Here is a 57,671-nt window from a genome sequence, read left to right as displayed (position 1 = left end):
GCGCTGTGCCGGTGCTCATGGTTGTACCACTCGGTAAATTGCTGAACCCAGTCCTGAGCCTCGGCCAGGGTGGCGAACCCGTCGACGGGGAAGCCCGGCCGGTACTTCAGCGTCTTGAAGGCCGACTCGGCGAAGGCATTGTCGTTGCTGACTCGCGGTCGGCTGTACGAGGGAGTGATGCCCAGGTCATAGAGCTTTTCCAGGAAGGTCGCTGCCTTCATCGGGCTGCCGTTATCTGAATGCAGAATCAAGGGTTTATGACGATCTGTCAGGCGCTCTCGCCAGCAGGTTTTCTGAATCAACTCAGCGGCCAGCTCGCCAGTCTCTGTTTCATAAATCTCGTGCCCGACGATCTTGCGGCTGAAGACGTCCATTATCAGGTACAGATACCACCAAGTGCCGCGCGCGGGACCGGGCAGCCACGAAATGTCCCAGCACCAAAGCTGGTTCGGCGCCGTCGCCTGGTGAGTGGTCGGTGGGCGCTTACGCTGAGGGGCCTGCTGTCGGCCCCGGTGATGTTGCTGATCATATTCATGAAGCACTCGGTATATCGTCGACTCAGAGGCCAGATAGCGGCCCTTGTCAGCCTGATCGGCCACGATGAAGGCCGGAGGGCGGCTTCGGTACTCTGGAGCGTTGCACAACGCCACGATCGCTTTTCGCTCCTCGGGAGATAGCTTGTTGGCCGGTTCCGGGCGATCGGCGTCGGGGCGGCGGTCCGCCGTCACTTCGCCTTCTGCGACCCAGCGGTAGTAGGTCCGCACGTTGATGCCCATCACCTGACAGGCCTTGGCCAGCCGAGCCCCGTCACGCTGGGCGTCTTGCACCAGGGTCACGATGCGCTGGCGATCCGGGAGGCTGGTCAGTCGTCCTCGTCGTGGGTCGTGCCCCAGATCGCCTCGGCTTTTTTTGACAGGGTCAACAGGGCCGCCGTCTCGGCGAGGGCCTTGTCCTTGCGGTGCAGCTCGCGCTCCAACTTACGGAGCCGCTTTTGCTCCGCCTTGCGAGCCTGGCGTTGTTGCTTGGCCTGCGCTGCCACGTCGTCGTTGGCGTTCATGCAGGCATCCCGCCAGGCTTCCACCTGCTCGGGGTAGAGCCCACGCTCGCGGCAATAGGCGCTGAGTTCGGCCTCGTTCATCGGGGCCGTCTCCAGGACGATCTGGAACTTCTCCTGGCTGGTCCACTGGTCGGGCTGGGTGGAACGTGATGGCAAAACTTGTCCTCGCTCTCTGGCCTGTTTCCGCCAATTGTAGAGGGTTGTTGCAGTGATGCCTTCCTGTTTGGCCAATTCCGGGATGGCCATGCTCATAGGCGGCGCCATCTTCTTGAGGATGGCTTCCTTACGCTCTGTGGAATAACGCACGTTGATCACCTCTCAATCCGTTTAGGTGACAACTACGCTGGCAGATAGGGGTACCGCCGCTGGGTCTCATCGGGCATCTGTGGCAGGTACTTGATGTCGATATGCAGGTAGCCTGGCTCGTAGTCCCGAAATGCCTTGGGAGCCTGCTTGTTGTCCTCTTGGTCCTGGCGTGCCAGCTCGGCAAGTGTCGGCACCTGCCGTCTTTTCAACATCCGGTGCAAGGCTGCGCGGGAAAGGGTCGGATGAAGAAACTCACGAGCCACCACGAGGAGATCATCCAGCCCCAGACGAAGGAACGTTTTGGCGGCGATGAGCACTTCTTCCTGCTCCCTATTGAGGGTGGCCAGGAGGTTATGACGCGTGTGAGGACGATCATAGACGTCGTCTCGATGCCGCCACCGGCGGATGGTCATATCACTCACGCCAAAGCGCTCCGCCAATACCGTGTCCGGGATGTGGGCAGGAGCGGCCTGTATCTCAGTACGGACCTTGGGTGTGGTAGTCGCTTGCTTATGAAGCTTGATGTCCACCTCGATGCTCCTGAACGAACTGACGAAGAAGCCCTCTGGCAGCAAGCAAAGGATAGCTTATTCCAGTCAATTGAACATCCGAGACCCTACATTTAAGCTTTAATTTCGATATTTAGGGATTTTGTAAAACCGCCCATTTAGTATCGTATAAAGAGCAATGTAAACTACAATAGTTGGTATTTTCAGAGTTAAGCTTGCCTAGATTTTTCCATTATAAAATTTCTCTGCTCTTACTTAAGATGATTTGAATGTGAAGGAGTTTTAGGTTGTCGTACAATTATTGTTAGTATGGGAGTAAACAAAACCTTTAATATTATCTTAGAGTCATGATTTAAATGCAATTTTTAGTATAAAGATTGAAGATTCGTATTTGAAAATGGTAACAAAAGAGTACAATTATTTATAGTTTCCTATATAAACCGAACAAGGGCAATAGAATGATGAGATATCGGTCGCTTGATGGATTTAGAGGTATTTGTGCGTTAATGGTCGTTATATACCACTTAAATGTGTCGGGTGTTGTTTCAAATTCTAATATAGTGAATAATTCCTATCTATTTGTTGAGTTTTTTTTTGTTCTCAGTGGCTTTGTGATAACTTCCAGCTATAATAATAAGGTGCATAATTATAAAGGGTTCATCTTATTTATTAAAAGAAGATTAGCAAGAATTTGGCCTTTGCATATCTTTATGACTCTTGCTTTTATACCTTTTGCGTTAGTAAATTTATTTTTAGGTATAGATTTAGGTGAAAGATTCTCTTTTTCAAGTTTTTTACAAAATTTAATTTTGATTCAGGCACTGGGAATTAATAATGAAACTACTTGGAATATCCCTTCATGGAGTATAAGTGTAGAGTTTTATACTTATGTCTTGTTTGCTCTAGTGTGCTGGCTAGTAACTATTAGAAAGATAGCTTGGATTTCTCTAGTTATATCCATAGCTTCTGTAACCATATTATATTCATATTCAACAATGGGTGATACGCATTCATTAGCAATTTTAAGATGTTTTTATTCGTTTTTTTTAGGTGTGGTTGCTTATCATATACATGATAGAATTAAAATAAAATCCTTTTTAGAGATTTTTATGCTGTTTTTAATACTTACCTTGTTCATCAGTTTCGACATACAATCTACGGATACGTTAGCATATCTTATGCCCGTTTTGTTTTTCGGTACAGTTATTATTTTTTCACGCGATTCTGGGATTATTTCAAGATTGTTAATGATGTCTGTATTTCGTAATTTAGGTATTCTATCGTTTTCGATATATTTGACACATGCATGGTTTGTTACTTTTATCAAGGCGATCTCGAAAGTTTCTGAGATTATTTTTGATTATTCATTTATGTATACTGTAGATGGGCAGCGTACTATAGATTTTGGGATTGGAATCTTTAACGATGCTATCTATATACCTTACATTATAGCGGTTGTTTTAATTTCAAGACTAACTTTTAAATACATCGAGAAGCCATGCCAGAATTGGATAAATAATTCCACGCCATATGTTTTTCGGTCTAAGGTAAATGTATAACTAATACTGATATACTTAGTTTTCCTTGTCGGCTCACATATACAACATATCAAGGACTGCTTTGCATAAGTTGGTTGTTGTACAGCTACTAGATTATTTGTATGAGTTCTTAGTTGTTCCATCTTAGATTAAGAGGGGTGTAAATAATATGAATACGATTTTGGCTATATAAAATTTGTTGTCGACATAGCACTTTTATAGTTAGAATAAATTAGTGACACATGTTTGGTTAGCCATTTTTCACAGTCGGAATCTGTCAACATAGTTGGCACATGAAGTGGTTCTGGCTTTTTAAAACCCTATTGCCTGCGGTATCGGATCCCGCTCCGGATTCAAATGCACTATCTCCGGCAGGTCGAGTTTTCGGATGTCACCTGACCATCGCTCCGGGTGACGCTGCTTCGCGGCCTCGAAGACCTCTCGGCGCTGCGTCAGAATGCCTTTGGCCTCGCCGTCATGACGCTGGCTCGGCGTGACGTAGCGAAGGGCGCTGTGCCGGTGCTCATGGTTGTACCACTCGGTAAATTGCTGAACCCAGTCCTGAGCCTCGGCCAGGGTGGCGAACCCGTCGACGGGGAAGCCCGGCCGGTACTTCAGCGTCTTGAAGGCCGACTCGGCGAAGGCATTGTCGTTGCTGACTCGCGGTCGGCTGTACGAGGGAGTGATGCCCAGGTCATAGAGCTTTTCCAGGAAGGTCGCTGCCTTCATCGGGCTGCCGTTATCTGAATGCAGAATCAAGGGTTTATGACGATCTGTCAGGCGCTCTCGCCAGCAGGTTTTCTGAATCAACTCAGCGGCCAGCTCGCCAGTCTCTGTTTCATAAATCTCGTGCCCGACGATCTTGCGGCTGAAGACGTCCATTATCAGGTACAGATACCACCAAGTGCCGCGCGCGGGACCGGGCAGCCACGAAATGTCCCAGCACCAAAGCTGGTTCGGCGCCGTCGCCTGGTGAGTGGTCGGTGGGCGCTTACGCTGAGGGGCCTGCTGTCGGCCCCGGTGATGTTGCTGATCATATTCATGAAGCACTCGGTATATCGTCGACTCAGAGGCCAGATAGCGGCCCTTGTCAGCCTGATCGGCCACGATGAAGGCCGGAGGGCGGCTTCGGTACTCTGGAGCGTTGCACAACGCCACGATCGCTTTTCGCTCCTCGGGAGATAGCTTGTTGGCCGGTTCCGGGCGATCGGCGTCGGGGCGGCGGTCCGCCGTCACTTCGCCTTCTGCGACCCAGCGGTAGTAGGTCCGCACGTTGATGCCCATCACCTGACAGGCCTTGGCCAGCCGAGCCCCGTCACGCTGGGCGTCTTGCACCAGGGTCACGATGCGCTGGCGATCCGGGAGGCTGGTCAGTCGTCCTCGTCGTGGGTCGTGCCCCAGATCGCCTCGGCTTTTTTTGACAGGGTCAACAGGGCCGCCGTCTCGGCGAGGGCCTTGTCCTTGCGGTGCAGCTCGCGCTCCAACTTACGGAGCCGCTTTTGCTCCGCCTTGCGAGCCTGGCGTTGTTGCTTGGCCTGCGCTGCCACGTCGTCGTTGGCGTTCATGCAGGCATCCCGCCAGGCTTCCACCTGCTCGGGGTAGAGCCCACGCTCGCGGCAATAGGCGCTGAGTTCGGCCTCGTTCATCGGGGCCGTCTCCAGGACGATCTGGAACTTCTCCTGGCTGGTCCACTGGTCGGGCTGGGTGGAACGTGATGGCAAAACTTGTCCTCGCTCTCTGGCCTGTTTCCGCCAATTGTAGAGGGTTGTTGCAGTGATGCCTTCCTGTTTGGCCAATTCCGGGATGGCCATGCTCATAGGCGGCGCCATCTTCTTGAGGATGGCTTCCTTACGCTCTGTGGAATAACGCACGTTGATCACCTCTCAATCCGTTTAGGTGACAACTACGCTGGCAGATAGGGCAGTACCTCTCTGTCACAGTCGTCTCCCGATGTGATCGAGAGCGACCTTGATCGAGAATTGACAGTTTCAAGCACCACCCCAAGCGCCGCATCCTCGTGATGCGGCGTTTTCATATGGGTTCACAGGGCACCGGGTAGAGAGGGCATAGGTGAAGACTTTCATGCTGCTTGCCTGATGCCAAGGAGGAGGGCAGTTGTGTCAGGCTATCCCTCCCATGGAGCCCTCAATAGCCCTCTGCAGCATGCGCCTGAGTGGCTCGTGCCATCCTTCATAGAGTCATCACTGGGTCAGGAAGGCCAGGTATGCCGTCATACGATTCCCTCGCTCGTTCAGCTTCATCCCCCGTTGACGCCGATGTTCCCTCGGTGACGTCGCGCCCCGTGTCCTGCGGCGTTTTCCTGTTCGGTCTGCTCAGTCTGGTCGTGCCCTCTGGCTATAGCATCGGGCCGGCACTGCTGGTGTTGCTCAGTGGCTATGGGTTGCTGCGCGAGCCGAGCACGCTGCTGCGCGAGCCGAGCACGCTGCTGCGCGCGCCTCGCAAGGAGGACGTGACCGTCATCGGCGTGATGGCGGGCCTCGCAGCCTTGTTGCTGGTGAGCATCCTGCTGCAGGGGGATGCGTGGCAGACGGCAGGCGTGCCTATCCGCCTGTTGCTGGCTGTGCCGGTGCTGTTGCTCGTATTGTCGTGTCCTCCGTCGCTGGGGGCGATGTGGGGTGGGTTGATCCTCGGCAGCGTGCTGACCGGCAGCTGGGCGATGTGGCAGAAGCTGGTGTGGGGCGTGCACCGCGCCGGTGGCTTTACCAACACCATCAATTTCGGCGATATCTGCATGTTGATGGGGCTGATGTGTCTCGCGGGACTTGGCTGGGCCATGAGTCAGGCAGGTGCCCGGCGGCGCTATTGGATACTGGCGCTGCTGGTTGGCGGGGCGTTCGGCATCATTGGCTCGTTAATGTCGGGGACACGCGGCGGTTGGATCGGCTTTCCCTTTGCGGCCTGGGTGCTGTATCGCAGTTATGGTGAGGTGATTTCACGCCGTGTGCTCAGGCTGGGCGTCTTCATGTGCGCCGGGGTGATCGCCTTGATGGTGATGATGCCGGCCACCGGTATCCAGCAACGTGTCGAAGCCGGCGTCTCGGATGTCACGAAGTACGTTGAGGACCGTAATGCCGGCACCTCTGCGGGGGCGCGTCTCGAGATGTGGCGGGGCGCCTTCATGATGATTGCCGAGCAGCCGTGGCTGGGCAGGGGCGAGACGGGATATGCCGAGGCGCGTGATACGATGATCGAGCGGGGAGAGCTGAGTCGCCACGTCCAACCTTATGAGCATCCCCACAACGAGTTTCTTGATGCCTGGGTCAAGCGCGGAGTACTGGGCTTGCTGGCGTTGCTGGCACTCTATCTGGTGCCGCTGCGACTCTTCTACCGTCGCCTGGACAGCGATGATCTGACATTGCGCTCACTGGCTGTCGCCGGCGTGCTACTGCCGCTGACCTTCCTCGACTTCGGGATGACCTGGGTGATGTTCTCCCAGGCCAGTGGCGTGATGGTCTACGCCTTCTGGTTGGCGATCGTGTGGGGCACGCTGCGCGCCCACGAGCGACGCCTCGAGACACTGCAGGCACCCTGAGAGTATTTTGACCTGCGAAGATGACGGGTCTACAGTACGCGCAAAATTTGAGCAATTGCTCACGACTATTCATGTGGGGTGAAGGAGGCTGCTTCACCGCTCAGGAGAACTGACATGCAAGACAAGCTCAAGATCGACATCGTCTCCGACGTGATGTGCCCGTGGTGCGTGATCGGCTACAAGCGCCTCGAGAGCGCCATTCAGTCACTCGGCCTGGAAGATAGCGTCGAGATCGAATGGCAGCCCTTCGAGCTGAATCCGGACATGCCGGCACATGGCGAGAATCTGCGCGCCCATATCGAGCGCAAGTACGACACCACGCCCAAGGCCAGTGCCGAGGTACGTCGCAATCTGACCGCTCTGGCAGCCGAGGAAGGCCTGGTCTTCAATTTCTTCGACGACATGCGCATGGTGAATACCCTCGAGCTCCACGTTCTGCTCGAGTACGCCGCCGAACAGGGCATGCAGCATGACCTGATGATGCAGTTCTACGCCGACTACTTCACCTTGCAGAAGGACATGTCGGACCGCGCCGTGATGGCGGACGCTCTGGCCGCGGTCGGGCTGGATGCCACTGAAGGGCTGGCAAAACTGGACGACCCGGGAGCCCTCCAGCAGGTAAGGGCGCACGAAGCCCAGTGGCAGAAGATGGGCATCTCCAGCGTGCCGACCTTCGTCTTCAATCGTCGCAGCGCTCTGAACGGGGCCCAGCCTAAAGAGGTGTTCGAGCAGGTGTTGAACGAGCTTTCGGGAGATCAGGCTTGAGGCTCACCGACTGAGGTGTCACTCAAGCACTGATTTTCGGGAATGACGATCTCGTGATAAAAACGCGGCCCCGCTTTTGAGCAGGGCCGCGTTTTTTCGTTCTGGGGGTGTGAAATGGCAGAACTGATCGATCCGTCATGTGTGGGCTGACAACCCTCAGAGCCCTGCCTTGATGTCGTTCAGCTGTTGGATGAGGGTCTCGAGGACGGCATCCACCTGGGCTTCGGTGTGCTCGCAGGAGAGGAAGAAGCGCAGACGGGCGCTCTTCTCCGGCACGGCGGGGTGCAGGATGGGCTGGACGTTGAAGCCGGCCTCGAACAGCTGGTTGGAGAGGCGTGCCGCCACCAGGGAGCTGCCGAGGATGACAGGCACCACCGCGACGCCCAGGCTGTCGCCGACATCCAGCCCCAGCGCACGGGCGCGTGTAAGGAAGTAGCCGGAGACAGCATGCAGGCGGGCGATGCGTTGTCTGGCATCGTCGCCCTGGAGCAGTTCGAGAATCTTCAGTGACGGGGCGGCGACCTGTGCCGGCATGCCCACCGAGTAGAGGAAGCCCGGCGCGAAGTAGCGCAACATGCTGACCAGTTCCTTGCAGCCGGCGATGTAGCCGCCGCAGCCGGATAGCGTCTTGCTCATCGTGCCCATCCAGATATCGACGTCACGCGCAGCGATGTCGAAGTGCTCCCTCAGGCCGAGCCCACGTTCCCCGAGCACGCCGAAGGAATGGGCCTCATCGACCATCAGCCAGCAGCGATACTGTTGCTTGAGGGCGATCAGGCGCGGCAGGTCCGGCACGTCGCCGTCCATGCTGTAGAGGCCTTCGGTGACGATCAGCACGCGCTCGAACTTGCCGCGCTGACTGCTGAGCAGAGCTTCCAGCGCATCCGGGTCGTTGTGCGCGAAGGGCATGCGACGAGCGCCGGAGAGCTGAGCGCCGACCAGCGAGCTGTTGTGGATCCACTCGTCATGCAGGATCAGGTCCTTCGGGCCGAGCAGATAGCCCAGCGTGGACACGTTGGTGGCATGACCGCTGACGAACACCACCGCATCCTCCACCTCGTAGGTGCGCGCCACCGCCGCTTCCAGCTGTCGATGGATCGGGCGCTCACCGGAGACGGCGCGTGAGGCCGACACCGAGGTGCCGTAATGGGCCGCCGCCTCGGCCGCGGCCTTGATCACCTCGGGATGACGGGAATAGTCGAGGTAGTTGTAGCTGGCGAAGTTGACCAGCTCACGCCCATCGATGCATGTGGTGGCGCCGGCGCAGCCTTCATGCACGCGGAAGAAGGGCTCCGGCACGCCGAAGGCGGCACCGGCCTGCTGCATCATGCTCAGCTGCTGATAACCGGGCTGGCGATCGAAACGTACGAAGTCATCGCTGATCACCAGCGGTGCTGGCTTGCTGGCAAACACATCGTCGCCTGTGTCGTCCGCCACGCGAGCGGTCGTCTGGGTACGACGGGCACGCGCCTTGTCCAGCAGTTGTTGTTTCATGTCGCGGGGAGAAAGGCCGGAGGAGTGACGTGTTGCCAAAGAGGAAGTCCTTGAAGTTGAAGCGGTCTTTCCCTTGATGATGATGGGGTGTCGGCAAGAGGGCAAGCCTTTGCGCGCGTGGGAACGAATCTCGATGGGACTTGCTGAGGACCCGCCACATGCGGTTGCGCGCGTGCGGTCGTCGAGTCACCCGTCAGGGCCGCTCAAGCGCCACCCACAATAATGCCGATTACCGATGATGCCATGTCAGATCAAGGGGTTACCACAATGTCGGCAGGGCGGCCACCCGAGGCTGAGCTGCGTCGGTGGCCGTCGAGGATCACGCAGCAGGGCCGAGGAAATCGCCGGGCATGGCAGTACGAGGTAAATGATCCTTGGCCTTGAGGACAATGTGCGTGTTGAGCTCTTCACTCTGTAGGCCGGGATGTTGTCGGATGTGCTCATCAATCAGCTGAATCACAAACTCGGCATAGCGAGCAGACGCGAGCTCTAGCGTTGAGACGGTTCGCCCCATATGTTGCGCGATCACAAGGTACGTGGCGTTTTGTGTTTTGGCGAGAAGTAAGGTGAAGCCTTCTTCGCTTGACAGGATCGCCAAGGGGGAGTGGGCGTTGAGGTCCTGATGCTCATTGATAGATAACACGATCATTTCGTCCATGAAACTCTCTCCTTGCGCTCCTTGCGGCTCCTGCCTGGCGGTCGTGGGGACAGGGACGCCATTGAATATGGAGCGAATACTGTCATTTAGCGCAGCCCATTCCGGGTGGATGGAATCGGGCCGCTTCCGACAGGGCAAAATATTCTGATAGTGAGTCAGACTCCTACAATAGCATGGCGGCTGATGAGACTGCATCAGTATGTCTCATCAGTGCTGAGGGATAGTGCGCGTCTGATCACGTCGTCCTCGAGCCCAAAGTTGTTCTAATACGATCAGTGCAGTTATTTAGTGTTTTAATTTATCGGGCCAGTGTTAACTATTAAGCGCGCGTAAAGCCAACCTATCAAATATTATGATTTTACTGTGCAAATAAGAAGGAGTTCTTTGCTATATATTTGCACACATCATAACTTATTAATATACGATACTAGAAACGTAGTATTAAGTTTGCTAGATAGTATCAACTTTAGTCTTAGTCTCATTGTTCATAGGGAGCATGTATTATGGCACTATTGGACGTAAGTGTTGGAGATAGTGACACCGATGATAGCAATGATGTCATCGATGTTGATGTATTGGATTCTGATGGCCTGTTATCTGTTGATATCAACTGTTTTGCCAAGGGCACGGACATCATGACACCTCAGGGTGCCAAGCGGGTGGAATCCCTCAAGGTGGGTGATGACATTACGACAGCGGATAACCGGACGATAAGTATTAAGTGGATAGGTCAGCAGACCACCAAGCCAAGAGATTTCAACGAAAATCTCCAAGCGATCAAGATCCGCAAGAACGCCATTGCGCATGAGGTCCCGTCCTCCGATCTGGTGCTCACGGCGGGTCACGGTATTGTCGTTGACGATCTGCTGATCAACGCGAGTGTGTTGGTGAATGGAGCTTCCATTGATTATGTCCCCTTGGAGGAACTGGATGACGAGGTGACCTATTATCATATCGAGTCCTGGGGGCATGAAGCTATTCTCGCCAATGGCGTACCGGCAGAGACGTATATCGATTATAAGGATAGAGCCTCCTTTGATAATTATGATGAATATTTGACGCTATATGGAGCAGACGTACAAGTTCAAGAAATGCCACGTCCGAGAATTTCAGCTCGCCGTCTTCTTCCACAGCATATATGCCAACGTCTAGGAATTGATCGTAACATGGAGCATTTGCTGACGGCATAATGATAGTTTTGCAATAAAAATAAGGCCAGCCGACAATCTGTTGGCTGGCCTTATTTGTATATTAAAATAGCGGAATCGCTACCTTAGATCCTGAAGCCGGTCACTACTTGACGGTGGATGCCTCGCTCATGGGAAGCGGGACATGCTCTTCGCCGTGCGCTTTGGCGAGTTGTGCCAAGGAGCTGGTCGGCTGCTGCTGTTCCTCCACTTCGTCTTTGCGTGTCATCTTTTGCGCGATCTTGTCAGCTAGGCGCCACAGGGTAGCGGCTTCACTGATCATCATCACCGGAATACTGATGCCCAGGCGCGCCTCGACCGCCGTCATCAGCTCGACCCCCATCAGCGAGTCGAAGCCCATGTCGTAGACGCTCTTGTTGACGTCGATGGCGCTGGCGTCGATCAACAGAATCTTGCTCAGCTCGCCCTTGAGAATCTCGACGATGGCGGTCTGCAACGCTTCACCACTCAAGCCCGCCAGTGCCGCGGCGATATCATCCTGCTGCGCCTGGCTGTTGTCATCCTCACCGGCGCGGCGGGCGATTTCATCAAAGCGTGGCGTGGCGGCGGTCGGCAGGAAGCGTGCAAGCGCGCCCCAGTCCAGTTCCAGCACGCCCAATGAGCGTCCCGGCAGGCCGAGTGCCTGGGCGTGCTGATCTGCACTGATCATCTCACCGAGACAGGCCAGCGCGTGGTCTGCCATCAGCGCGTCGCCACCGAGGCGATTCTTGAGTGCTTCGCGGGTCTTCTCGTTGCGTGCCAGGAAGCCGGCATCCTCGATCGCGCCCCAGCGTGCGCAGGTGGCGGGCAGGCCACGCGCACGACGGTTGGCGGCGAGCCCTTCCAGCCAGTGGTTGGCCGCCACGTAGACGCTCTGTCCCGGGTTGCCGAACAGGGTGGTGGCCGAGGAGTAGAGCACGAAGAAGTCCAGCGCATGCTCGGCACTCAGGCGATCCAGCAGGCGCGCACCTTCCAGTTTCGGCGTCATCACGCGCTGGATGCGCTCGGCATCGAGATGGCGAATCAGCGCATCATCGATCACCGCGGCGGCATGGATGATGCCCTTGAGCGGTGCGATGCCATCGGCGTCAGCGGACTTGCCGAAGCGTGCGAACACCTTTGATAACGCGGCGTCATCGGCGACATCACAGGCCAGCGCATGCACGTTCACCCCTTGGGCCTCAAGACGTGCGACGCCTTGTTGCGCTTCTTCACTGGCTGCACCGGAGCGCCCGAGCAGGACCAACTCACGCGCGCCCATCGCAGCCAGCCACTCGGCGCTGCGCAGGCCAAAGCCGCCCAGACCGCCGGTGACCAGATAGCTGCCCGCCGGGTCGATCGTCAGTGTGTTTTGATTGGCCGCTAATGCGTCGCGCTGAGGGGGCACTGCACTAGCTGTCTGCTCAGTGGTGTGTCCGGCTACGCGCTGAGTGACAACGACCTTGCCGATCTGGCGGGCCTGCTGCATGTAGCGGAAGGCCTCGACCACCTGACCAGCATCGAAGGTGGTGTAGGGCAGAGGCGCCAGGGTGCCGTCCTCGAACAGTGCCATCATCTCGCGGAACAGGCGCGTGGTCAGGCCAGGGCATTCCTTCATCAGCTGATCGGAATCGATGCCAAAGTAGCTGAGGTTATTGCGGAACGGGCGCAGCCCCATCGGGGTGTTCTCGTAGAAGTCGCGCTTACCTAGCTCACAGAAGCGCCCGAACGGCTTGAGCACGCGCAGATTCTGGGCGATGGCTTCACCGGCCAGCGAATTGAGCACCACATCGACACCGCGGGCATCGACGGATGGATCGCGCTGCTGGCGCGCGGCGAGATCGGCCAGGATATCCTCGGCGAAGCCATGGCTGCGCGAGTCATAGACGTTGTCGATGCCCATCAGGGCAAGGAAGTCGCGCTTGGCCGGCGAGCCGACGGTGGCGAACACCTCGGCGCCCAGCCACTCGGCGATCTGCAATGCCGCGATGCCCACGCCGCCGGCGGCGCCGTGAATCAGTACCTTCTCGCCTTCTTCCAACCGCGCCAGATGCTTGAGCGCGTAGTAGACGGTGAAGAAGGTGGTCGGGATGGTCGCCGCGGCTTCCAGGCTGACGCCGTGGGGCACATGGGCCAGCGCCGTGTCGGCAATCACCAGCCGGTCGGAGAAGCTGGCCGGGCCGAAGCCGACCACGCGATCGCCAACCTTGAATTCGGCATTGGTGCCGGCCTGAGTGACGATGCCGGAGAACTCGAGTCCCAGGCTCGGGCCGGAGAAGCCATGCTCGATGGCTTCATCCGACAGCAGGCCGAGGGTGTACATGACATCGCGGAAGTTGAGGCCGGTCGCCTCGACACGCACCTCGACTTCGCCGGCTGCCACGGCGGGCAGAATGCGTGGCTGCCATTCCAGATTGCGCAATTGGCCGGGCTGGCTGAAGCCGAGGCTGACGCCGTGTCGCTGAGCGCCTGAGGTCTGCGAGCCTGAGATCTGCGAGAGGGAGCTCTCGCCACCAGCGGCCTGCTGAGGCGCCGCCACCTGACGCAGGCGTGTCGCGAAGCGCGCGCCAGTGGCATCCAGCACCACTTCCTGCTCATGATCAGGCGCTTCGAGTTCCTGCACCAGCGCGCCCATCAAGGCCGGCGTGCAGGCGGCGTCGTGCTCAAGCGTCGGCGTATCCAGCAGGCGAATGGCCAGTGACTGGCTCTCGTTGGCTAGGCTGCGCGCAAAGCCCCAGCTGGCCGCATCCGCCGGTGGCGTCGCTGCGGGGGTGCCATCTGTCTGCCACAGCGTCGCCACGTCATGTGTCAGCACCCACAGGGTCGGGGCGAGGCGGCTATCGTCCTGCTCCTGGGCTCTGTCAAAGGCCTGGACGACCTGTGTCAGCAGCTGTTGGCGTGCGCACTGGAGGGCATTGGTTTGATCCGCTCCATTTTGCTCGTCTGTCGCCGCAGCGCTGGGTAGCGCGATCAGGTGATCAACGTCGCCAAGTTGCTTGATCAATGCGGACATGTCCGCGGGCAGGCTGGCTGACAGGCGCTGATGGCTAACCTGATGACCACGCGGGGTCAGTGAGTCGCTCAAGCGCGTCAGCAGTGCTTGTTCCGCCGGTGCCTGAGGGCAATCCAGCAGTGCGATGGAGAGCGTGGCGGCCTGGCTTGCTACTGATTCGCTCTCGACTGATCCACTTGCCGCCATCTGGCCTTCAGCGGTTTTCGCAAGAGCCGCAAGCGGTGCCTGAGCGGCCAGCGTCGCGGACAGCCACCAGGCGCCTGATGTTTCAGTACCCAGGTGATCGCTGGCCAGGCTATCGCTGGCAGGCGCTGGTGACTCGATGTCGAGGCCCAGCTGGGTCAAGAGACGCTGCCATTGCGCGATGCCCGGATGGCTGCGCAGCTGCTCACCATCATCGAGGGCCAGAATCGGCCCGGCCCAAGCCGCCGGTTCACAGCCACACAGCAGCAGCTGTGCGCGGGGGGCCAAGCGTGCGATCAGCGCTGTCAGCAGCTCGCGCGCCTGTGACGGTGCCTCGAAGTCCAGATGCACGATGGCGAGCTGCGTCTTGTGGGGCGTGGCGGTGTCCTGGAAGTCCTCGCCCGCGATCACGTCGATCAGCGGCAGGTCATCCTGCAGGCGATTGGCTTCACTGAGGGCGCCGTTACTTGCGGCCACGAAGCGGTAATCCAGCGCCGCGTAGCGACCGTTGCGTGCATCCGCCTCGCGCAGTGTCGCGAGACGCTGGCCCAGCCAGGGGCCGCCGGCACCCAGCTCCAGCACATCGAGGCGCTGGCCGGCAGGCAGGGCGGCAAGCGCGCTGCTGATGCGTTGATCGAGCTGTGCGCTCAACCACTGCCAGCCGGCATTGCCGATCGCCGTCTTGAGCAGCGTCGGGATCAGCGGCTGGCGCAGATGCTCCAGTGCGGCACTGGCGTCCGTCGAGAGCAGCGCCTCGCGATTTGCCACCACTTCATCAGCGGTGCCGTCCAGCTGAGTCCCTTCTGACTGAGCCCCTTCTGATTGAGCACCGCCCAACGAGCGATCTTCTGACTGAGTCCCGCCCAAGGGCATGCCGCGATTGAGCCATTCATCCAGGTGCAGGTGCAGGCGACCGGCGGCATGCGTCAGCGGGAACTGGCCCGGGTAGTCGCGTACCAGCAGCTGCCAGATATCATTGGCGGCGGGCAGATCCAGCGAATTGATCTGCCAGTCGCCGCTGTCGAGTGCTTCCGTCAGGCCTTGTGACTCGGCCCAGTCGAGCAAGGCACGGCTGAACAGCGGGCAACGGCGCTGCCAGCGCGACAGCGCCTCGTGATCGAGATGGGCCAGCTCCGGGTCGCCCGGCGCGGCGTGACGCAGCAGGGTCTCGTGGACGCTGGCGAGCATCAGGCTGTCGAGCAGCGGCTCCAGCTCATCGCGGAAGCATTGGCTGTCGGCCAGCAGAGTCTGTGCGCTGGCGGCCGCGTCGCTCTCACCAACATTCTTACCAGTACTCTCACCAACATTCGCCTCACCATCCTCACCGTCATCGGCAGCCTCTGTGGCCTGCATGGCGTCATTCACCAGGCCTGCGAGATCCAAGGCCGGCGTGGACGGCTGAGTGAGCGGGTGCTGTGCGGCAGTCAGTTCGATATCCAGGTAATCCAGATGCGCCGTGCCATCACGCCCCAGGCGTACGGCGCGGAAGCGGGCCTCTTCAGCAACCGCCACGGCGCGGCCTTCGGCATCGAACAGCTCGAAGTCGGCGCACAGGGAGTGCGGGCCACGCGAGCGCAGCACGACTCGTGCCGTGATGATTTGCGAGGCACGTACCTGCTCACGCACCTGCAGGCGTCCGACGCGCACCGGCACGAAGGCCATGCCATTGCTGGCCGCCGTCTGGCCCTTGAGCACGCCCAGCAGCGGAATGAACAGCTGGAAGGCGCTATCGAGCACGCCGGGGTGCAGGTGGAAGTCGGCGTCCTGGCTGGCCATTTCCTCGGTCAGCGAGAAACGGGCCAGCACCTGCGGACGCGCAGTGCCCGCTGCGTGGTGGTCGGTGCCCGCGTCGACCCAGATCTGCTCGGCGGCGCGGAAGTGCGGGCCGTAATGCAGGCCGAGTTGTGCGGCAGCCGCCACGTGCTCATCGCGGCCGAAATCGGCGGCGCGAGTCGGCATGATCGGGGCGGCTCGCTCCAGCAGGCGTCCACGCGTGGCGGTGAAGGCGCGCGCCACGGCGTGCAGGTTCCACTTGTCGGCATCTTCCGCGCGTGTTTCACGACTCTCCAGGCGCATGGCGCCATTGGCGCTGTCCAGCGACAGGCGGGTCAGGCGCAGCGTGCTGTCATCGAGCAGCAGCGGGGCGCGAATCTCGAAGTCTTCCAGGTCCAGCACGTCGGGCAGGCTGCCCGCATCGGCGCTGGCGGCCTGCCATTCGTGGGCGGCGGCCAGGCATTGCTCCAGATAGCCGGCCCCCGGGAAGACGGCGCTTTCGCCGACCTGGTGATCGGCCAGCCACGCGACCTTCTGGGTGTCGAGCTGAGCTTCCCAGGTCAGGCGTTGCTGGGCGAGACGATAGCCGAGCAGCGGATGTACGTAATGACGATCCAGTAGACGCTGGCTTTCGCTGGTGGTCTGGATCCAGCACGGGATGCGTTGCCACGGGTAGCTTGGCAGCTCGACGAACTGACCGGCGACCGGGAACAGGCCGGTGATGTCGACGGCGCCGGAAAGCAGCACGCGACCGCGCAGATGCTCCAGGGCATCTAGCCCGGCATGGCGACGGTCGAGACTGGCGAGCACTTGGCCGGCGGGCGCTTCTTCACTACGCGCCTTGAGGATGTCGTTCAGGTAGCTGCGCAGGATCGGGTGCGCGCCGATCTCGATCAGCAGGCGATGGCGGCCGAGGGCAGCGTTCTCTTCCGCGTCGGAGTGCCAGTTGACCAGTGAGGTGACGGCGGCCTCGAACATGACCGGCTGACGGATGTTCTCCCACCAGTAGCGTGCATCCAGCTGCTCGCCGGCAATGACACTGCCGGTGACGGTGGAGATGAACGGGGTATGGGTGGCGCGGGGCGTCAGGCCGTCGAGGGATTCGAGCAGGCCGGGCTTGATCGGGTCCATCGCCGGGCTGTGGAAGGCGTAATCCAGCCCCAGCACCCGCGCGAAGGTGCCCTGGGCGGAGAGCTCCTTGCTCAGCGCTTCCAGCAGCTCACGCTCGCCGGCCAGGGTGGTGCCGCGCGGGCCATTGATGCCAGCCAGTGATAGCGACGCCCATTGCGGCTGCTCCAGCCACTCGCGCATCTCGCATTCGCCGAGACCGACGGCCATCATCGCGCCGGTGCCCCGGGTGCGCCCCTGGTGGTAGCTGCGCTGGAAGATGACGCGGGTGGCCTGTTCGAGCGTCAGCGCGCCACTGGCCCAGGCGGCAGCGACTTCGCCGACACTGTGACCGGTGACGGCAGCGGGGCGGATACCGCGCTCGATCAGCCATTCGGTGACCGCGACCTGCAGTGCGAAAAGCGTCGGCTGGGCGATCTCGGTGGCGTCCAGGCGGTTCTCGCCTTTCTCGCTCAGGCTGCCGTCCAGTTCCTTGAGCAGCTCGAAGCCATTGAAGTCGCGGAAGGCGGCGTCGAGGCGCTCCAGGCAGGCGCGCACGCTGGCGGATTCTTCCAGCAGGGCACGGCCCATGCCGGCCCACTGGCAGCCATTGCCGGAGTACACGAACACCGGGCCGCGCTCCTGCGCGCTGCTGAGGGCGTTTGCGCCATGGCGCGGCGATGCACCATTGTCGCTGGCGCTCGGCAATGCCGGCAGACGGTCTGCCAGGGTGATGCGCGGATGGTCACCGAGATCCCCCTCGCTGCCGAGGGTATCGAGGTCCTCGAGCAGGGTGGTGAAGGTTTCTGCGCTCAGCAGGGCGCCATGCACATGGTGCTCGCGGCGGGCGGCCAGCTGCCAGGCGAGATCGTAGAGGCTGGGCGCCATGTCGTGGGCGGCGAGCTCACGCAGGTGCTCTGCCAGCTCCAGCGCGGATTGCTTGAGCGCTTGCGGGGAACGGGCGCTCAGGCGCAGCGGCGGCGTCTGTTCACCTTCACTGCTCGGTTGCGCTACCGACTGTTCGGGAGCACTTTCCAGCAGCACATGGGCATTGGCGCCACCAAAGCCGAAGGAGTTGACGCCGACGACCAGACGCCCGTCCGCCTTGAGCTTGCGCGGCTGGGTGACGATATCCAGATTCCACTCGTCGGTGCGAATCTTCGGGTTCAGACGCTGGATCTTGATCGTCGCGGGCACTTCACGGTGCGCGATCACGCCGAGTGCCTTGGCCAGGCCGGCCACGCCTGAGGCGGTTTCCAGGTGGCCCATGTTGCTCTTGATCGAGCCGATCGGCAGTGGGCTGGAGCGCTTCTGGCCGATGGCCGCGCCGATGGCGCGGGTTTCCAGCGGATCACCGACCGCGGTGCCGGTGCCGTGGGCCTCGAGATAGTCGATCTCGTCCGGCCTGATGCCGGCCTGCTCGCAGGCCTGTTCCATCAACTGGATCTGCGCCGACGGGTTGGGCACGGTCAGCCCGGACTTGTAGCCGTCGGTATTGACCACGGAAGAGGCCACCACGGCGAGGATACGATCGCCATCGGCGATGGCCTGGTCGAGATCCTTGAGCAGGAATACGCCGCCGCCCTCGGAGCGCGCATAGCCGTCGCCGGCTTCATCGAATACCTGACAGCGGCCGGTCTTCGACAGCATCGTGGCCTTGGAGAAGATCAGGAAGCCGTAGGGATGCAGGTGGAGACTGATGCCGCCGGTCAGCGCCATGTCGGTCTCGCCGCTTCTGATCGACTGGCAGGCCTGATGGAAGGCGACCATTGAAGAAGAGCAGGCGGTATCCAGTGACAGGCTCGGGCCATGCAGGTCGAAGGCATACGACAGGCGGTTGGAGGCCACGCTGGAGGTATTGCCGGTCGCGGTATTCGGGCCGATGGCGCTCAGGTCATCCGCCATGCGATAGGAATAATCCAGGCTTGCGATACCCATGAAGACGCCACAGCGTGAGCCGCGCATCTTCTCGGCCGGGATACCGGCGTGCTCGATGGCTTCCCAGCTCATCTCCAGCAGCATGCGTTGCTGAGGGTCCATGCTGGCGGCTTCGCGCGGGCTGATGCCGAAGAAGGCGGGGTCAAAGCCCGTGATGTCGCCCAGTGAACCTGCGGCGAAGCTGTAGCTCATGCCCGGGGCTTTCTTGTCCGGGTGCGAGAGAGACTCCTTGCTCCAGCGGTCGTCGGCGACTTCGGTCACCATGTCCTTGCCGGCCAGGAGGTCGTCCCACAGGGTGGCCTGAGTGGTGCCGGGGAAACGGCTGGCTGCGCCGATGATGGCAACGCGTCGGGTCATGACAAGCTCCTGAACTTCTGAGTCACGGCACTGTGGCGAGCATGTTTCGCGGTCGCCTTCAGCAGCGCACTTCCTAATGTATCGATATTGATGACGCGCGGGTCGCCCTTGCGGCATTGCTCGTCAGTCTTGAAAGGCCCTTCGCAGTCGAGGGCCCACTCCATCAGCTCCGGGTCCTTGTCGCGCACGGCCGCCATGGTCTGGCGGGCGGTGTCGTCGGACTCCGGCAGGGCGCTGGACCAGATGAAACTATCGGTCACGCCATTGGGCTCGCCCAGGATCGCATAGACCTCGGGCATGATCGGCACATGGTCTCCATAGAAACACAGCAGCCCGCCGCGCGGCAGTCGCGCCAGCGCGGTGGTGAGCTGATCGATCATCGCGTCGGCATTCACCAGGTGACGCAGATAGATGCCCAGTTCCTGACAATTCTCCGGCAGGTCTCCGTCATACCACTCCGGCAGACGTGCGCTGTCGAAGGTTTCCAGGTGCAGCGGGCCGTGATTCTCCATGGTGATCACCTGGATGAACAACGGCGTGTCGCCGGCTTCCAGCAGACAGTCTTCGACCTTGGCGGCCACGGCGGCATCGCTGATGTACTGGCCGCTCCTGTCGGCATCGCTGAAGTGGGCGATGTCGAGGAATTCATCGAAACCGAGCTGTTTCAGCACCTGATTGCGCAGATAGAAGGTGCCCGGGTAAGGGTGGATGCACAGCGTGCGATAGCCCATTGCCTTGTAGCTGGCGGCCAGATTGGGCACGGCGCGACGCGCCAGCTGATGGTAGGGGTTGAACTGGTGCACGCCGAGCTCTTCGGCGGTGAGGCCCGTCAGGAAGGCGGTTTCGGTGCGCACGGTATTGGCGCCCCAGGCCGGCACGGCCAGACGACCACACGGCAGCCCCTGGGCCAGGGCGGTGAAGTGGCAGCGGTCCAGGTTCGGCAGCAGGTCGTCACGTACCCGAGGGTAGACGCGGCGGGCATCGAAGAAGGATTCGCTCTGCACGCTGACGACATGGGGCAGTGTCTTGGTGGCGTCCTTGTCATCGAGTTCGCGCAAGGTGGCCTCGAGTTCGCGCTGTGCCTCCTCCAACGGATTGCGCAGTGGCGTCAGCGGGCGACGCGCCAGTCGCGCATAGGCCAGCAGGTAGGCCACCATGCCCAGCTCGCTGAGGTCGAACTCGGGCACCAGCATCACCTTGCTGGCCAGACGGTTGCCCAGGGCGTAGACCAGGACGCTCGCGCCGATCAGTACGCTGATCAACGGTACCAGCCACACAGCGGCGTTGCCTGAGTAGGCGGCGGAGAAGCCCAGCGCGGGCTCGAGCCAGAGTCCCAGACCGATCGCCAGCGCCCCGGCCGAGGTCGCGGCGATGGTCAGCCCGATGCCGAAGAAGGGGATGTACAGGCGCGGGTGCTTGATGGCGTCGGTGAAGTACTCGAAGTCCTGGCTGAGGAATGGTTCGCGCAGCGACACGTATTTGGTGTGGCTGACCTGCAGTACCACCAGCCACAACGCATTGACGACGATCAGCGAGAACCAGGGGCGCTGGGTGATCAAGGTGCACAGTGACCAGCTGGCGCACCAATATGCTCCATGCGCTAGTTGGGCGCTTTTGGGGCGATGCCAGAAACTCACCGGAGCCGAGTTCATCTGACGCAGGATAAGGTGCTCCAGCACCTGCGTGACTAGAAGACCTACAAGCAGTGGCCAGACCATGAAAGACACCAGCGCAATGACAAACTCCATGTAATTCCAACCTCGTCAGCTGCGCCAGGGCAACAGCTATCTAGTGTTGTAGCGCAAATCGCCACCATCTCAGGCCCAGGCGGGGCCTGAATTCCTTCATCTAACTTCATGCTCTCGGGGAAAGCGCATCACTCAAGTGGTCAGAGCGACGGTGAGGCAGCCATTCAATGAGTATAATTGAAGAGGCTCAACAGGCGCTGTGAGATGCTGGCGGGTAATACACCTAGCCACCAGCAGCCGAAATTGAGCGGGAAGGGGAAACTGACGCGGGCCCGATTGCGGGCAGCACCTTTGAGGATGCGGCATGCGGCCTTCTCGGGGGGCATCTCGAAGGGTTTGGGGCCAGGCATTGCCTCACACATCGGTGAGGTGACATAGCCGGGCATTACCACTGTTACCCCGACGTTGTAGGGCTTTAGCCAGCTTCTCAGTCCTTCGCCATAGGCCTTCACTGCTGCCTTGCTACCGCTGTAGCTTGGAGTGAGAGCTAAACCGTGCCAAGCGGCAAGCGAGCTAAGTAGCACCAGTTGACCACTGCCACGTTGCTTCATCGCCATGGCGAGGTGGTGGGCCATACCGAGTGTGCCCACTACGTTGGTCTGCAGCAGGCGACGAGAATCCTCCCAGCGCTCTCCATTTCCTTGGGGGCCGATACCGGTATTCATACCGGCATTGGCGATAGCGATATCTGGCACACCACGTGCGCACACTTCATCCAGCCAAGTGAATAATGTCTCTTCATCGCAAAGGTTGAGTACCGTGCACTCCACCTCGGCGCCCAGAGCGCGACATTCGCCGGCAATCGCATCGAGCTTGCGCTTTTTGCGGCCGGTGAGGATCAGCGTGGTGCCGGTTGCGGCGTAAGCGCGCGCCAGAGCACCACCGATCTCACCCGTTGCGCCGGTTATCAGGACGCGCCGCAGGCGGCTGGCATCCTTCGTCGTTGTCGCCCGGGTATTACTTTCTGCTGGTCGGTGAGTGCCATCGTCGCACTCTGCGTCGGTGGGTTCTGGCTGCTGGGGGGGCATGGCCGTCATTTTTGCTCTCCTTGAATCCCGACACCGAAGGTCGGCAGTTCCCTTGCGTTTCTCGTTCTAGGTCGGGTGAGAGATATTGCCATCATTGGCGTGTCTCACCTCAATGCTTGGTCCATCAGTCTTAAGGCATGTTCAGCAACGGCTCATCATCTGCTCCAAGGGAGAGCGCTCGGCACACAGTATCTTCGTGGCTCCTATTACAGCGAGTTGCATGCCAGGCTTGCTGTAAAACCCCCCATTGAGTTGCACGGTATGGATGACCGTATTGCGGAAGCTTCGGAACAGGGTCGTATTCGGTCTCGTGCCGTCGATCCAGAAGTCATGCAAGGATCCTTGGAAGGTCAAGCCAGGCAAGTTGAATATTGGATCTCCCATGCAATACGTCGGACAACGATACTGAAGTGCGACATTGCCGGTGGTGCTGTTGACGGTGATCATCCCCCTGGCATGCTGAAGGAGGTTTTCCAGATTGCCACTTTCCAGGTAGACGACGCGACCGATCACATCATAGCGGCGCTCAAGCTTTCGAATCAGCTTCGCGTAATCCACCAACCCCATGTCCAGCGGGTGGTTCTTGATAACGAGCCGTGCTCCGCTGGGAGCATTCAGGGCAAAGCTCTTCATCACTCGCTGGATCACTTCCTGCATGTTAGAGAAGCGCGAGTGGTGACGAATTTGGGCGTCGGTATTGAGCTGTAGGGGCAGCAGATAGAAGGGGGCCCCACTGCGCATTAGCTGTTCGATGCGTCCGGCATCTCGACGCTTGTACCAGCGCATCAGGGGAAGGCGCGTGGCATAACCACAGTACTCTTCCACCGCGTTAATGCTGTGGGGTCGATAGCGTGGGAACAGCAGTGGATTGGCAGCCCCAGCCAGATGGTAAGTCATGTCGTGACGTGCACGCTCCCAGAATGGCGCCTTGAAGCGCTGTGGCGTTGGGGCATCTTCAAGATGCCTCCCTGCCTCGAGGAACCAGTCTGGATCGCGAGGCAAAAGGGAATGCCCATTGACGCCTTCGCGCTCCAGTGTCACCCAGTAGGGACGAAAGTAGCCCTCTTCGAATACGTGGGTGCGAATACCGAGATACTCTGCCTTGAGTACAGCATCACGATGCACTGGGCGTCGGTCGCCGAATAAAACCTGATCCGTGACGTGGTGCTTGCGCCAGAGTTCGGTGATCCAGTCGCCGAGGTCTTCGAGCTTGCCGCGATACGCGTAAGCCTTGTCATGGCGCCAGTAGTAGCTGTCACCGCTATTGAAGTTGACCTTGATGACTTCATGGCCATCTTGCTTGAGCTTTTTCGCCAGATGTAGAAAGAAGGGCGAGCAGACGCCTTGGAGTAACAGGAAGACTCGACGACGATCGTGCATCGGGTAGTGGCTCCCACCCTTCGAAGCTGTTGAAGAAGCTTGATCAGAACGTGGTGTGTTGTTGGACGGCTGGCGTGGCAAGTGACTCTCTTCAGAGAGCTTGAAGCGTAAGGGGGACACTGACGCCTCACCTGAGGGCGCGCCCAGCTCATCAGCAGTCGGTAGGCTTGAGTATGGCGAACTATTGATCGGTAACGCTAGACATCCTTGTCGCATAGGTCAGTGTTTTCCGATGAAGAGTGCGCGATAGCCTCGGTATAACCGTGTTTTCCAAGGCAAGGAATGTTTGTTGCTACCATCTCTCAGCATGGCGCGCTGTTGTTCCAGAATCGTGACAATTGTCTCGGCGTTACAGTGATGCCCGTACTTCATGTCTACATACAGCGGGTATTCAATCAGGGCGCCTGCCACTAGGGCGTCCAAGCTCACATGTCGCGTGCGACGTTCGCAACTGATGCGGTCATTTGTCAGTCCCCAGCCTGCATAGAATGGCAGGCCGTGTGTCGTGACCTCCACGCCGCGCAATAGCGCCTCGAAGCCCGCCAAGGAGCATAGTGTGTGGACATGGTCGACCTGCTCGAAGAGCTGGCTGATATCACCGGAAGTCAGCACCAGATCCTCCGGCGTACCCTGGGCTGCAATCTCGCCCCGGCGCCCCCCTGCCACAACGTCAGGATGCGGCCGATAGATTATGTAGGCATCAGGCTGCAATTCCCGTGCCGCTTCCAGCAGCTGACGGTTTGTCTTGATTCCCGGGCAGGCATGCCGGATCGAGGCGTCTGATTCTACTTGGCCGACTACCAGCACAATTTCGCGCTCGCCTGCCAAGGCTCTAAGATCCGGGAGACTGTCGGTGTCAGAGTTGTACTTGCTTAACCCCAGCGCAATGATGCGCTCTCGCAACTCGCGAGCGCGTTTAAGTTCACCATCATCCAACTCGTGATGCTCTAGCCATTCTTCCAGTGTGCTTGCATGCTCGGCATCGAAATGCATCGCCTTGTCATCGACTACCAGGGATAGTGGGCGTGTCAGGTCGACTCCTAGGCCTACTGAGCGTAGAAAACCGTCCTCGATATACCAGAGCTTCCCTCCCTTGTTCTTGACCGACCGGGTAACCGCTGGGGTGATCTTACTGGCCCAGCAAAGGACTCGGTAAGGTAGTGCCTCCTCAGGAGGCTCTCCTGAGAGTACCTCGCATGCTTGACGTTCATTTTTTACGAAGTCATATCTTGCCGAAGGGCCCAAGAACGATGGCAGGAAACCACGCTTCCAGCGTGAGTAACCGGGTGCGATCCAGTGAGCTGCCATCCTTGCCGCCAGTCGTTTCTGGTCTGCCAGCAGCTGGAGGATATTCTCTAGTGAGACGCGCATTCCCGTGTAGGGATTGGCATAGCGGGTGTATTCAAGATAAGCCGCTGCAAACACCTGCTCAAGACTACGCGGCTGCTGACGACGTTGGCTGGATTTACGGTCCTCCGTTAGCCCCCAGCCGGCATAGAATGGAAGGCCGTGACAGGTTACTGGCAGGCCGGCAAGCAAAGCTTCGAACCCCAGCTGGCTGGTGACTACATGCACCGCGTCTACCTGCTCGAATAGTGACCAGGGATTGATGTCTTCGCTCAGTAAGGTGCACTCATGCCGTCGCGCCTCTTCTAGCAGGTAGCCTTGTTTCTTGCCTGAAATCACGTCTGGGTGTGTCTTAACCCACACCTCGCTATCAGGCTCGGCGCAGGCTTCGCTCAACATTTTGAGAAAGGTTTCCGCTGTAGCAAGGCCACCTGTGACTGAGGCATCACCGTAAGTCTGATCCACGACCAGCACCCGCCGTGTCCGTCGTCTAACAGGCAGGTTTCGTTCTGGAGCATGGTTATACTTGCTCAAGCGGTGATGACGTATAGCTTCAATGGCGCTCTTGGCGCGTGCCAGCAATGCATCACTCTGTCGTTCTGGAGCCTCACGAATGAGTTGTTCCAAGTCACTGGGCTGTCGGGCGTCGTAATAGATGCCCTGATGATCCACGACCATTGACATGGCGGGGTAGCCGGCACTTGCCAATGAAAGAGAGCGCAAGAAGCCGTCTTCGAGTGCGATATAGGGCAGAGAATGCCGGCAAGCGTAATCACGTGCACGGTCTGCCGTCGCCTTGTGTCCCCACCCGACAACTGCCCGGTAATTTTGTGAGCAGTTGCTAGCTGAATTAGGGTTTTCTTTTCTACTAAGGTCGAATGTGCGTGAGATGGAAGCCCTTCGGGTATTAGTGACATTAGAATGAGATAAAAAAACGAAAAGTCGTGATTTTCTTACATTTTCTCTAGCAGCCGGAGTGAGCCTTTCGAAAAATTTCGAGGCATAAGACAGACCATTCTCTGAAAGGAGCCAGGAGGGTGTGCCCACGGACAATCGTAAGCTTGCTTTCTCCATCGGCAGGAGTTCTGGAATGAATGCCGCAATCTGTGGCTGACTGAGGATACCATGTGAAAAACAGAGCACTTGGCCGGAGCCCCCATGGGACGGGAGGTTCCAACGATTTGAGAAGCAAGGGAGAAAGGGGTATCGAGACAGCATGAAAAACCACCTTCCTTGTTTTTTGATTGCGCTAAGCATGCAAAAGGTCCGTTGCACTGAAAAAGTGGCTGCTCACTAGCGGCGTCTGCGCCTCCTTTGTAACTCTCACGGCTTTACCGTTGACGCAGGGTCCTCAAATAGGGAAAGTACGCAAAGTAACGTATGAATTCAATCAAAGTCTTTGCTGGTCAAAACGGTAGCAGGCAAATTGTTAGTCTGAGTATTTTGCTTTGAGTTAGACTGAATTTTTGCATGCTTTAGTCGCATGAGGTTTGTTGCTAATGTGTTCCGCTTCGATGATGATACTTTCTCGTTAGGTTCGGTGGGGTATGCGTTCCGCAGTCGAGTGAATGCGTTGAGAGATAAGAAGCGGCAGGATGCCAAGGGAACCTCTGTAGATGGATATCACGCAGCACATGGACGCTGCCATTACACTCATCGTCACGATAGGTGTACTGACAGGACTGATCTGGAATCGATGGCCCCCTGAGTGGCTGATGATGGCAGCTGCCGTGCTGCTGATCCTGCTCGGCGTCATTTCGCCGGCGACCTTCCTGTCCGGCTTTGCCAATCCGGGCATCATGACCATTGGCGCGCTTTTTGTGGTCGCCGCCGGTGTGCAGGAAACCGGTGCGCTCCGCTGGATGCTTGAGCGCCTGCTCGGACGCCCCAGTTCTCCCTCTTCTGCACTGGCACGCCTGATGCCTATCACTTCGCTGCTCAGCGCCTTTCTGAACAACACCCCTGTCGTCGCGCTCTTTATTGGCCTGGTTCAGGGCTGGTGCGCGCGCATGAAAATCTCGCCCTCACGTCTGCTGATGCCCATGAGCTATGCCGCCATCCTCGGCGGTACCTGCACCCTGATCGGCACCAGTACCAACCTGGTCGTCGACGGCCTGCTGCAGTCCCAGGCCAATCTGCCCGGGCTCGGCATCTTTGATATTTCTGCACTGGGCGTGCCTGTGCTGATCATCGGCACCCTATGGATGGTATTGATCGGGTGGCGTTTCTTGCCTCAGCGCAAGGGGTTGGTCGAGCAGCTCGGCAATGGTCGCGAGTATTCCGTAGCCATGCGGGTGGCCGACAAGGGGCCCTTGCACGACAAGAGCATCGAAGAGGCAGGCTTGCGCAGTCTTCAATTCGGTTATCTGGCCGAGATAGAACGTTCCGGCAAGCTGCTGTCCATGGTCGGCCCTGACACCATGCTCCAGTCCGGTGATCGCCTCATCTTCGTCGGCGTGGCAGATACGGCGCATGAAGTGCGTGTTTTCCGAGGCCTGGAGAGCGATGCCGCAGGGCTGGACCTAGACCATCACCAGCGCCGCATGGTCGAGGCCGTCATCGCCCCAAGCTCCCCCGTCGTCGGCATGAACGTGCGCGAAGCGCGCTTTCGTACACGCTATCAATCCGTGATTCTCGCCGTGTCACGCGATGGTGAGCGCATCAACAGCAAGGTCGGTGACATCGTACTGCGCCCCGGTGACACCCTGTTGCTGGAAGCCGCTGCCGATTTCACGCGCCTGCATCGCTATAACCGCGAATTCCTGCTGGTCAGTACGCTGGATGGCAATGGCATGCCCAACCTCACCAAGGCGCCCATCGCACTCGCCATCATGAGTCTGATGATCATCACGCACCTAGCGGGCATGGCCGAGCTGGTCGAGGCGGCGGTGGCGGCCGCCATTCTGATGGTCTTCACCGGTTGCCTCCCTGCCTCTCAGGCGCGTGCCAGCATCGATGGTAGCGTGCTGGTCGTCATTGCCGCTGCCCTGGGGCTGGGTCAGGCGATGACCGACAGCGGTGCAGCCCAGATGGTGGCGGATCAACTCATGCAGCTAGGCGGGGGGTCGCCGCTGCTAATGTTGGCCCTCGTCTATCTCACCACGACGCTATTCACCGAGATCATCACCAACAACGCCGCCGCCGTATTGATGTTTCCGATCGCCATGGCGGTCAGCGAGCAGCTTGGGGTATCACTGATGCCTTATGCGATTGCCATCATGTTCGCGGCCTCGGCTAGTTTCCTCACACCGCTAGGCTATCAGACCAACCTTATGGTGATGGGCCCGGGGGGCTACAAGGTGTCCGATTACATGAAGGTTGGCCTACCAATGAGCATCATCGTCGGGGTGACGTCGGTTACCCTGATTCCGATGATCTGGCCGTTTACTGGATGAATTAAGTGTGGATTGGTAGAGGCAATGGCAAGCTTATTGCTTCCCCATGATGGATGGTCAAGAGAGTCAGCTATTGGGCCTCAGATGAGTACAGACACCTGCCAAAAATGCCGTCGTTTACAGCAGTGGCAAGTCAGCAGACCTCAATGGGTCTCGCTGGCGACAGTAGAGTACGGTTCAAAGAAAGACATTACATGGGGACAAGAAGGCACATGACAGACGCGACAAGCATAGGTAACACACGCCCGATGTTGACCTCTCTCGAGTCGATTGCTCGTAGTGCGGGTGCTGCCATCATGGAGATCTATAAGAGCGGTGACTTCACTGTCGATATGAAGTCGGATGACTCACCGCTGACCACGGCAGATCGAGCAGCACATGCTGTCATCGTCGACGGGTTGAAGGCTATGGATGCCGAGTTCGGCGCCACACCGATCCTGTCCGAAGAAGACGCGGACATCAGCTGGGACGAGCGCAGTAACTGGACGCGTTACTGGCTGGTCGATCCGCTGGATGGCACCAAGGAATTCATCAAGCGCAATGGTGAATTCACCGTCAACATCGCGCTGATCGAGCAGGGCGTGCCGACCATGGGTGTCGTCTATGCGCCGGCCATCGAGACGCTCTACGTCGGTGCTCAGCAGGGGGAAGGTCAGGCTTCCATCGCTGAGAAGCAGGTTGGCGACGGTGAGCGTCAGGCCATCGCCGTCAGTGACGTGCCGAGCACCACCGACAGCTGGCGCATCGTCGGTAGCCGCTCTCACCAGACCGAAGAATTCAAGGCATTCGTCGCTGACTTTGCTGCTTGCGATATCGTCGCCATGGGCAGCTCACTGAAGCTGTGCCTGGTCGCGGAAGGGGCGGCAGATCTCTACCCACGCCTCGGCCCGACCTGTGAATGGGATACCGGTGCCGCGCATGCGGTGGTCGAAGCCGCAGGTGGTCAGGTACTGCATGCTGAAACGCGTCAGGCGCTGCGTTACAACCAGCATGACAGCGTGCTTAACCCCTATTTCATCGTCTGTGTCAAGCCAGCCGCGCCTTGGGCGTGATGTTAGAAACTTTGTACTTGCACAGTTCAATACTGGCGTCACATGACTGACCTTTAAAGATGTCAGTCTCATGTCAAGGATACATGGGCCTCTTCAAGGCATGCAGCAGCGCCTGCAAGTGGAGAGGGCAGGAACAACTAGCAGAGTGATCTCAAGGAACTTGTAATGACAGCATCATCTACGGCCGAAAAACTCGGTATTACACCGGAACGCCAGACCCACCTCAAGCAGCTTGAGGCCGAATCCATTCACATCATCCGTGAAGTGGCAGCGGAATTTGCCAATCCGGTCATGCTGTACTCCATCGGCAAGGATTCCGCCGTCATGCTGCACCTGGCGCGCAAGGCCTTTGCGCCGGGCGTGCCGCCGTTCCCGCTGATGCACGTCAACACCACCTGGAAATTCCAGGAAATGATCAAGTTCCGCGACGAGATGGCTGCGGAAGTCGGCATGGAGTTGATCGAGCACATCAACCAGGAAGGCGTCGCGGCGGGCATCAACCCGTTCGATCACGGCAGTGCCAAGTATACCGACATCATGAAGACCGCCGGTCTCAAGCAGGCACTCGACAAGCACGGCTTCGATGCTGCCTTCGGTGGCGCACGTCGTGACGAGGAAGCCTCGCGGGCCAAGGAGCGCGTCTACTCCTTCCGTGACCAGTACCACCGCTGGGACCCCAAGAACCAGCGTCCGGAGCTGTGGAATATCTACAACTCCAAGATCAACAAGGGCGAGTCCATCCGTGTCTTCCCGCTCTCCAACTGGACCGAGCTGGACATCTGGCAGTACATCTACCTCGAGTCCATCAAGATCGTGCCGCTGTACTACTCCGCCGTGCGTCCGGTGGTGAAGCGTGATGGCCTCGACATCATGGTCGACGACGAGCGTCTGCCGCTCAAGGAAGGCGAAGTGCCGGAAATGAAGTCCGTGCGCTTCCGTACCCTGGGGTGCTACCCGCTGACCGGCGCCGTGGAATCCACCGCCGCAACCCTGCCGGAAATCATCCAGGAAATGCTGCTGACGCGTACCAGCGAGCGCTCCGGGCGTGCCATCGATCACGACCAGGCAGGCTCGATGGAGAAGAAGAAGCGCGAAGGTTATTTCTAGGCCACGCGCCAGGTATCCGGCTCCGTCGCCAGCAACGGCGATGGCATCCTTCAAGGCAAGCAAGACTCAACGAAATTGACAGGACGAGGGATGTCCCTAGCGCTGGAAGCGTCGCACGTCGCGCCTCGCACGCCACAAGACGCTCGCGCCGGACAGGCCTCGTTCAGGGAGAATGACAGTGTCACACCAGTCGACGATGATCGCGGAAAATATCGAAGCCTATCTCAAGGAACACGAGCAGAAAGACCTGCTGCGTTTCATCACCTGCGGCAGCGTGGATGACGGCAAGTCGACCCTGATCGGTCGCCTGCTTCACGACTCCAAGATGATCTATGAAGATCAGCTGGCCGCCATCACCCGCGATTCCAAGAAGAGCGGCACCACCGGCAAGGTCGATCTGGCGCTGCTGGTCGATGGCCTGCAGTCCGAGCGTGAGCAGGGCATCACCATCGATGTCGCCTACCGCTACTTCTCGACCGACAAGCGCAAGTTCATCATCGCCGATACCCCGGGGCACGAGCAGTACACCCGCAACATGGCGACCGGGGCGTCCACCGCGAGCCTGGCGATCATCCTGATCGATGCGCGCTATGGCGTGCAGACCCAGACCCGTCGTCACAGCTACATCTGCTCGCTGCTGGGTATCCAGCACCTGGTGGTCGCGGTCAACAAGATGGATATCGTCGACTACTCCCAGGAACGCTTCGACGAGATCGTCGAGGACTACAAGGAGTTCGCCAAGGACCTCGAGGTTCCGGATATCCGCTTCGTGCCGCTGTCCGCGTTGGAAGGCGACAATGTCGTCTCCATCAGCGAGCACACTCCGTGGTACGACGATGCCGCCTACGAGGCGCGTCCGCTGATGGACATCCTCGAGACCGTCGATGTCACCGAGGACAGCAACCTGACCGACCTGCGCTTCCCGGTGCAGTACGTCAACCGCCCGAACCTCAACTTCCGTGGCTACTGCGGCACCCTGGCCGCCGGTACCGTCTCGCCGGGCCAGCAGATCAAGGTTCTGCCCTCCGGCAGCACCTCCACCGTTGAGCGTATCGTCACCTTCGACGGTGATCTCGACATCGCTTGGCCGGGTCAGGCCGTCACGCTGACGCTGACCGACGAGATCGATATCTCGCGTGGCGACATGATCGTTGCTGAAGATTCCGATCTGGAGCCGTGCACCGCCTTCACCGCAGATGTGGTGTGGATGCATGAGGACCCGCTGATCGTCGGCAAGGAATACGAGCTCAAGCTCGGCACTTCCAGTGTCATCGGTCGCGTCGGTCGCATCATCCACCAGACCGACGTCAACACCATGGCGCGCAACGAAGCGGAGAACATCCCGCTCAACGGCATCGCCCGAGTGCAGGTCGAACTGACCCAGCCGCTGGCCATGGACAGCTACCAGCGCTCGCCGCATACCGGCAGCTTCGTGTTCATTGACCGTCTGTCCAACATCACTATCGGTGCGGGCATGGTCAAGGAGACCCTGAGTGCCAGCAACATCGTGTGGCACGACATGGCGGTCACCAAGCAGCGCCGCGCCGATCGCAACAAGCAGAAGCCGTGCATCATCTGGTTCACCGGCCTGTCCGGTGCCGGCAAGTCCACGGCCGCCAATGCGTTGGAACGTCAGCTGTTCGCCATGGGCTACAACACCTACCTGCTGGACGGCGACAACGTGCGTCACGGCCTGTGTGGCGATCTGGGCTTCAGCGAAGATGACCGCGCCGAGAACATCCGTCGTGTCGGCGAAGTCGCCAAGCTGATGGTCGATGCCGGCATGATCACCCTGGTCAGCTTCATCTCGCCGTTCCAGGCCGATCGTCAGACCGTGCGTGACATGGTCGGCACTGACGAGTTCATCGAAGTCTTCGTCAACACGCCGATCAGCGTCTGCGAAGAGCGCGACCCCAAGGGCCTGTACCGCAAGGCGCGTGCCGGCGAGATCAGCGACTTCACCGGCATCAGCTCGCCGTATGAAGCGCCGGAGAACCCGGAAATTGAGATCAACACGGGTGAACTGAGCCTCGAGCAGACCGCACTCAAGCTGGTCAATCAGCTCAAGCACTACAACGTTATCGGCTGATACATTCATGCCGATCAGCCCTCGCCGCAAGGCGGGGGCGCTTGCCGTTTCAGGACTCTCACATGACTTTATCCCGATTCAAACAGCGCTTGCCGCATGTCGTGCGCCTCGCGGCAGTAGCAGGCCTAGCATTGGCCATCACCGGTTGCGCCACCTCTTATCCGGAATCCACCGGTGCCGGCAGCACTAACCTGGCCAATCTGACCGGCGCTGCGTCGCTGCCGGCGGATGTCTCGTCATTTCTCGACAGCGCGGCCCCCGGCAGCGTGATTGCCATGCCGACTAGCCCCTGGGGCAGCAATGTCGAAGTGGTCGCCCATGAGCGCTACTTCGCGGCCAGCGGGCGTATCTGTCGCAAGCTGACGGTCTCCAATCAGCGTGATCTGCCCAGCAAGGAGCTGGCGTGCCGTATCAGCAATGACGGTAAGGCCGGTGAGGGCACCTGGGTGACCCAGCGGTTGGTGACAGGCCTGCTTGAAGAAGCCCGCTGAGGAACTTCTAAACAACTTTTCAATCTCGCTGAAAGGCCCGCACCGGGCTTGGCGTGACACGACGATTACAGGGGGCAGGCTGGTATGGCCGGCACTGTAATTCCTGACCGACACTGCACTATTTTTTGCACTACGAGGGGCCTAGCCCGATGACGATTTCCAGATTCTTGCTCCGGGCCGGGTGCCTGGTGGCGGTAGCGTGCCTGAACGCTACCCCTGTACTGGCTGTTGGCCTAGATAGTGGATCGATCCTATCTAGCGAAGAACAGGCTGATAAAATTCCGGAGAAAACAGACAGTGTGAAGGACACCGCACGTGCTGATTGGCGTAGTGGTACTTATGGTTCGCTTATTTCTAAAGAAATGACGGATCCGGATTATCTACCGCCCTTTGGAGAGAATCTGTTCACCGGCGGTTTTCGTGGCATGATGGCTGATGGTCTGAATAGTAGTTATACCATAAAGCCGGGTGATCAGATCACTCTTCGCGTGTGGGGCGGGGTCGAGATCGAGTCCGTACTACCCGTCGATGCACAGGGTAATATTTTCCTTCCCGGTATCGGACCGGTGAAGGTGCAGGGCACCACTAACGCTGAGTTGGACGCCAAAGTGCGTGCAGCAATTCAAGAAGTGTATCCTGAGAATGTCAGTGTCTACACTAATCTTCAGGGAGTTCAGCCAGTAGGAGTGTTCGTTACTGGTTATGTCAAGAACCCGGGTAGATATGCCGGGACTCCGAATGATTCCATGCTCTATTTTCTCGATCAGGCCGGTGGCATCGACCAGGCTCTGGGCAGCTACCGCAAGATCAAGATCAAGCGTAATGGCCGCGTCATCAATACGGTCGATCTCTATGACTTCCTGATCAACGGTGAGATCGCTCGTCCGCAGTTTCGCGATGGGGATACTGTCGTTGTCGAGGAGCGTGGCCCGGCGATCAGCGTAGTCGGGGATGTCGAACGTGATTATCGCTATGAGCTCACCGACTCGCGCCTGAGTGGTGAAGATGTACTGAATCTAGCGCGACTGAAGTCGGGTGTGTCTCACGTGCTGCTGCGGGGCTCACGTCCGGACGGCCCCATCTCGCGCTATCTACCGGTGACGGAATTCCGCGGTGCTGATGTGCGCTCAGGGGATGAAGTGCTTTTCAGTGCCGACCAGCGTGATGAGACCATCGTCGTGCAGCTAGAAGGCAGTTTCTATGGCCCGTCGCGTTATGCACTGCCGCGCGATGCCCATCTGGGGGAACTGCTCAATGCCGTCGGGGTGCCGAAAGGGCTGACAGACTATCGGAGTGTTTCCATCCGGCGTGAGAGTGTCAAGGAACAGCAGGCTGAAGCTTTAGAAGCAAGTCTGGAAAGACTGGAAACAACTTACCTTGGTGCCGAGTCTTCTTCCACAGATGAATTGCAAGCTCGTGTGACTCAAGCACAGCTAATCAAAGAGTTTGTAAAAAAAGCAAAGGAAGTAGAGCCATCAGGAACATTGGTACTATCTCGTGGAGATGGGAACATCGCTGATGTGCGCTTACAGAATGGCGATATTGTGACTTTACCTGAAGTCAGTGATGCAGTCTTAGTGAGTGGCGAAGTTCTGGTGCCTCAAGCAGTGGTATATAGTCAAGGCTATTCAGTTACAGACTATATTGAGAATGCTGGTGGATTTACAAGTAGAGCTAATGAAGATCAGGTGCTTGTGGTAAGACGCAACGGAGCAGTTAGAAACGCAGAAGAAGTTGATTTGAGAGCTGGCGATGAAGTGTTAGTACTTCCTAGTGTACCTACTATGAATTTACAGCTTGCAACGAGTATTACCCAGATACTTTATCAAGTGGCTGTTGCTACCAAAGTTGCACTGGATCTCTAATATGCCTAGAGACTTAGATAATTCAATTGGTAGAGCTGAAGGTGATCTGAATAACAAAGCCAAAGCCCGCTCCGCTTGGGCCGTGACGCGAAGTGTCTGGTTTGCCATGTTTATGCGCGAAGCCATCGGCCGTACCATGACTGATCGTATGGGATGGTTCTGGATGGTCGCTGAGCCGGCGGCATTTGTATTGGTAATGGTCACGATGCGTAGTTTCATCGGTGGTGATCGTCTCATTATAAATGCTCCCTTCATTCCCTGGTTGATTATTGGAATGCTTGGGTTCTTCTTGGTGCGGGAAGGACTTACACAAGGGGTGGGAGCTATACATTCGAATCGCGCTTTGTTTGCCTATCGGCAAGTACAGCCAGTGGATAGTGTTCTGGTCAGGAATTTCCTCGATGGATTGCTCCGAACGTTGATCTTCCTGTTGTTCATGTTGGGGGCTTTACTGTTGGGAACTGACTTTCTCCCTGACAATGGCTTCCAAGCAATCAGCGGCTGGTTATCACTGTGGGCGCTGGGATTTGGGTTCAGTCTCGTGGTATCGGTCGCGGGGACATTGATCCCTGAAATCGCAAAGATTGTCAGAATGCTCAGTATGCCGCTATTGATTTTATCGGGCGTCATCATGCCGCTTAATCACTTACCACATTATCTGCTTGAGTACTTGATGCTGAATCCGATCGTGCATGGGCTTGAATATACAAGGCATGGCTTCTTTGAAGGCTACAAGGTCGTTCATGGCACCAGCATGCTGTATTTCTGGTGGTGGACCTTGGGGATGCTGGCCCTGGGGCTGCTGATGCATCTTCGATTCAAGGAGCGCTTGAAAGCCCAATGATCGAAATCAAACATGTCTACAAGCGATATCATACGCATCGCGCTACTGAGTGGGTGTTGCACGATGTCAATCTCACAATTCCCAACGGTGTCAGCGTCGGGCTGGTTGGAGGCAATGGCGCTGGCAAGTCCACGTTGCTGCGCTTGATTGCGGGTATGGACAGCCCCACACGGGGTGAGATAAATCGACACAGTAGTGTTTCTTGGCCAATCGGTCTGGCTGGCGGCTTTCAGGGAAGCATGACGGGACGACAGAATGTGAAATTTGTCGCTCGTGTACATGGCGGCTATGGAAATGAGGTCGAGATTATTCGCCGGGTAGAGGCCTTTGCGGAGATAGGTCCTGCCTTTGATCAGCCGATAAAGACGTATTCGTCTGGGATGCGCTCGCGGCTCAATTTCGGCCTATCCCTTGCATTCGATTTCGATATCTATCTGTCAGATGAAGCGACGTCGGTGGGGGATCGCGCCTTCAAGGCCAAGGCCTCCAAGGCGTTCAAGGACAAGGTTGGCAAGGCCAGTCTGATCATGGTGTCGCATGGTGTCGGGATTCTGCGAGAGTTATGCCAGGCGGGGATCTATCTACGGGACGGGCATGCCCATTGGTATGACGATATTAATGACGCCATTGATGCTTACCACAACGACAGCGATGCTCATGTCTTGGAGCGCAAGTTGCATCAACTGACCAATTCGCAAACGACGTCACTCACGCAAGCACAGGTATTCCATCAGGAAGCCAAGGCACACTTTGACAGCTTGCAGATTGCGCTCGAACAACTTCCTCAAGATATCCAGCCACGAGAAAGGCAAGCTTCCGTCCAAGCCGTGAATGAAGCGCGTGAAACGCTGCATGGCGCAAGGCGTTTGGTACAGAAGCTCAAGTGATCGTTCTCAACGATAATAGTGACAAGGGTCTTACATGCTCAAATTGATGAAGCGTCAACCTCAATGGTTCGTCGCCATTTTCGCTATCATTCTGGTAGGGCTCTACTGGAGTTTGTGGGCGGATGATCGTTATGTTGCCAAGGCAACCGTAGTACTGGAAAGCCCTCAGGTCAGCGCGGCCAGCGAGGTAAGTTTCGGCTCGTTGCTCACTGGGGATAAAAGTGACGGCGATCTATTGCTGTTGCGTGAGTATCTGTTGAGCACTGATATGTTGAAGAAAGTCCAGCATGAACTGAACTTTCGACAGCATTATAGTAAAAATGGCGATTTCTTTGCTCGTTTGGGAGACAAGGACGCGCCAATTGAGCAACTGCACGATTACTATTTGAAGCGTGTAGCTGTAGAGATGGACGAGTATTCAGGTGTACTGAACATCAAGGTACAGGCATGGACACCTGAATTCGCACAACAGTTTGCCAAGTTGTTGTTGCTTGAAGGCGAATCACACATGAATGGTATGGGACAGCGTCTGGCGGAAGAGCAGGTGCAGTTCCTTGACAAGCAGGTCGCCTTGCTGGAGACGAACTTCCAGAAAACACGCCAAGCTTTGTTGGATTACCAGAATGAGAATGGCCTTGTCTCTCCAACACAAACTGTAGATAGCTTGAATATGGTAGTGTCAAGCTTGGAGGCTCAGTTAGCCTCTCTGAAAGCGCGCAAGAGTGCGCTGGCCAGTTATCAGAGTGCTCGTTCGAGTGACATGGTGCGTACGGAAAGTGAAATCCGTGCATTGAGAGATCAGATCGATAAAGAGCGCAAGCGTCTCGCACAGCAGTCGGGCAACTCTCTGAATGCTGTTTCAAGTCAGTACGAAACGCTGCAATTGCGTGCTGACTTCGCCAAGCAGACGTATTCCAATGCACTGGCAGCACTTGAGAATACTCGTATCGAGGCATCACGAAAGCTGAAGCAGGTGAGTGTCCTACAAAGCCCTCTTATGCCTGAATACCCCGAACAGCCGGAGCGACTCTATAACACAAGTATTTTCGCCATTGTTGTCATCTTCATGGCATTCATATTTAGCATGGTCATGTTGATCGTCAAAGATCATCGAGATTGATAATAAGGCTATAATTTACAATAGTAGTTATAGGGTAAGTAAATCATAGGGAATTTGAAATGCTACCACAGATAGGTAAAATATTGCTGGGTAAGAAACGCAAGAATGGAAGTATGCCGACTCCACAAGGAAAGGTGAGTAATACGAATTCCTCAGAAGCGTCGGCTGCATCTAACATTGAACTGGATACGAGTTTTTATAAATCACGTTATGTCGATTTAGCGTCGCTGACAGTTGAGCAGCTCGAAGAACATTGGTTAAAACATGGATTCAAGGAAGGCCGTTTTGCTTCAGCCAGCCATGAGGCTGGAAATGCCAAGCTTGTATTGGAGAAAGATTGGACAACTACACACATAACGCAAGAGTTCGCTTTTGATCCTGAGTTTTATGAAAGTCTATATCCTGATCTGGCGATAGCGGGTATTACGGATCCTATAGCTCTTGAGAAACACTATAATTCCTTTGGCAAGGAAGAAATGCGATATGGCTCGATAAGAGAATGGTTGAAGAGAAATAACTGTCCATTGGACTTCTCGCCAGAGGATATCCGGTTCTATGACATCTACGAATGCAATCTTAAAGTAGGGCTGGAAATCACTTCTCAGGAAGTCTTAAATTCTATTGCTGGACTTTACACAACGCCGGTCGCCTTTTTTAATAATGATGATCAGACCGCACGACATTACTTGATGATGGCAAAGCATTACTTGGCCATCGGCGAAAAAGAGAAGGCAACAAAGCAACTAGAAGCTAGTAACTGTTTTTACGCTTTATCGGGTGCACTCGAGCTACTGGGCAATATCTATCTTGATGAAGGACATAATCGTATTGCGCTCGGCTACTATAACGCGGCTAAAGCGCTCCCCAATCCGCCAAAGTGGCTGTTCTTCAATCGTGCGACCTGTCTTTCAAGGCTACAACAGTACGAAAAGGCATTGACTACTTTGGCTGAAGGGTTAGAAGTCTATGGTGACTTTACATTTCAGCAAGACAAGCTGGATGAGTTCGCGGAAGAAGCCTGGAATAATATTTTTCCAGCCCTCCTGAGCTACGTAGGGCAGGGGAATCGTGGTGAGCTAATCAAGGCTTGTGATGCATTCAGTGAGGTTGTCTACGATGCTTACTTACGCGCCAGCGGTGCCAGCAAGAACCCCGAGCGACTCCACTCTCTCAACCTTAACCGAATCTTGATAGTTGGCGATTATCACGTTGCACAATGTGAACGCTATCGTATCAATCAGAAGGTGGAGCAACTTGAGGCAGTAGGAAAAGAGGTCACTGCAATCAACTGGCTGGATCTTGAGCAACAGGCTCAGGCATTGGCGACTCACGATGTGGTCATCTTTTATCGTGTGCCTGCCATGCCCAAGGTACTCAAGGCCATGGCTCAGACCAATGCGGCCGGGAAGCTCAGTATCTATGAAATCGATGATCTGCTTTTTGATCCCGTCTATCCCCCTGCACTGGCAAGTTATGGTGGTTACGTTTCACTGGATACCTATCGGGAATTGACGCGTGGTATGGCCCTTTTCCATGCGGCTGCGCGTCAATGCCGTCTTGGACTGGCTTCGACAGAACCGCTTCGAGAGCGTTTAGCTGATCTGGTATTCGGTAACGAATGTTTATTGCACCGCAATGGCCTGGATAGCCTTAATGAATTCAGCCAGCCTCAGGACTCTCCCAAACAGACGTTGGATATTTTCTACGGCAGCGGTACACAGGCACATAATCAGGATTTCATCGACCTGGCACTGCCTGCGATAGAAAAATTGTTGAAGCGCCATGCTCATTTGCGTCTTGTTGTCGTAGGTTATCTAAAATTACCAAAGACATTTACAGAGCGCTTTGCCAAGCAATTATCCATGATTCCACCTTTGAAAAGTGTGCAGGGATATTGGTCATTACTTCGCCGTGCAGACATCAACTTGGCTGTTCTACATGATGACGTCATCAATGAGTGCAAGTCAGAGCTGAAATGGTTTGAAGCGGCATGTCATGGCGTACCATCAGTCGTCAGTAGTACCCGCAACTATCGTGATGTCATTCGTGATGGAAAAGATGCCTTCCTGGCTGTTACGGCGGATGATTGGGAAAAAGCCATTACACGTCTTGTGGAAAGCAAGGAACTACGCAAATCAATGGGACAAGCGGCGCAAGAGCGCACGCGTAAAGCGTATTCCTTGGAAATACTGGGCACTCAGCTCGTATCCAATATTGAAGCCTATGCCAATGGATTGATGGATAGAGCGCACTGCGAGCGTGGTGAAGAAGGCACGTCAAAGTTGGTAAGGAAGCGCCGCAAGATCGCACTTGTCAATGTATTTTTCCCACCACAATCCATTGGGGGGGCGACTCGCGTACTGGATGATAACTTCAAAGCATTACGTAAGCTTTATGATGATGACTTTGAACTGGTTATCTTCACCGCTGATAGTGAATGCCGTATCCCGCATCAGTTGTCTATCTATCGTCATGATGGGGTACGCGTATATCGTACGGCGACTCTCTGGCGTGAGAATATGGATTGGCATGCCAAGGATGAGCGCATGTACGAGATATTCACTGAATTTCTCGCATGCGAACAGCCAGATATGGTGCACTTCCACTGTGTACAACGGTTGACAGGTTCCGTTGTGGAGGCTGCCCGAGATGCAAAAGTGCCTTATATCGTCACGGCACATGATGCATGGTGGATTTCAGACTTCCAGTTCCTGGTGGACCACACTGGGACGGTATATCCTGAGGGGCACCCTGATCCCTTTGACCCAATTCAACTTCCTCCTAGTATCACCCAGGAAGCATCTGTTGAGCGGAAACTATACCTCAAAGGGTTATTGAATAGCGCCCATAAGGTATTGACGGTCTCGGATGCATTCGCGAATATCTATCGCAAGAATGATATTCTGGATATAGAAGTTACTCCCAATGGAATCTCTGATGACTTGCCCTGGGCACCCAAGGATACCTCCTACACGAAACGAGTTGTTGGTGGGCACGTAGGCGGTATGGCGGAACACAAGGGCTATTACCTTCTAAAGCAAGCGGTCATGGAAGCCCAGCCTGACAATATGGAATTTCTGGTGGTGGATCACTCCAAGGAAGAGGGACACGTATCCCGCCAATACTGGGGCAATGTACCAGTTAGATTCATCGGTCGCGCTAGTCAGAGTAAGGTCGTTGATATTTACCGACAGATCGATGTGTTGTTCGCGCCCTCTACTTGGCCAGAAAGTTTTGGATTGGTAACTAGAGAGGCTGCTGCATGTGGTTGTTTTGTTATTGCATCTAATCTCGGAGGTGTAAGCGACAACTTGGATAAAAGTAATGGGGTTATAATCTCTCCTTCTGTTGAAAATCTTATTTCTTCAATAAAAAATGTAAGTCTAAAGCTTAAAAGATTATATCCTTCACCGTGTATGCTAATGTCTTCCGATCAAGTTTCTCTACTAGCTGAGGTTTACCGTGGAAAATAAATATGTAATTGGTATGGGGTCTCAAAGAGCAGGTTCCACTTTATTGTATAGGTTACTTGATGAAGCATCTTCTATATATATGCATCCGATTAAGGAATTACACTATTTTGATACTAAATCTGGTATTAGGCATAATGATGTCTTATTTAACTTTTCCCAGAATAATCTAGATAGAGAAATACTAAGGATTGTTAATTCTAATGACTTACAGTTTATTGACAAGAGGTACAAAAACTACTTGAGGGCATTGAATCTATTGTCATCAAGGGCAATTGAAAGCTTGAACTACGTCGATTTATTTAGGCCCTGCGTTATGGGTAATGTGCTTGGCGAAGTCACTCCCGAATATATGCTTTTGACAGTAGAACAATTAACAGAAATTAGATCTACTTTAGTGAATGTTAAGCCAGTAATCTGCTGCAGAAACCCTGTTGATAGATTTATATCGGCATATAAGTTGCTTAAAACTTATGGTAAGGAAGGAAGCACATTTGATACTGATTTTGCTAGCAAAGAAATAATGAATTTAATTGAAGAAAATGGTACTTGGTCAAGACATCAGTATTTGTTCAATAACTATGAGCTTGCAATTAAAAATATAATTTCAGTTTTCGGAGAGGTTTTTGTTATTAAGTTTGAGGATATAATAAATCCTTCGCGCACATTTACCGATAAGTTGTCAGAATATCTAGATACAGAAGTATCTCATAGTAAAGCTAAGGATATTACAGCTAATAAAGTAAATTCGTTAGGAGAAATGGCTTTGCTAACTCCAGAAGTTCATGAGTACTTGCAGCATGAGTTTGATCTCTACTCACAGTATTATGAAAAATTAACATCAGGTGTTATGTATGAGTAAGAATATTGTCTACACTTTATCTAGTGATAGTAATTCTAGATATTTCAATCTTTTCCTTTTTCTAGAAAGTATAAGGCGCATAGGAGATGTTGATCTGAGGGTAATTCCGTTTGATGATAATTTGGAGATAACTAGGCAGTTATGTAAAGCTTATTCTGTACCTATAGTTGATATAGATCCTTTTTGGGATAAATTAGGTCTATCTATATTTAAAAATGAAGAGTATAGACCTGGTGTGCCTTCATGGAGGCTTTTCAGGAAATTCAACGCCTTAAATTCATCTAAGGATATTGTTACGTTTATAGATGCAAATTCTGTATTACTAAATAGTCTCGATCCAATAGTTTCTACTATATGTAATGGTGAGTTTATAGTTAGTCATGAATCATTAAAAAGAAGAAACTTTAAACCTTGGATGAAAAATTTGTTAAACTATATTAATCCATCAATAGGTGAGGGGTATGGAGCAGCTATGTGGACTGCACATTCTAATGTTATTACAAAAGATCAGGCTATGGTATTTCTAGACTGTCCTGGTTTACGATCTGCTTTAGGTCCTGCCCCAGAGCAATCTTTTATGAATTTGATGTTAGCACTGAACAATATTAAAGTTTCGAAAATCCGAACGAAAATTCCTAGTATACTGCCTATAGTTTCTGCTGAAAACTACGATAATAACAACTCTGATAATCATGATATTATTTTGTTAAAATGGTCCGGCAAGCATAATGTTAACTTTAAAACACTACCGCTCCCACCTTTGGTTAGTAAGCTTCATTTATCTGGAATTACATATCTATCAAAACAAAGTGTCTCCGATACTATAATATCTAAATTAACTAGTGGTGTAGGAGAAGTGTTATGAAAAAAGTTATTGTTCACGTAGGTGCTCATAAGACTGCAAGTACTACGATACAAAATTTCATCTCCTTAAATAAGTCAATTGTTGATGATAATGTTTTTCTATGTCATAGAGAGAATGAAATTGGTAAAAAACTAAAGCATAGCTTGTTTGAATCTATAAGAAAAAATGATTTTATGATCTTCAAAGAGTGCTTGACGTTTATAAAGACGCAATCTTTGAATAGCAAATGTGATCGTATTTTATTTACTGATGAGGCTTTGCTTGGTTTTCATATAGGTCAGTTCTCAGAAAACGATTTTTATCCGTATGCATCTAATATGGCATTTGCTTTCTCGGAGGTCTTTGATTGTGAAGTTGAATTTCTCTTAGTAACAAGGGATAGATTCTCTTGGCTTCTTAGTCTATATAATCAATCTAAGAAAGAGTGCGATTATAAAGGATCTCTTGAAGGCTTTATGGTTAATATTGACTTGCAGTCTGTTAGCTGGATAAAGCTCTCCGACGAGTTGTGTAAGCATGGTGCTACTATTTCTATTTTCGATATATCAAAACTTGAGTCTCAGAATGGAATTTATAATTATCTAGCCGAAAATATATTGAATGATTATAGTTTTAAGATGCCGCCATCTAAAAATCAGTCACTAGGTGAAAATGCTTTAAGTTTTATTTCTGAAAATATTTATCGATGTAAAGGTGATATGAAGAAGAAGCAGAAGCTGATAAATTTCGCAAGAGAATTTTACATAGATAATGATCGTAAGGTTACTTATACTGAAAACCTTGAGAAAAACGTAAAGAGGCTATTAGGATGAGTGAATTGACTATTCTTATCACCGGCGGAGCTGGTTTTATTGGCTCTGCGGTCATCCGTGAGCTGATTAGCTCCACTCAATATACTGTCATCAACCTGGATGCGTTGACTTACGCCGGAAATCTCGAGTCTCTGGCGGATGTCACGGATTCCGAGCGTTATTACTTTGTGCAAGCTGATATCTGCGATGGCGAGAAGATGAATGCCGTCTTCGCGGAATTCCAGCCGGATATCGTGATGCACCTGGCGGCCGAGAGTCATGTGGATCGCTCCATCGATGGTCCGGCAGATTTCATCGAGACCAACATTGTCGGTACTTATCAGCTGCTGGAAGCGGCACGTCATTATTGGAAGGGCTTGAAGAAGACTGATGCCGAGAAGGCCGCTGGCTTCCGCTTCCATCACATCTCCACCGATGAGGTGTATGGCGATTTGGAAGGGCCGGAAGATCTCTTCACCGAGACGACCCCCTATGCGCCGAGTTCACCGTACTCTGCCAGCAAGGCGAGTTCGGATCACCTCGTGCGTGCCTGGCAGCGTACCTATGGCCTGCCGACGTTGGTGACCAACTGCTCCAACAATTATGGTCCGTACCACTTCCCCGAGAAGCTCATCCCGCTGATGATTCTGAATGCTCTGGCGGGCAAGGCGCTGCCGGTGTATGGCGATGGCAAGCAAGTTCGTGACTGGCTGTACGTGGAAGATCATGCCCGTGCGCTGATCAAGGTTGCCACCGAAGGGAAGATCGCCGAGACGTATAACATTGGCGGCCATAACGAGAAGCAGAACATCGAAGTTGTTAAGACACTCTGTGCACTGCTGGAAGAGCTGGTACCCGAGAAGCCCGCTGGCATTGCCAAGTATGAAGACCTCATCAGCTACGTGACGGATCGCCCCGGCCACGATGTGCGCTATGCCATCGATGCCGCCAAGATCGAACGCGAGCTGGGCTGGGTGCCGCAGGAAACCTTCGAGACAGGCCTGTGCAAGACGGTCGAGTGGTATCTGGCCAATGAGAGCTGGTGGCAGCGTGTGCAGGATGGCAGCTACCGTGGTGAACGCCTGGGTACCGGGGGCTGATGATGACGACTTCCCATCGCTTTGGTCGCGTTCTGATTCTGGGTGGCAATGGCCAGGTCGGCTTTGAATTGCAACGCAGTTTCGCTCCCTTCGGTGAGGTGTATGCTCCGCGCCGTAGCGACGTCGATGCCAGTGATCTTGACGCTGTCGCCGCATTGATTGACACCTGGCAGCCCCAGTTGATCCTCAATGCAGCGGCCTGGACGGCCGTCGACAAGGCAGAAGAGGAGCGCGAGGGCGCCATGCGTCTCAATGCCGAACTGCCGGCATTGCTGGCAGAAAAGGCCGGCGCACTGGGCGCGACACTGGTGCATTACTCCTCGGACTATGTCTATCCCGGAGATGGTGACCAGGCCTGGCGTGAAGATAGCCCGACGGCGCCGCTGTCAGTCTATGGGGAAAGCAAGCTGGCAGGCGATGAAGCGGTACTGGCCAGTGACTGCCGTCATCTGGTGTTCCGTACAAGTTGGGTTTATGCCGCACGCGGTAACAACTTCATGAAGACGATGCTCAAGCTGGGGCGCGAACGTGACAGCCTCAATATCGTCAATGACCAGATCGGCGCACCGACACCGGCGCGTCTGATCGCGCAGCTTACCTGTGAGGCACTGCGTCAGCAGATAGACAGTGGCCTGTATCACCTGGCCCCGCAGGGCACCACCAGCTGGCATGGTTTCGCCCAGTCCATCTTCCGTCAGGCCACCGAGCAGGGTGAAACCCTGACGATCGACCCAAAGACGCTGGGTGGCATCCCGACGGCAGATTACCCGACGCCTGCGACACGCCCCCTGAATTCGCGGCTTGCACTCGAAAAGCTGGAGTCCGCGCTGGGCCTTAGGCTGCCGGACTGGCAGTCTCAGCTGGCCTTGACGCTTCATGAGCATCTGGATCGCTGAGGCTGGAACGTCTGCAATACTGCTGGATCATATTCAGTGTGTGGCAACTCGCGGCACCTGATCTTCTCTGAATAGAATGCTACACGTCGATACGACAAGGACTTTTGATATGGCGCGCAAGGGTATTATTCTCGCCGGTGGTTCCGGTACACGTCTGCATCCGATCACTCGCGGTGTTTCCAAGCAGCTGCTGCCGATCTATGACAAGCCGATGATCTTCTATCCGGTCTCTGTCCTGATGCTGGCCGGTATCCGTGAGATCCTGATCATCTCCACCCCGGAAGACCTGCCGCAATATGAAAAGCTGCTGGGCAATGGTGAGCAGTACGGCGTGCGCTTAGAATATGCCGTGCAGCCAAGCCCGGATGGCCTGGCTCAGGCCTTCATCATCGGTGAGGAATTCATCGGTGATGATCCGGTCTGCCTGGTGCTGGGTGACAATATATTCCACGGTCAGCACTTCTCAGATCAGTTGAAGCGTGCGGCGGACCAGCCGAGCGGCGCGACGGTCTTCGGCTATCTGGTGCAGGACCCGGAGCGCTTCGGTGTCGTGGAGTTCGATGAATCCGGCAAGGCGATGTCCATCGAGGAGAAGCCGCTGAAGCCCAAGTCACCGTATGCCGTGACTGGCCTCTACTTCTACGACAATGATGTGGTCGAGATCGCCAAGTCCGTCGAGCCGTCCGAGCGTGGCGAGCTGGAAATCACCAGCATCAACAATGCCTATCTGGAACGTGGTGACCTGCGTGTCGAGCGCCTGGGTCGTGGCTTCGCCTGGCTGGATACCGGCACCCATGACAGCCTGTTGGAAGCTGGCCAGTACGTGCAGACCATCGAGCACCGTCAGGGCTTGAAGGTGGCGTGCCTGGAAGAGATTTCCTGGGCCAATGGCTGGATCACCGACGAGCAGCTTGAGGAGCAGGGCACGGCACTCAAGAAGACCGGTTACGGCCAGTACCTGCTCAAGCGTCTGGATGACAAACGCCGCGGCAATCAGTGATACGGCGATCGATGACACGGCCTGCAATGACATGTCCTGCAATGAAAGTTCATGATGAGCTGTATCATGCCTTTGGTACGAATTGGCTAAAGGCAATGCTAATGTAGTCCGATCCCGCAGTCGTCCCGACCATGACGACGACTGCGGGAATTTTTATGGCAGGCGGCCATGGCTTCCCTGGCGAGCAGTGATGTGGCGGTAAGATACGTACTCTTCACGCTGTATCGTGCGAGGCAACGCCGTCAGTGATGCTGCTGTCATCGGCAAGGCCGCTTGACGAGATAAGGCCTGGCAAGAGGTGGCTTGACGAGAAGAGACGTTGAGACATCTGGCTGCCAACGCTATTTCTGTCCCCGACAAGGAGCAATTCCCGCATGAATTTTGAAAAACTCGCCATCCCGGATGTCGTGCTGCTGACCCCGAAGAAATTCGGTGATGAGCGCGGTTTCTTCATGGAAACCTTCCGTCAGAGCGAATTCGTCGAACACTGCGGTGATTACACCTTCGTGCAGGACAACCACAGCAAGTCCCGCCAAGGCATCCTGCGCGGCTTGCATTACCAGTTGAATCAGCCGCAGGGCAAGCTGGTACGTGTCACACAGGGCGAAGTCTTCGATGTGGCCGTCGATATGCGCAAGAGCAGTCCGACATTCGGTCAGTGGGTAGGTGCACACCTGAGCGAAGACAATCAACAGATGTTGTGGGTGCCGCCGGGATTCGCTCATGGTTTCTATGTCATCAGCGAATCTGCTGAATTCCAGTACAAGTGCACGGATTATTATGCACCAGGCGATGAATATTCTCTGAAATGGGATGATCCCAGCGTGGGTGTCGAGTGGCCGCTGGTGAATGGCGAAGCGCCGCAGCTGTCGGGTAAGGATGAAGACGGTGAACATTTCGATGCGGCCGCCGTTTTTGCTTGAAGCACTGAGTATAGACTGCGTAGGTACGTTTGATGCCTCACTCCTGAAGGGGGTGAGGCGCTTTTGTTTGTAGCTGATTTCGATGAGAGTAGGTTTATGAAGATCAAGGTCGTAGCCATAGCGAAAGATGAAGCGGCCTATCTACCAGAATGGTGCTTTCATCATCTATATTTTGGATTTGATGCTTGCGAAGTATGGCTAAACAATATTTCTGATAACTCTGTTGCTGTATGCGAGGCACTGGAAATTCATACCCAGAAAAGGTTCAGTTGGGTGGAGGCGGATGACCTCTTGGTCTCATGCAATCGCAAAGGAAGGAATTTTCAGACGGAAGCCTACAATGCTGCTTTTGGTCAGGCGCGTCGTCAGGGCTTCAGCCATGTACTCTTTATTGATCTCGATGAGCTCTGGACTCCCCACGATTTTCAGACCTCAATTCATGAATATCTCACTAAAAAAGAAATGGAACAGGCTGATGTAGTAGCTTTTAACTGGGCGATCGATACTCCGCATCATTTAAGGTCTGCCTTCGCTCGTCCCTTTTCTGATTTGATGTGGATGCATAATAATCGGCATGTAAAAAGTCTTGTCAATACTTCTGCCAAGGTAGATAGAATCAATATTCATACCGCCAAAGTAAAAGGTGGTGATAGTTATTATCTCGCCGATGGACGACCATTCAAGTTATTGGAAGATGATCAACATGAACGTTCACTATTAAGCAGGCAACAGTTTGAAGTGAGAGAGAAGCGGCTTGCAGGAGCTTTCATCTATCATCGTATCTATCGCTCTCAGCATGAATATCTCTCATCGCTTGATAAAGGGCGTCGACATGCTTCCAATGATACTCGACCTCTGAAGCTGAATCGTCTTGGGTATCGGCCTGATCCAAAGTCCACGAAAGCGAAGCGTTATAATATAGATCAGCAGCTCATCAACGCCTATGAGGCAGCCTGGTCAAATTTTATGACCCCAGACTTGCTATCACTGCAGGTCGCCTCACGTGTTTTCGTGACTGACCGTTATGAGGCGGTACTTTCCAAGCTGGAAAGTGATGACTGTCATCTTTTTGCCCGCTATCAAGGGCTATTCCACTCAGTCACGGACAAAGGCATACAGCGACTACGTCGAAAGCTAAATTGGGGGCCTAAGCCTGCAAGTATCAACTATGTACTCGTCAATAATATCTCATTGATCAATGATGAAATAGTTCTCGAGGGATATGGCTTCAATATCCATACACAAAAAATGATTACTGATGCAACACTGCTTTCCTCCTCGGGGCGTGAATATTCGCTATCCGTTTCAACCAGTTCATCGGACCTTGCAAGTGAAGCTTTTGAGCGGGCACCTGCAGGCTGTGGTTTCATATTTCGATCTGACGTGAAGTGGGAAGGTGAGATTGAATCCTTGAAAGTCACTATTGGGGGACATGACTATATGGTGCCTCTGGATATGCTCCCTTCCATTCCTGTCATGGAAGATAATTGATGTTATTCGTACATATTCCCAAGACTGCTGGTACCAGCTTCCGAGAGAGTATTGAAGATGTAGTCGCCTCTCGGTCTCGTCGTTTCCGAAAGGTCGAGCGAGATTATGGGGCCGGTGCTGGAGTCACTACTGCTGCTGTCAAGGAAGCCACTTATGGTCTCAAGGATGTCAGCCGTCTGATCATCAAGTCACCAGATATCACCTTCATGACGGGACATTATTCTATCATGCGATACTTGCCTCATTATGGCATTGGTAGAGTTTGCACCTTTGTGCGAGACCCTGTGTCTCGCGTCGTTTCCGAATATCTACATGCCCGTCGTCACCATGGTGCCACTGATGATTTCGAGGCGTTCTATCGCCAGCCAAACATGCAAAACCGCCAATGGAAACTCCTCGCAGGGCAACCTTTGGGGTGTATGGGAGCCGTTGGCATTACGGAGCGATATGAAGAGTCATTGCAAGTCATCAATGCTCGGTTTGATTTGCGGCTGGAGACGCGTACCGCCAATGCCAATTCTGCTACGCGAGATGAATATAAGGACTTGATCAATCTTCATCGTGAGTCAATTGAGAAAATAAACAAGCAAGATCTACATCTTTATCGTCAAGCGAACATATTGCTGGATAGTCGATTGAAGGTTCTGGCGATGGGGGAAGCTCCATTGGCTTATCGTACAGACAAGCACCCGCATGCCATCAGTGGATATGCCTGGTGGCCAGATTCTGATGATATGGTAGAGCTGGAAGTCTGTCGTACCGACGCCGAAGGCAGATATGCTATGGCGATGGACGGTATCCTGGCCAAGGAGTTTTCGGTTGATGCGCATGGATTGGGAGCTCCCAGAAAAGGTTACGTGGGATTCAGGTTCGGAACAGGGCATCTCAAGCCGGGGCAATACTGTTTGAGAGAAGTGACAAGTCTTCAGATAGTACTTGATTTCAAGCAATGAACAAATTGGTGGTGTCTATCTTGTCATTCTTCTATTCCAGATTTGAGCGTTGTTGGGAATCATTGTTTTCCATCCGCCAGCAGCCTGATTTCGATCAATATCGTGACATCACTCCTGACCCGGATTCTGGTGGTCTATTGTCCGTGTCTGATGACCCTCAAGTGATATTGCATTCAAGAGCCTGGCTCCCAGGTTGGTACATGCTGGAAGCGACGGTGCTACATGCGACCGCTGCGAGAGAGTCAAGACTGTATCTGAATGAGGGAAACGGATACTCCATTGAAAATAGTGTCTCATTGCCTATCAAGAATGGCCGGATTTCCAAACGCATCATCCATATCGGCAAAAGTGGTACGCGGTTGAGGTTTGATCCTGTCGACGCTCCAGGAAGCTTCAGAGTGGAGCATCTGCGCCTGATCTTGCTTACCCCCGGCTTTGCTCGGGATCGTATCCGAAAGCGTGTCGTGCGGCTGCATCATGACTTCAGAGGAATGTCTCTCGAAGACACGGTGAATCAACTTGCTACGCAGTATCACGCTCATGGCTATCAGACCTCTGAAGAATGGTTGATGGCCTGTTATGCCGATACCTTCCACAATCGTCGTGGCCAAGGGGATTATCAGGCCTGGATCGCAACGAATGAGGCACCTGTAGAAGAGAGGCCTTTGGCTCGTGAGCCACTCATTTCCATTCTGGTGCCTGTCTACCGGCCTGAGCTCGAGAACTTCCGTGCCTGCATGGATTCCGTACTGGCACAGAGTTATCGCAACCTTGAGATTTGCCTGGTAGACGATGCCTCCGGAGATGAAGAGTTGACTCGAACTCTTGAAGAATACCGGGTGCGCGATGAACGGGTTCGAGTCGCCGCTCATGATCGCAATCAACATATCTCTCATGCCAGCAACACGGCTCTGGGAATGGCGACAGGAGATTTCGTCGCGCTGCTTGACCATGATGACGTCCTTTCACCTCAAGCGCTGTATTTCGTGGCACTGGCCATCAACGAGGCACCTGAGGCCTTGGTGTTCTATTCCGATGAAGACAAGCTGGATGAGCGGGGCCGACGCCATGACCCTCACTTCAAGAGCGGTTGGAACCCTGACTTGTTGCTATCTCAGAATTACTTGTCTCACCTGGGAGTGTATTCGACGCCATTGGTGCGGAAAGTCGGCGGTTTTCGGGCTGGGTATGAGGGAAGTCAGGACCATGATCTCGCATTGCGGGTAACGAATGGCCTGTCCGCAGCGCAGGTTGTTCACATCCCCAGGGTGCTTTATCACTGGCGTGCCGGTAAAGGGTCTACCGCGTTGGATAGCGGGGCGAAGGAATATACCAGTCAAGCGGGACTCAAGGCCGTGCGTGATCACCTGGCACAGGCCTCGTTACCCGCGTCTGTCACTTCCGGAAGCCTGCCTAATACCTACCGCGTCACGTGGCCTGTGAGAGAGCGGCCTCTTGTCAGCTTGATAGTGCCGACCCGCGATGGTGTGGATATCCTCAAGCCGTGCGTCGAGGCCTTGTTGGAGAGAACATCCTATACACATTTCGAGCTTTTGATATTGGACAACGAATCCACTTGCAAGAAGACCTTGTCCTTCATGCAGGAAGTCAGTCAGCGTGACTCACGGGTGAGAGTGCTGCAGTGGAATCATCCTTTCAATTATTCTGCCATCAATAACTTTGGCGTGAGCGAGTCTCGTGGCGAGATCATCGGGCTGATCAACAACGATATCGAGCCCATCAATGCCGATTGGCTGGATGAGATGGTGGGGCAAGTACAGCGTGAAGAGATTGGCTGTGTCGGCGCCAAGCTATATTACCCCAACAATACCGTTCAACATGCCGGAGTGATTCTTGGTATCGGCGGTGTCGCCGGCCACGCTCACAAGTATTTTCATAGATCGGAAGCCGGTTACTTCTCCCGGTTGATGCTGACGCAGAACCTGAGTGCCGTCACGGCAGCCTGTCTGTTGGTCAGGCGCGAGGTCTTCGAGGCTGTTGGCGGACTCAATGAAGAGCATCTTGCTGTTGCCTTCAATGACGTCGATTTCTGCTTGAAGGTGAGAGAGGCTGGCTACCGTAACCTCTGGACACCTTACGCGGAACTGTATCATCACGAGTCAGTCTCTCGCGGTCAGGATGACAACCCCGAAAAACAGGCACGGGCACAGCGAGAAGTCTCTTACATGCTGGACAATTGGGGCGCTCAGCTGACGACGGATCCTTACTACAACCCCAACCTGACTCTCGTCCACGAAGACTTTTCGTTACGCTGAGCAGAGTGCCGTGCCGCCATGCCTGTAGTTGCCTATTGAACATCGTCTCGCAAGGAACGCCATGTCCTGTTCACGATTTCTGCTCAAGGCTCCCCTGTGGGGTCTTGCGCTTTTCACCGGTGCCAAGTCCTTCATCGCCAATCCGCTGATCGGGAGTGAGCGTCTGAATCGCCGCGGACTGCACGTCTGGCGAGTGAAGGCGGCGTCTCGGATCATGCGCTGGCGCATGGCCATGTTGAGTCGAGGCGTGCCGAGAGCGGAGCGTGAAGCCTATCTGCGTGATGGCTACTTGCTCAAGCAGAACTTCCTGTCGCCAGAGCTGTTCGCGCGGCTCAAGGCAGAGCTTGAAACCGTGCATGATCACGGCCCCGGTGAGGTACGTGAGTGTTGTCAGGGTGATACCCGCACGCATCGCGTATTGCTGGACCCGGAGACCCTGAGCGAGCTGCCGGTGGCTAAGCAAGTGCTGGCTGACCCACAGCTCAAGCGTCTGCTGCGTTTCTGCGCTGGCCATCGTCGCCTGCCCATCGTGCATCTCGAGAAGGTGTTCAATGGCGCTCGCGAAAGTGATGAGGCTGACCCGCAGAAGTTCCTGCACGTGGATACCTTCCAGCCGACCATGAAGTTCTGGCTTTACCTGGAGGAGGTGAGCGAGCGCAACGGGCCTTTCATGTTCGTGCCTCAGTCTACGCAGTTGAACAAGGGCCGTCTGGATTGGGAGTATCACATGAGCCTGACGGCGCGTGAGCATGTCAATCGCTATACCCAGCGAGGGTCCTTCCGGGTCGAGGAAGGCGCACTGGCTCGCTTCGGCCTCAATGCGCCCACGCTGTTCAAGGTGCCTGCCAACACGCTGCTGATCGCGGATACCTTCGGTATGCACGGCCGTGGCCCTGCCGAGGCGGGCAGTTCGCGTCTGGCGCTGTGGGGAATGAGTCGCACGACACCCTTCCTGCCGTTGCCGGGGCTGGGCGGCGAATGGCTCAATCGCCTGCAGTATCGTGTGCTCAAGGCAGAGCGGGCGCGGGATGACAAGCGTGCCGCAGCGCGTGGTGTCGAGTCGTCCTGGCATGTCGTGACACGTGACTCCTCGCGTTCGCAGGCCCCGTCCTGATGTCGGCTGAAGCTTCACCCTTGGCAGGTGTGCGGTGGGTCGTTCTCAGCGATGGTGCTCGACCCACCGAAGATATCTACTTTCTTGAGTCGGCCGCACCTGCTCTTCGCCAGCAGGGGGCCATCGTCGAGCGTTTCGATACACGCCGCTACCACCTGCCGACGCGATGGGCATCGCGGCGCCTGGCGGGCGCCAATCTGCTGATCGTGCGCTCTTTGGGCGAGCGCTGGGTGCGTCTGCTCGAACGTCATCGTGATCGCTTCGGGCGTATCGTCTATCTGATCGACGATGATCTTGGCGCCGTGACCCGTACCGCTGGATTGCCTGCCGCCTATGTCGCTCGTTTGAGCGGCTTGGCGATGCGTCAGCCCGCACTGCTTGCGCTCGCGGATGAGGTAGTGGCCTGTTGTGAGGCGCTGGTGGCCCAGCTTGGGCGAGAGCATGCCAATGTCTCGTTGCTGACACCGCCAATGCTGACGCCGGAAACTGAGCTGGCCGATTTCACTCAGTCTGACTGGACCATCGGCTACCACGGTACCCGTGCGCATCGTGATGATATCGCGCACCTAGCGCCGGCACTCACGCCAGTGATGGCAGCACATCCCCAGGCACGCCTCGAGATCATGATGGGGCGGCACGTGCCGGAATCATTATCCGGTATTGCACGGCTGGAGGCCCCGGACGCGCTGCCTTGGAAGGCCTTTCAACAGTACCAGGCGACACGCCGCATCCAGATCGGGCTCGCACCGCTTCTGGAGACGCCGTTCAATCGCGGCAAGTCATGGATCAAGTTTCTTGATATCGCCGCGATGGGCGGTGTGGGTATCTATAGTCGTCGGGCGCCGTATGACGGAATCGTCGAGCATGGCGTCGATGGGCTCTTTGTGGGGGACGACCCCAGCGAGTGGCGGGCAGCGCTGGAGCAATTGCTGGCTGACCCAGCCGCTACGCAGGCCATGGCAGAGCGGGCATTGCAGAAAGCCCGAGATATTGGCGCTGTAGAGGCGTGTACGAACTTCTGGCGTTCGCGATGACTTCAGCGAGATGATCCCAACCCCCAAGGCCCGCAGCTAACCCTGCGGGCCTTGTCGTTTCGGGACTTGGGCCGTCCAATCGGGCGCTGCCAGCGGCGATTTGGTGTCCAACGAAGGTAACACGTTGATTACATCCGCTACACACCAGCAAAATTTGAGTGGTGTGATGCCCAGAAATCATTAAGCTCAAAGTAAGCGTCCCAGAGTCAGTGTGTGCTCTCGCTCGCGCTTGTTTGGCGGTGACGCCGAACGTGCCGGGACCATGAATGCCTCGAGTAAAGGAGACTGACATGACCGCCTTCCCGACCACTCCTCGTTGGATCGTACTCAGTGATGAAGCCCAGGCGCTGGAAGATATCTACTTCTTCCTGCCTGCCATGGCCGCGTTGCGCAAGGAAGGCACACGTATCGAGCGTTTTGAAACCCGCCGCTGGAAGTTCTCCCCCAAGCTTGCCCAGGCGCGCCTTACCGGCGCCTGCCTGCTGATTGCGCGTAGCCTGGGACGGGAATGGATCGAGATGCTGGAAACACACCGTGAGCAGCACGGTCGTATCTGCTACCTCGTCGATCACCTGTATTCGCCTGAGCTGCTGTCAGCGGAGCAGGGCAATGCCACCCCTGAAGCAGGCTCTGAGGCTGAAGCGGCCCAATTGCAACAGCGATTGTTCGCGCTGGCGGATGAGATCGTCGTGGTCAGCGAGCAGCTGGAGGCCGCTCTGGCGAGTCTGCATCCCAAAGTCAGCCTGTTGACGCCGCCACTGACCGGCAAGCTGCCGGATCTTCACCATCTCGAGCAGAGCGATTGTTGCATCGGCTTTCACGGTACCCTGGCGCATCGTGAGGACATCCTCACGCTGGCCCCGGTGCTGCGCGATATCCAGACGCGGCATTCGGACAGTGAGGTGGAGTTGATGATGGGCCGTCATCTGCCGCTGGCGCTCAGCGATATTCCTCGCCTCAAGACAATGGAGGCCGTCAGCTGGGAGGCCTTTCAGGATTATTGCTCGCGGCGTCGGATCGCCATCGGTCTGGCACCCTTGATGGAAAACTCCGACAATCGCGCCGCCTCCTGGCTGCGGTTTCTCGATATTACCCGCATGGGCGGGGTGGGCATCTACAGTCGCAGGGCGCCCTATGCCGATCTGATCGAGGACGGCGTCGATGGCCTGTTGGTGGGGGATGACCCAGCAGAATGGACTGCCGCCCTCGAGCGCCTGCTGGGCGACCGTGATGCGACGCGTGCCATGGCGCACAACGCGCAACATAAGGCCCATGAAGTGGGTGACCCACTGCGGGTGCTGGATTTCTGGCGCGCGCGTTCCACGGTGGCGCGTGCCCGCTAGCGGGTTTGTATGTAATGGCCTGCTATAGATCGCCGAAACGAGCTAGCCTGACCGAAATCGCCCGACCCAATCACAGTTTACTCGAGCGCCGCGCCCCTCAGGGGTGCGGCGCTTTGTTATGATCTAGCCATCTTTTCGTTCTGAGTCATTTGCCCTGTTGAAAGGAGTGTTGCATGGCCACCCCCGAGTTACCCGATGACTTGCCCAGCGCTACGTCGCGATCATCGCAGAAGGATGCAGAGGTGGCGCACAGCCAGCGTCTCGCGAGCCCAGCGGTCGCTCGCAATCGTGACGTGATTCTTGATGTTCTGCGGGATGTGCTGGCACAGCGACGTCAGGTGCTAGAACTGGCCAGTGGGAGCGGCGAGCACGCGGTGCATTTCGCCCACGGGCTCCTCCATCTCGAATGGCAACCCAGCGATGCTAGCCCGCGTGCCTTGGAATCCATCGCGGATTGGCGCGCCGAAGCCGCACTGCCCAACCTAAAGGCGCCGATCACGCTGGATGTGCAGGCCGAGTGGCCTGAGGTGGCCTGCGATGCGCTGGTGGCGATCAATCTGATCCATATCTCACCATGGCGAGTCACGTCCGAGCTGATGTTGCAGGCCGGTCGACGCCTTCCGATGGACGGCGTGCTGTATCTCTACGGCCCCTACAAGCGGGAAGGTCAACACACGGCGCCGAGCAACGAAGGCTTTGATGTGCAGCTCAAGAGCCGCAACCCGCTATGGGGCGTGCGTGATCTGGAAGCGGTCATCGAGGAAGCGGAGCGCAACGGTTTGCGGCTCGACAAGGTAGTCGAGATGCCGGCGAACAATCTGAGTGTAGTATTTCGCCGATGTTCTGGCTCATAGTCTATGGAATGACTTACTCAGGGAAATGCCCCACCTTGTTGACAATGTAGGGCATTTCCTTTAAATGATTTTTATTTTATCCATGAAGGATTGAATGAAAGCACGAATCATTCAAGGATTTTAGCATAGTATTAAATGATGACATTATAGTCAGTCCTGAAGTATTAGTTTCCGTATATCGAAATTATTTTTTGTATTCGCATTCCAATAAGACTGTGTTTTTTTATGAGGAAGCTCCATGTGTATATGCACTGCACGGCGTAACTGATAGATGGGGTGTATTTTTAGTCTCGATTTTTGTTCTTGATTGCCTTGGGTTTTCAGGTATGTGGCAATTGCTCGTGTAAGCAACCCTGGTCCCGTTTTGCTCCAAGTGCTTTCATTATCTCGTGTAAGTAGTGAAGACAATGCCATTTCACTGGCATATATAATGGCAGGGTGTTGAGGGGCCGCGGATATCACATTATTGGCTAATGCACCAAAGTTCTCTCTAAAACAAAGCAAGTCAGTTCCTTCCGGGAATAGACTATCCAGGTTAGTGTGGAAGCGATCATCGGCATCAATGTATAGCCCTCCATAATGTCTTAAATAGCAAAGACGGAAAAAGTCAGCCCCTTCAGCAGGATTATTGGCCAATAAAAATGCTTTTTCATAAGACTGGCCAAAAGTAGTCTTTAAGAAATATCTCGCTTTACGACTATCAAATCGCTCATATTCGATATCAGTAAGATTTTCCCAAGTCGCCATAGTATCTGTTATGGATTGAGGAGGGGTAGGGGTATCCCAGTACTGGACTATGCGACGTGGAATACGGTGACCATCTGTTTGGGAGACAGAAGTAGTGTCTATAGTATGTGTTGCTACGACCTTCGAGGCGGCAAAATTATAACGGGAAACAAGATCAGCAGATTCATGCGACAAGCTCAGAG

38 protein-coding genes and 1 pseudogene (2 of these 39 cut by a window edge) are annotated in these 57,671 nt (G+C 55.4%); 28 read left to right on the top strand and 11 right to left on the bottom strand.

The features are described 5' to 3' along the window. Nucleotides 1–1,321 (bottom strand): IS3 family transposase gene (locus AC26AR_RS09980; protein WP_245163163.1). Its coding sequence is split into 2 segments (ribosomal slippage): nt 1–884 and nt 887–1,321, totalling 1,515 coding nucleotides (it extends 196 nt beyond the left edge of the window); the frame shifts between segments, so codons are not numbered across the junction. 83 nt (nt 1,322–1,404) lie between these two features. Further along, nucleotides 1,405–1,893: pseudogene (locus AC26AR_RS09975) on the bottom strand (transposase family protein); the annotation flags it as partial. Between the two features lie 437 nt (nt 1,894–2,330). Here AC26AR_RS09975 and AC26AR_RS09970 point away from each other — a divergent pair. After that, entirely contained in the window at nt 2,331–3,431 is a 1,101-nt protein-coding gene (locus AC26AR_RS09970; RefSeq protein WP_488106915.1) for an acyltransferase family protein, read from the top strand. 291 nt (nt 3,432–3,722) lie between these two features. On the opposite strand, the gene AC26AR_RS09965 is transcribed toward AC26AR_RS09970, so the two are convergent. Continuing rightward, a protein-coding gene (locus tag AC26AR_RS09965; protein ID WP_245163163.1) for an IS3 family transposase occupies nt 3,723–5,239 on the bottom strand; the annotation gives its coding sequence in 2 pieces (ribosomal slippage) (nt 3,723–4,802 and nt 4,805–5,239; 1,515 coding nt in all). Between the two features lie 395 nt (nt 5,240–5,634). Between AC26AR_RS09965 and AC26AR_RS09960 the strand changes: the two genes are divergently transcribed. After that, nucleotides 5,635–6,963: an O-antigen ligase family protein gene (locus tag AC26AR_RS09960; protein ID WP_488106914.1), complete on the top strand. Its 1,329-nt coding sequence runs from the start codon at nt 5,635–5,637 to the stop codon at nt 6,961–6,963. Between the two features lie 114 nt (nt 6,964–7,077). Further along, complete coding sequence (locus tag AC26AR_RS09955) at nt 7,078–7,728, top strand: DsbA family oxidoreductase (protein ID WP_488106913.1); 651 nt, start codon at nt 7,078–7,080, stop codon at nt 7,726–7,728. Nucleotides 7,729–7,884: 156 nt separating this feature from the next. Here the strand turns inward: AC26AR_RS09955 and AC26AR_RS09950 are convergent, their stop codons facing one another. After that, nucleotides 7,885–9,222 (bottom strand): aminotransferase class I/II-fold pyridoxal phosphate-dependent enzyme, encoded by a 1,338-nt coding sequence (locus AC26AR_RS09950; protein WP_488107900.1) that lies wholly within the window; start codon nt 9,220–9,222, stop codon nt 7,885–7,887. Nucleotides 9,223–9,541: 319 nt separating this feature from the next. Further along, nucleotides 9,542–9,880, bottom strand: a complete 339-nt coding sequence (locus AC26AR_RS09945) for a hypothetical protein (protein WP_488106912.1) — start codon at nt 9,878–9,880, stop codon at nt 9,542–9,544. Nucleotides 9,881–10,383: 503 nt separating this feature from the next. On the opposite strand from AC26AR_RS09945, the gene AC26AR_RS09940 reads away from it, so the two are divergent. Beyond that, on the top strand, nt 10,384–11,070 hold the full coding sequence (locus AC26AR_RS09940) for a Hint domain-containing protein (protein ID WP_488106911.1): 687 nt from the start codon (nt 10,384–10,386) through the stop codon (nt 11,068–11,070). A 103-nt stretch (nt 11,071–11,173) separates the two neighbouring features. On the opposite strand, the gene AC26AR_RS09935 is transcribed toward AC26AR_RS09940, so the two are convergent. The 5 genes from AC26AR_RS09935 to AC26AR_RS09915 all read right to left on the bottom strand — a co-directional run bounded on the left by AC26AR_RS09935 (nt 11,174) and on the right by AC26AR_RS09915 (nt 26,177). Beyond that, nucleotides 11,174–19,417, bottom strand: a complete 8,244-nt coding sequence (locus tag AC26AR_RS09935; protein ID WP_488106910.1) for a type I polyketide synthase — start codon at nt 19,415–19,417, stop codon at nt 11,174–11,176. After that, nucleotides 19,414–20,976: an LTA synthase family protein gene (locus AC26AR_RS09930; protein ID WP_488106909.1), complete on the bottom strand. Its 1,563-nt coding sequence runs from the start codon at nt 20,974–20,976 to the stop codon at nt 19,414–19,416. The genes AC26AR_RS09935 and AC26AR_RS09930 overlap by 4 nt, the downstream gene beginning before the upstream one ends. A gap of 353 nt (nt 20,977–21,329) precedes the next feature. Next, nucleotides 21,330–22,202: an SDR family NAD(P)-dependent oxidoreductase gene (locus tag AC26AR_RS09925; RefSeq protein WP_488106908.1), complete on the bottom strand. Its 873-nt coding sequence runs from the start codon at nt 22,200–22,202 to the stop codon at nt 21,330–21,332. Nucleotides 22,203–22,334: 132 nt separating this feature from the next. After that, the gene (locus AC26AR_RS09920; RefSeq protein ID WP_488106907.1) at nt 22,335–23,573 is read right to left on the bottom strand and encodes a capsule polysaccharide biogenesis protein; all 1,239 of its coding nucleotides are present in this window, start codon (nt 23,571–23,573) and stop codon (nt 22,335–22,337) included. 219 nt (nt 23,574–23,792) lie between these two features. Continuing rightward, entirely contained in the window at nt 23,793–26,177 is a 2,385-nt protein-coding gene (locus AC26AR_RS09915) for a capsule polysaccharide biogenesis protein (RefSeq protein WP_488106906.1), read from the bottom strand. A 359-nt stretch (nt 26,178–26,536) separates the two neighbouring features. On the opposite strand from AC26AR_RS09915, the gene AC26AR_RS09910 reads away from it, so the two are divergent. From AC26AR_RS09910 to AC26AR_RS09795, 24 genes are all read left to right on the top strand, one after another. Then, entirely contained in the window at nt 26,537–28,315 is a 1,779-nt protein-coding gene (locus AC26AR_RS09910) for an SLC13 family permease (RefSeq protein WP_488106905.1), read from the top strand. Nucleotides 28,316–28,509: 194 nt separating this feature from the next. After that, complete coding sequence (gene cysQ, locus AC26AR_RS09905; RefSeq protein WP_488106904.1) at nt 28,510–29,367, top strand: 3'(2'),5'-bisphosphate nucleotidase CysQ; 858 nt, start codon at nt 28,510–28,512, stop codon at nt 29,365–29,367. Nucleotides 29,368–29,532: 165 nt separating this feature from the next. Further along, nucleotides 29,533–30,474 carry a sulfate adenylyltransferase subunit CysD gene (gene cysD / locus AC26AR_RS09900; RefSeq protein WP_488106903.1) on the top strand — a complete coding sequence of 314 codons (942 nt, stop codon included), beginning with the start codon at nt 29,533–29,535 and terminating at the stop codon, nt 30,472–30,474. A 178-nt stretch (nt 30,475–30,652) separates the two neighbouring features. Then, the gene (cysN, locus tag AC26AR_RS09895; protein WP_488106902.1) at nt 30,653–32,563 is read left to right on the top strand and encodes a sulfate adenylyltransferase subunit CysN; all 1,911 of its coding nucleotides are present in this window, start codon (nt 30,653–30,655) and stop codon (nt 32,561–32,563) included. A gap of 62 nt (nt 32,564–32,625) precedes the next feature. Then, on the top strand, nt 32,626–33,054 hold the full coding sequence (locus AC26AR_RS09890) for an RT0821/Lpp0805 family surface protein (RefSeq protein ID WP_488106901.1): 429 nt from the start codon (nt 32,626–32,628) through the stop codon (nt 33,052–33,054). A gap of 149 nt (nt 33,055–33,203) precedes the next feature. Continuing rightward, nucleotides 33,204–34,919 (top strand): polysaccharide biosynthesis/export family protein, encoded by a 1,716-nt coding sequence (locus AC26AR_RS09885; RefSeq protein WP_488106900.1) that lies wholly within the window; start codon nt 33,204–33,206, stop codon nt 34,917–34,919. Between the two features lies 1 nt (nt 34,920). Further along, nucleotides 34,921–35,763 carry an ABC transporter permease gene (locus AC26AR_RS09880; RefSeq protein ID WP_488106899.1) on the top strand — a complete coding sequence of 281 codons (843 nt, stop codon included), beginning with the start codon at nt 34,921–34,923 and terminating at the stop codon, nt 35,761–35,763. After that, nucleotides 35,760–36,650 (top strand): ABC transporter ATP-binding protein, encoded by an 891-nt coding sequence (locus AC26AR_RS09875; RefSeq protein WP_488106898.1) that lies wholly within the window; start codon nt 35,760–35,762, stop codon nt 36,648–36,650. The genes AC26AR_RS09880 and AC26AR_RS09875 overlap by 4 nt, the downstream gene beginning before the upstream one ends. 34 nt (nt 36,651–36,684) lie before the next feature. Next, a complete protein-coding gene (locus AC26AR_RS09870; protein ID WP_488106897.1) occupies nt 36,685–37,770 on the top strand; it encodes a KpsE/RkpR family capsule polysaccharide export protein in 1,086 nt (361 codons plus the stop codon). A gap of 59 nt (nt 37,771–37,829) precedes the next feature. Continuing rightward, entirely contained in the window at nt 37,830–41,243 is a 3,414-nt protein-coding gene (locus tag AC26AR_RS09865) for a glycosyltransferase (protein ID WP_488106896.1), read from the top strand. Then, on the top strand, nt 41,233–42,102 hold the full coding sequence (locus AC26AR_RS09860) for a sulfotransferase (protein ID WP_488106895.1): 870 nt from the start codon (nt 41,233–41,235) through the stop codon (nt 42,100–42,102). Before AC26AR_RS09865 ends, AC26AR_RS09860 begins: the two co-directional genes overlap by 11 nt. Then, nucleotides 42,095–42,967, top strand: coding sequence for a hypothetical protein (locus AC26AR_RS09855; RefSeq protein WP_488106894.1), 873 nt, complete (start codon nt 42,095–42,097; stop codon nt 42,965–42,967). The genes AC26AR_RS09860 and AC26AR_RS09855 overlap by 8 nt, the downstream gene beginning before the upstream one ends. After that, nucleotides 42,964–43,779 (top strand): hypothetical protein, encoded by an 816-nt coding sequence (locus AC26AR_RS09850; protein ID WP_488106893.1) that lies wholly within the window; start codon nt 42,964–42,966, stop codon nt 43,777–43,779. Before AC26AR_RS09855 ends, AC26AR_RS09850 begins: the two co-directional genes overlap by 4 nt. Next, nucleotides 43,776–44,858, top strand: a complete 1,083-nt coding sequence (gene rfbB, locus AC26AR_RS09845) for a dTDP-glucose 4,6-dehydratase (RefSeq protein ID WP_488106892.1) — start codon at nt 43,776–43,778, stop codon at nt 44,856–44,858. Before AC26AR_RS09850 ends, rfbB begins: the two co-directional genes overlap by 4 nt. Nucleotides 44,859–44,860: 2 nt before the next feature. Continuing rightward, entirely contained in the window at nt 44,861–45,754 is an 894-nt protein-coding gene (rfbD, locus tag AC26AR_RS09840) for a dTDP-4-dehydrorhamnose reductase (protein ID WP_488106891.1), read from the top strand. Between the two features lie 109 nt (nt 45,755–45,863). Beyond that, complete coding sequence (gene rfbA, locus AC26AR_RS09835) at nt 45,864–46,754, top strand: glucose-1-phosphate thymidylyltransferase RfbA (RefSeq protein WP_488106890.1); 891 nt, start codon at nt 45,864–45,866, stop codon at nt 46,752–46,754. A gap of 374 nt (nt 46,755–47,128) precedes the next feature. Next, nucleotides 47,129–47,677 (top strand): dTDP-4-dehydrorhamnose 3,5-epimerase, encoded by a 549-nt coding sequence (rfbC, locus tag AC26AR_RS09830; protein ID WP_488106889.1) that lies wholly within the window; start codon nt 47,129–47,131, stop codon nt 47,675–47,677. Nucleotides 47,678–47,773: 96 nt separating this feature from the next. Then, nucleotides 47,774–49,168, top strand: a complete 1,395-nt coding sequence (locus AC26AR_RS09825; RefSeq protein WP_488106888.1) for a glycosyltransferase family 2 protein — start codon at nt 47,774–47,776, stop codon at nt 49,166–49,168. Beyond that, nucleotides 49,168–50,121, top strand: coding sequence for a sulfotransferase family 2 domain-containing protein (locus AC26AR_RS09820; RefSeq protein ID WP_488106887.1), 954 nt, complete (start codon nt 49,168–49,170; stop codon nt 50,119–50,121). The genes AC26AR_RS09825 and AC26AR_RS09820 overlap by 1 nt, the downstream gene beginning before the upstream one ends. Next, nucleotides 50,118–52,397: a glycosyltransferase family 2 protein gene (locus AC26AR_RS09815; RefSeq protein WP_488106886.1), complete on the top strand. Its 2,280-nt coding sequence runs from the start codon at nt 50,118–50,120 to the stop codon at nt 52,395–52,397. Before AC26AR_RS09820 ends, AC26AR_RS09815 begins: the two co-directional genes overlap by 4 nt. A gap of 61 nt (nt 52,398–52,458) precedes the next feature. Beyond that, on the top strand, nt 52,459–53,511 hold the full coding sequence (locus tag AC26AR_RS09810) for a phytanoyl-CoA dioxygenase family protein (RefSeq protein ID WP_488106885.1): 1,053 nt from the start codon (nt 52,459–52,461) through the stop codon (nt 53,509–53,511). Further along, nucleotides 53,511–54,545 carry a glycosyltransferase family protein gene (locus tag AC26AR_RS09805; protein WP_488106884.1) on the top strand — a complete coding sequence of 345 codons (1,035 nt, stop codon included), beginning with the start codon at nt 53,511–53,513 and terminating at the stop codon, nt 54,543–54,545. The genes AC26AR_RS09810 and AC26AR_RS09805 overlap by 1 nt, the downstream gene beginning before the upstream one ends. A gap of 290 nt (nt 54,546–54,835) precedes the next feature. Further along, nucleotides 54,836–55,888, top strand: coding sequence for a glycosyltransferase family protein (locus AC26AR_RS09800; RefSeq protein ID WP_488106883.1), 1,053 nt, complete (start codon nt 54,836–54,838; stop codon nt 55,886–55,888). 173 nt (nt 55,889–56,061) lie between these two features. Continuing rightward, the gene (locus tag AC26AR_RS09795; RefSeq protein ID WP_488106882.1) at nt 56,062–56,742 is read left to right on the top strand and encodes a DUF938 domain-containing protein; all 681 of its coding nucleotides are present in this window, start codon (nt 56,062–56,064) and stop codon (nt 56,740–56,742) included. A 150-nt stretch (nt 56,743–56,892) separates the two neighbouring features. Here the strand turns inward: AC26AR_RS09795 and AC26AR_RS09790 are convergent, their stop codons facing one another. Continuing rightward, nucleotides 56,893–57,671 carry the 3' end of a glycosyltransferase gene (locus AC26AR_RS09790; protein WP_488106881.1) on the bottom strand. 2,095 nt of this gene lie beyond the right edge of the window, so only the last 779 of its 2,874 coding nucleotides appear in the window; its start codon lies beyond the right edge, outside the window; the stop codon is at nt 56,893–56,895.

Source organism: Cobetia sp. PS-4MA, assembly GCF_057670765.1.
Note: the sequence above shows the minus strand (reverse complement) of the source record. Positions and strands in the feature narration are given on the sequence as shown.

What these genes read in the sequence shown, in the direction of transcription:
- AC26AR_RS09970 (WP_488106915.1), top strand. Translation starts at nt 2,331, where the DNA reads ATGATGAGATATCGGTCGCTTGATGGATTTAGAGGTATTTGTGCGTTA.
- AC26AR_RS09960 (WP_488106914.1), top strand. Translation starts at nt 5,635, where the DNA reads ATGCCGTCATACGATTCCCTCGCTCGTTCAGCTTCATCCCCCGTTGAC.
- AC26AR_RS09955 (WP_488106913.1), top strand. Translation starts at nt 7,078, where the DNA reads ATGCAAGACAAGCTCAAGATCGACATCGTCTCCGACGTGATGTGCCCG.
- AC26AR_RS09950 (WP_488107900.1), bottom strand. Translation starts at nt 9,222, where the DNA reads ATGAAACAACAACTGCTGGACAAGGCGCGTGCCCGTCGTACCCAGACG.
- AC26AR_RS09945 (WP_488106912.1), bottom strand. Translation starts at nt 9,880, where the DNA reads ATGGACGAAATGATCGTGTTATCTATCAATGAGCATCAGGACCTCAAC.
- AC26AR_RS09940 (WP_488106911.1), top strand. Translation starts at nt 10,384, where the DNA reads ATGGCACTATTGGACGTAAGTGTTGGAGATAGTGACACCGATGATAGC.
- AC26AR_RS09935 (WP_488106910.1), bottom strand. Translation starts at nt 19,417, where the DNA reads ATGACCCGACGCGTTGCCATCATCGGCGCAGCCAGCCGTTTCCCCGGC.
- AC26AR_RS09925 (WP_488106908.1), bottom strand. Translation starts at nt 22,202, where the DNA reads ATGACGGCCATGCCCCCCCAGCAGCCAGAACCCACCGACGCAGAGTGC.
- AC26AR_RS09920 (WP_488106907.1), bottom strand. Translation starts at nt 23,573, where the DNA reads ATGCACGATCGTCGTCGAGTCTTCCTGTTACTCCAAGGCGTCTGCTCG.
- AC26AR_RS09915 (WP_488106906.1), bottom strand. Translation starts at nt 26,177, where the DNA reads ATGCTTAGCGCAATCAAAAAACAAGGAAGGTGGTTTTTCATGCTGTCT.
- AC26AR_RS09910 (WP_488106905.1), top strand. Translation starts at nt 26,537, where the DNA reads ATGGATATCACGCAGCACATGGACGCTGCCATTACACTCATCGTCACG.
- cysQ (WP_488106904.1), top strand. Translation starts at nt 28,510, where the DNA reads ATGGGGACAAGAAGGCACATGACAGACGCGACAAGCATAGGTAACACA.
- cysD (WP_488106903.1), top strand. Translation starts at nt 29,533, where the DNA reads ATGACAGCATCATCTACGGCCGAAAAACTCGGTATTACACCGGAACGC.
- AC26AR_RS09890 (WP_488106901.1), top strand. Translation starts at nt 32,626, where the DNA reads ATGACTTTATCCCGATTCAAACAGCGCTTGCCGCATGTCGTGCGCCTC.
- AC26AR_RS09885 (WP_488106900.1), top strand. Translation starts at nt 33,204, where the DNA reads ATGACGATTTCCAGATTCTTGCTCCGGGCCGGGTGCCTGGTGGCGGTA.
- AC26AR_RS09880 (WP_488106899.1), top strand. Translation starts at nt 34,921, where the DNA reads ATGCCTAGAGACTTAGATAATTCAATTGGTAGAGCTGAAGGTGATCTG.
- AC26AR_RS09875 (WP_488106898.1), top strand. Translation starts at nt 35,760, where the DNA reads ATGATCGAAATCAAACATGTCTACAAGCGATATCATACGCATCGCGCT.
- AC26AR_RS09870 (WP_488106897.1), top strand. Translation starts at nt 36,685, where the DNA reads ATGCTCAAATTGATGAAGCGTCAACCTCAATGGTTCGTCGCCATTTTC.
- AC26AR_RS09865 (WP_488106896.1), top strand. Translation starts at nt 37,830, where the DNA reads ATGCTACCACAGATAGGTAAAATATTGCTGGGTAAGAAACGCAAGAAT.
- AC26AR_RS09855 (WP_488106894.1), top strand. Translation starts at nt 42,095, where the DNA reads ATGAGTAAGAATATTGTCTACACTTTATCTAGTGATAGTAATTCTAGA.
- AC26AR_RS09850 (WP_488106893.1), top strand. Translation starts at nt 42,964, where the DNA reads ATGAAAAAAGTTATTGTTCACGTAGGTGCTCATAAGACTGCAAGTACT.
- rfbB (WP_488106892.1), top strand. Translation starts at nt 43,776, where the DNA reads ATGAGTGAATTGACTATTCTTATCACCGGCGGAGCTGGTTTTATTGGC.
- rfbD (WP_488106891.1), top strand. Translation starts at nt 44,861, where the DNA reads ATGACGACTTCCCATCGCTTTGGTCGCGTTCTGATTCTGGGTGGCAAT.
- rfbA (WP_488106890.1), top strand. Translation starts at nt 45,864, where the DNA reads ATGGCGCGCAAGGGTATTATTCTCGCCGGTGGTTCCGGTACACGTCTG.
- rfbC (WP_488106889.1), top strand. Translation starts at nt 47,129, where the DNA reads ATGAATTTTGAAAAACTCGCCATCCCGGATGTCGTGCTGCTGACCCCG.
- AC26AR_RS09825 (WP_488106888.1), top strand. Translation starts at nt 47,774, where the DNA reads ATGAAGATCAAGGTCGTAGCCATAGCGAAAGATGAAGCGGCCTATCTA.
- AC26AR_RS09820 (WP_488106887.1), top strand. Translation starts at nt 49,168, where the DNA reads ATGTTATTCGTACATATTCCCAAGACTGCTGGTACCAGCTTCCGAGAG.
- AC26AR_RS09815 (WP_488106886.1), top strand. Translation starts at nt 50,118, where the DNA reads ATGAACAAATTGGTGGTGTCTATCTTGTCATTCTTCTATTCCAGATTT.
- AC26AR_RS09810 (WP_488106885.1), top strand. Translation starts at nt 52,459, where the DNA reads ATGTCCTGTTCACGATTTCTGCTCAAGGCTCCCCTGTGGGGTCTTGCG.
- AC26AR_RS09805 (WP_488106884.1), top strand. Translation starts at nt 53,511, where the DNA reads ATGTCGGCTGAAGCTTCACCCTTGGCAGGTGTGCGGTGGGTCGTTCTC.
- AC26AR_RS09800 (WP_488106883.1), top strand. Translation starts at nt 54,836, where the DNA reads ATGACCGCCTTCCCGACCACTCCTCGTTGGATCGTACTCAGTGATGAA.
- AC26AR_RS09795 (WP_488106882.1), top strand. Translation starts at nt 56,062, where the DNA reads ATGGCCACCCCCGAGTTACCCGATGACTTGCCCAGCGCTACGTCGCGA.